Raw genomic sequence first — 46986 nt, forward strand, 5'->3', positions numbered from 1 at the left:
TGTCATTAGTGTTTACCTCCTACTCGATTAGTCTGAAAGGCGGCTAATATTGGATGCTTATAATGCTTATGTTGTTTGTTAGGGTGAAAGACGGCTGATATTGGATGCTTACATTATAGACGAGTTGCCCACTATCTATTTCCGTGGTCTTGGCAACCTGATTGCGACCGCCCGAAGCAACTAAATATATACCCCCATTTCCCAGCTAATAACTGGAAAATGGGGATACTTTTAGTATGTGGGTCGTTTCTGCAACTGATGGTTACGAAAGCAAAAGTTATTAACTGTTTTGAGACTTTGAAAATTGTAAAAAATAGTGATGTAATACATAATTATTTAGATGCACTGATATATAGGCTTCTTCTAAATACGGAACTTCCAACTTTTTCTTTTTCAAGGTTTCATCACTTCTCGTCGCCTGAAGTAATATTTCATTTATATTCTCTACTATTCTCGTTGGTGTTCCCTCTATTATATAGCCAAGCATACAACCATTAGATGGATATTTTCCCGAAATAAAATGGTCTATACCTGTAGATATGTATCTTTCTTGTATTTTTTTTGCGCTTAATTTTGATTTTCGTCCCTGTTTGGTACAATTATTCTCTATTAAGTTTTTTGCTTCAACAAAATAGCATACTCGTTTAGTTGCGTCAATCCAATTAGTGGATAGTTTTAGGTCGATACGAGATGCAGACTTAGCACTTTCTTTATTGTTGAGTATAGCTTTATGATATAGTCGGCACTCATCCGAAACATTAATATTCCACGCTATCGCTTTTTCATTCTCATCTATATGAGTAAAAATATTAGCCGAAATTGTTTCCTCGTTCCAATCAACGGTTATATTGTTTGTATCCTTTAGCCATTTATATGCTTCTCCAATTAAAATCAAACAATTAGTTCGGAAGCTATTTTCAAAATCGCTAATAATGTCATTATTAAGATTCCCTGCCATATTCATTATTTAGCCATGTTGATAATATCCGCTATCAATGAAGAGGCATCTTCCATAGCTTGAGTTCTAGTCCAAAATCTCTTTTGATTGGGTTTGATTAGATAAACCGTATCTTTATCATAATATTTTAGATGTTTTTGTACATATATGCTATGCATTTTTTTTTGGACTGTATATTTGTCTATTTCTTGTAGCTGTTTCCTAAGTTCGGTAATGTTTTTTATTTCAATTTCTTTTACTTCTTTGCCGAAATGTAGAATGACTAAATTTAACGGGTCATTTAATTGTACATCATATATAGTTGCTGAAGCCTTTGTGTCCGATGATAATAAAAATGAATTTATATCATTATATAAAGTTTCTGCATACGTTCTGTTTTCGGACAATTGAGTTCGCCTAAAACCAATAGAGTTATGTCCATCTCTAAATAGTCCTAAGCCAAACAACATTGTATCTTCTATTAGAGCAACTTCTCTATCAGACAATGAGAAATGCTTAATAAACTCATTAAATATATTTTGTTCTAGCTCTTTAATTTTTGCATCATTACCAATTACATTTTTCTTGAGTAAAACAATTTTATCAAAAGCATTTGCTATGTTTTTTAGTATATGAGGATCTATTGAGAAAAATGGAGATGGTAGCTCTAATAGTTCATTTAGCAAAACACGTTCTCGTTCAATTCCCCATGATGACGCAGTTAAAAATAATATGTATTTAGCAATATCTGAATTTAAATATGAAACTAAAAATTTTTTTTCATCTAACTTTTCATCCGTTGAATTTATAATGAAAGCACCAGTGGTACAGTATCTTTTTTTCTCAAAAAGAGAACATGCTATTTCTGTATTGTGTTGTCCCTCTTTGAATATTACAAATGGAGGATAAAATAATTGTTCGTTGTTTTTTCTGTAAAATTTTGTATTGGATTGTGTAGATGTATCGGGGTCTGTGAAATATCTTTCAATACATTCTGTTTTTATCATTTGCTTGGGAACAAAATCAGGATTGTCACTATCTGCATTTAATCCTCTTCCATAAATCCAATTATCAGTTTTGTCAAAATAGTCTTTTAAAGTCGTTTTTTGAAGTTTTTTCAAAAGCCTAAAATTATTAAAATTACCCCACAATGCAACTTTCCAAATTTTAGAATTTGGATTCTGACATTCAATCCTAGGTAATTCTTTAATATCGCTATTATCAATGACAACGCCATCAATAATACTTGATTTTATATAGGTTTTAGGAGCCCAATATTCTATTGTCTCAGAAATGGTTTCAGGAGCAATATGTTGAAAATAAACAATACTTACAGGTCCTACTGCGGACGCAAATAATTGTCCGCCGAAATGCTTTGGTGTTTTGCGGAGTATAGAAAGATTATATACTTTTTCGACATAATTAGCATTGAATAACCATTTTCTGAAATTTTGATATGGTTTTTGCGTATTTGTCAACACTTTTGAATTGAAAATTAAAGCAATCTCTCCTGTTGGACAGAATTCAACCGATTTATGAATGAATGGAAGTACATACTCATTTGAAAATTTATATTTGGAACAATACTCTTTGATTGTTTGCGGTAAGTTTTTAGTCCCAAAAGGAGGATTACCAATAATTAAATCAACTTTTGGGAAAAGATGCGTGTCCACTTCTCCGATTGTGTCTTTTCTCCATAAATTTCGCCCTTGATTTTTGATATTTGTATCTTCAGAATCAAAAATCAGATAAGGTAATTGATAGTTAGTTTCAATCCAAAGGGTTTTAGGGTCTAATTCATCTATCAATGCTAAATATAAACTAAATGCAGCTACCTTAATGGCAGTTTCATCTATTTCTATTCCATATATATTGTCTAAAAGTAAATTCTTTAATTTTTCAAAGCTGATTTTATTAGTATTATTAGCATTTTTCCATCTTTTTATAAGACGTTTGTAACTTTCAACTAAGAAAATACCCGAGCCACAAGCTGGGTCTAAAATTTTCACATTGTAGTTACTCTTACTGATAGGAAGTTTATCAGAAAGGATAAGTTCTACCAAATTATATGGCGTGTAAAACTGACCACGCTCATGTTTTAATTCCCCTAAGAAATTCTCGTAAATTTCGCTTAATAATTCAATTTGTATAATCTCAAAATTAAACAATCTCCAATTCTTAAATAATGTTTCATCATCTGATATATTTCCATCTATAAAACATCTCTTAATAAGTTTAAGGTGATTGTCGGTTACTAATTTTTTCTCATTAGGTAAAACGGGAGTAACATTTCCATTGAAATGAATCTGTACCTCTTCAAATAGCTTATATGTTGCCTCTTTGCTGTTAAGGATATCGAAATAACTTGAACAATCGCTTTTGATTTTTGTATATAAACCAGCTTCGTTGGCTGCTCCCTTATCTTCCAAAAATAAAATAAAGAGAGACCGCATTAAAAGACTATGGATAACTTTCTTGTTTAAACCATCTTTTTCTAATGCTTTAGCTGTTTCACTAAGACTTTTTACCAAATAAGCATCTATTCTGTTTTGTAAATCTATCTTTTTTCGTATTTCTGGCTGTTTTGTCCATAATAACCCGTTATCTACTCCTATACGAGAAAAAATCTCCACAAGGATATTTAAGGTATCGACATCCGATGATGTCGTATCATAACGTAATAATTCTGCATTATTTAATTTTAAATTAATATCGTCCCCTCCCTTTATATAGGTTGGCTTTTCGTAGCAGTTATAGATTCTTATTTCTGTTTCAGATAATGCAAATAACAAAATAACCTTTCGATAATTCCATGCTTTATGCTGAATAGCAGCAATACGCCTTAATTCGCCATTGTTACTAAATGACTTTATGTTTACAAATAAGACCGCAGGATGATTTCCTGAAAAGTAAAACTTATCAGCTTCAAGTTTTACTAAATCAGCATAATAAGGGTGTAAGTTAGCTATTTCTGAATTGGTTGTCAGAAATTCGGATGTATATCCTAATTGGTTATATATATTATCATTTTGCATAATCAATCGTTGGCTATTATTGAATGGATATAACAATCCAAAAATAAACAGCATTACAAATGTAGTACATTCCTTTCATAAAAGAGTAGTTATCCTGTGAAAAAGCTCTGTCCTTACAATATTTTAAGTCTACACCGATCCCGGTACGGGTCGAGCTGTAATGCGGACAGGATCTGTTTCAAGGTAATTAAGTTCAGAATTGCCCGACAATCCCTTCTTTGTAAAATTAGAACTTCCTATGATTCCAAAAGAATTCGAGGTCCCAGAGAATATATAGCATTTGGAATGTAGAAACTCCTCCTTGTTGTCTGCATTCTTCGTATAAATACGTATCTGAATTTTTCCAATCTCACAATAGGTTAGTAATAGATTAATAACGCTCTTATATTTCTCTATGATTTCTATTTTATGTATATCCGTTCGAATAAAATCATAAGGATAAGATTGCGATTGCAAACGTATGCGTTGGTAATACTGAAACTCATGCCCAACTCTTTTGCGAGCCATGTTTGGGTGATACCTCGCTTCTTCAAATGCTCCTTGATGAGGTTGCTGTGCTCTCTCTTCTGTCTCATTAGGTGATTGTTTATCTTGATATTAGTAACAAAGTTATGAATTTATACTGAATCAAACGAAGAAAAAAGAACTTTAACGCTATTAAAAATAGTTTTTCCAATGAGAGGACAAAGAAGTAATCGCTTAAACAATCAATGATGATTGAAAAACAATGTGTATTAGCCCGAAATAGTTCACTTTTTGAATGTATATTGAACGTTTCTGATAGTCTTTGATTTCCCTATAGTTTCCGCTATCTCTCTGGCTCTTGGAATCACATCAAAAGTCCTTTATTTTGCATCGTCAGAGCTGATTGAATGGTCTATGTGTAGGGGCTAATACCAAACCTTTAGCAAACTTTTTTATTTTCACTGCCTATCGTCTAACTGTTGATTGTCTTCTGCGTCCCTCATGCATTGCCATCATTGCTGAATTTAAGGCTGAAAAAGATTGTAATAAAAAGGGCTTGATTCCGTGTGAGGAATCAAGCCCTAAGTTCTTATGATCAAATAAGTTTTTTTCTCAAATAACTTTTAGCGGACAGCAATAGAAAAAAACTGTCCTGTTTAAAAGGAGCGTGAGAAAAATACTTAATTATTCTCCTTTTTCCATGTCTGCTTTCAACTTGGCAAGCACGTCCAAGTCACCAAGACTTGTTCCTGCTGTCACATTGTTGATTTGTGGAATATCATTCGATTTCTGGGTGGTAGAGTGCTTGCGTGCAGGTTTCACGTCATCTTTCACATCTTCGAAGGTGCGGCTGTGTGAAAGAATGATACGCTTGGTCTCCTTGACAAACTCAATTACCTTGAATTCGAGTTCTTCACCCTGTTGTGCCTGTGTTCCATCTTCCTTCACAAGATGCTTAGGTGTGGCAAAGCCTTCACCACCTTCATTCAGTGTGATAACAGCACCCTTGTCCATCATTTCGGTAATCTTACCGGTATGAATAGAACCTGGTGTGTAAATCGTCTCGTAGGTATCCCAAGGATTCTCTTCCAGTTGTTTGTGACCGAGAGAGAGACGACGGTTCTCTTTATCTATTTCGAGAACTACGACATCGATGGCAGCACCTACTGTTGTAAACTCTGAAGGATGCTTTACCTTCTTAGTCCACGAGAGGTCGCTGATATGAATCAAGCCGTCAACACCTTCTTCAAGCTCAACGAAGATACCGAAGTTGGTGAAGTTGCGAACTTTTGCTGTGTGCTTGCTGCCAACAGGATATTTCACCTCGATGTCCTCCCATGGATCGGCTTTCAGCTGCTTGATACCCAAGCTCATCTTACGGTCTTCACGATCCAATGTCAGGATAACAGCCTCAACCTCATCACCTACATGCATGAAGTCTTGAGCTGAGCGCAGGTGCTGGCTCCAAGACATTTCACTGACGTGAATCAGTCCTTCTACACCAGGAGCAATCTCTACGAAAGCACCATAGTCGGCCATCACAACAACTTTACCCTTCACCTTGTCACCTACCTTGAGGTTTTCATCAAGAGCATCCCATGGATGTGGGGTCAACTGCTTCAAACCGAGGGCGATACGCTTCTTCTCATCATCAAAGTCGAGGATAACCACATTGATTTTCTCGTCCAATGAAACCACTTCGTGTGGATCGCTTACGCGGCCCCATGAAAGGTCTGTGATGTGTACCAATCCGTCCACACCGCCAAGGTCGACAAACACACCGTATGATGTGATGTTCTTGACTGTACCTTCAAGAATTTGGCCTTTCTCAAGTTTGCTGATAATTTCTTTCTTCTGTGCTTCCAACTCAGCCTCGATGAGTGCCTTGTGTGAAACAACAACGTTGCGGAATTCCTGGTTGATTTTCACTACCTTGAATTCCATGGTCTTGCCTACGAACACATCGTAGTCGCGTATAGGATGAACGTCAATCTGGCTTCCTGGCAAGAAAGCTTCGATGCCAAACACGTCAACAATCATACCACCCTTCGTGCGGCTCTTGATGTAGCCCTGAATAATCTCATCGTTGTCGAGGGCTGAATTGATGCGATCCCAGCTCTTGGTAAGACGAGCTTTTTTGTGAGAAAGAACCAGTTGGCCTTTCTTGTCTTCCTGGTTTTCTACATAAACCTCAACCTTGTCACCTATTTTAAGGTCTGGGTTGTAGCGGAATTCTGAAGCGGGAATGATTCCATCGCTCTTGTAGCCAATGTCAACAATGACCTCTTTTTTGTCAAGGGCGATAACGGTTCCTTCTGTCACTTGGCGCTCACTAACCTTGTTCAAGGTTTCATCGTAAGCCTTTGCCAAGTCTTCTTTGTTGGCGTTTACGTTTGTACCATTTTCAAACTCATCCCAATTGAAGTCCTCTAATGGTTGAACGTTCTTTAAATCTGACATAAAATAATTAATGTTTAAAATTTAATAAAGTTAGACTTTATGTGAATAAATAAATCGGGTGCAAAATTACAACAATATAATGAGAATCAACGGGTGTTGTTTGTAAAACATATCGATAATTACATTATTTTAACTAATCGGATGAGCGTAGTGCATTTTGTAAGCACGGGTTCATTTTAGATATTCATCCTGTAATCCCATTTTTTCGTTTGATACATCTGAATTTGATAGGAATAGCAAATTTATTACATGAAGCAGTTATGGGTGGCCATTTGTGGAAATTTTTCATGATACTGACCAAAAATAGATGGTTGTGTTAATAAATCTTTCGTTTGTTAAATTGATTCGTTATATTTGACAAAGTAAAATCGCGAAATAGACAAAAAAAGACGAGTTTTTAGGATTTTGGAGTCTTAAAATTACCATCACTGGTCCCATTCACATCGGATTAATCGGCTATAAGCATGCTTTTACCGACCAACTTACATGATTTTGCTTCCCGATTTGCATCTTATAACAGGCTTATTTTGCCCAACTACGGGATTTTTTCTGTAAAAACACATCATCTTTTGAATGTATCTTCGGTTCAAGAGGCGCATAAATCATTAATAATCAATCTGCTATCAAAACCGCTTAAAATTTCGCATATTCCCGGCACATGGACACGTTGGTTGAAAAAACGTCCGACATTTGTGTTAAAAAGTTGTGGCCACAAACAGATATTTCAGTGGGAAAAACAAGATTTGCTAAGGTGCGTAACGTTTTTACTCCCTTGATGCGGAGGTCAGAATGATTGAGATAACTGACAAATGATTCCCCTGAAAATTTCTACTAAGCTTAAAAGCCGCCTACACTCACGTGCGGACGGCTCAAAGAGTTCATTTAAAATATTGAAGCACAAAGCATTCAATGGTTTATCAATAGACCTTTGCCATTTCCATTTTTTTGGCAAGCGACTTGATACCTTTCACAATTCTTTCCTTTCGTTCCTTGCTTGGTCTCCTAACACCAGTGGTGTATTGGCGCATGACCGCCGAGCTGATGCCTATTTCTCTTGAAACGCCTGCGACATTGATAAAGTCGTAGTAGTTGAACAACGCCCCAATGTCAAAGGTGTATTCAATCTCGATGGGCGAAACTTCGATACCATCCTCTTTCAAGTCTTCTTTGGTGTCGTTCCAGCCTTGGAGCATATCGGCAATGGCTGCATTGGCCGTATTGCCCTGTCCAAGCACACTGGCATTGACGCTTTTTACTTTCATGTAACAGGAGAAGTTCTTTTCACCCACTTCTCGCTCTACTCTTGCTATTACCTTTTCCATGTCATTAATCGTTTATTCATTAAAAAAGTTCAATCACACCCGTACCCATTCGAAGAAGATATGCCGCCACCTATTGTGGATGGCGGCTCTCTTTTACTCGTTCAAAAGGTCGTCAAGAATAGACCTTGCGGTATTTTCCTTGATTTCCTTGCTCCCGTGCCTCGGCACACTTGTTCTCGCCCCTGTCTTGGGGTTTATCCAAATGTCATGCGAAGCCCCATGTCGTTTCAAAAGGCACCCCGCCTTCTTCAACGCCCGAATTAGTTCAGAATGTTTCATGATGTAAATGAACTCTTTGCCTTTATAGCAGTGCAAAGATAACAAAAATGTAATCATATGCCAAATTTTTGCTATCTTTTTTGTAATCACACTGTGTTTTTAACGTTTTTTTGGAAGGACGTTCCAGTTAATCGAATGAACGCAAAAATTATATTGTTAACCGAGATAGTCGTGTGTTCAGACCACCGCAGGAAGACTTCTCGTTAAGCCAGCACACAGGGTTGTATCTCGTCATTTAGACATTCGAATGAGTTAATGTGGCGGTTTGTTGGTGAGTTCTTTTGAAATTGTTATCTTTGCAAAATCATAAACGAACAAGTGTGGGTGTGCATCTTTTAGGAAAAGAATGGACGCTCCAAGTGTTCAACACTTACAGAAATAACAGCACGTCACAAGATAGAATAACCTTGTAGTTGCGAAATATCATACAAAATGGAAAAGATTTCGTTGAAGGCATATCTGAGGCAGTATTTCGATATGTCAGAGAATCGTGAGAAGGAAGAGGATGTTGTTGATGAAATAGCATCGGGCGTAACCTTTAAAGGAGCTAACCTTTGGATTCTAATTTGTGCCGTGTTTATTGCTTCTTTAGGATTGAATATCAATTCTACGGCAGTCATCATCGGCGCCATGCTCATTTCACCACTAATGGGACCTATCTTAGGCATGGGTTTAGCAGTGGGCATTGATGATTTGCCGCTGCTGAGACGGGCCGTTAAAAACTATATGGTGGCGACCATTATCGGTATCATCACAGCAACCGTTTATTTTTTATTAACACCTTTTCAGGGCGTACAGTCAGAGTTGTTGGCGCGTACCGAGCCTACTATTTACGATGTTCTCATCGCCTTCTTTGGTGGTGCGGCAGGTATTGTAGCTGCGTCTATCAAAGACAAGGGTAACGTCATACCCGGCGTGGCTATTGCCACTGCATTAATGCCTCCACTCTGTACGGCAGGATATGGTGTCGCTACGGGAAATTTGGCCTTTTTTGCAGGTGCTTCTTTATTATATTTTATCAACACCGTCTTCATTGCCGTGGCAACCACTTTCGGTGTCTTCTTGTTGCGTTTCAGACGCAAACATTTTGTAGATCCTCAACGTTGTAAATTTGTGCATCGTATGATTTTAGCCATTGCTATTTTAACGATGATTCCAGCGGGATATATGACTGTACGAATGATGCGAACCAGCTTGTTTGACAAGCAGTTGAGTAACTTTGTTCAACATAGTTTGAACTGGAAAGGAACACAAGTGATTTCGCAACATCTATATGGAGACAGTGTATTGCAAATCGTTGCTTTAGGTAAGGAGGTTACGCCAGAGCAAAAGAAGAAAGCGCAGAAGGAACTGAATGAGCATTCGCGGCTGAAACATCTAAAACTCGCTGTGATACAAGGTAACGAATCTGCTGATTTAGCATCCGAAAGAGGAAATCTTTTAACCATCTCGAAGAATCGGGAAAAAAGCGTCAAGGTACTTCAAGAGCAAGCTGTTGAAATCAAGAATTTACGAGAAAAATTGGGGAAAATTGATTCCTATTCACAACTGAGTGTGGATATGTTTAACGAGATGTTGGTGCTATATCCAGGTGTGCAATCGTTGGTGTTGTCTCCAGTTGTCGAAGCTAATTTGGATACCACAACAAACGAGCCTTACCTTTTAGCCATCGCTCAATTTAAAGTGAAGAAGCCGCTGACGAACCAACAGAACAATCAAATGCGCCAATGGATTCAGAAGCGCACGAACGAAGAAAGTGTAAAGTTGGTGATTACCTATACCAAGTGATGAACATGTGTGGCTGAAAGTGTTGAAATACAAAGAATTATCAATAAGCTCGGCCCCGTTGTAGGTACCTATTCTTTCGGGATGAATACCAATGTTTTGGCCAGTTTTTTCCATTTTCTTTGACGTGCAATTTTCATGTTGCTGCCTTCCACTTGCTTCAACGTGTAGGTGTTGTCTTTGTTAAAGGTTAAAGTGGCCACTAGGTCTTCGCTACCATAGTCATTGGTAATTGCCAGTTGAGCCGTGTTTTTATGAATCTTGGCCGATGTAAACAACCATTTTCGTGAATCGATGCTATCACCCATGAAGCCTGGAAGTTCACCAAAGATTTCCTGTCCAGGTACGGTAACGTTGTTTTCGTACAAATTCATTTTGATGTATATTCTGTACTCCGCATTACCTATGACACCCTTGAAGGGCTGCTTTTGCGCGTTTTGTGCTGTCGCCAACAAGCTTAGAAAGCATAAAATAGGAAGAAATAGGTACTTTTTCATCTTTTGTTGATTTTAGTTATGTACAGAAAGGCACGGGTAAGGGTTGCGTTAGATGTCCCTAACTGGCCAATACGCTACCTGTTATTGCAAAGTTACTGTTTTATATCAATAAAACGCTTGTATTAAGAAAATTAAAGAACCTATCGTTTGGATTTCACCTTTTTTATATTAACTTTGGCCATCATATTATGATTCTTATGACTAAGGACTTGTTGCGTCCCGACTATATATTTGAGTCGAGTTGGGAAGTTTGTAATAAAGTGGGAGGTATTTATACCGTTCTTTCTACACGAGCAAAAACATTGCAGGATCAATATCCGGACCGTATCATCTTTATTGGTCCTGATTGTTGGAAAGAACAAGACAATCCATATTTTCAAGAGGACAGCTCTTTGTTCGCAGATTGGAAGAGCAAAGCCGCTGATGACGGATTGACATGCAGAATTGGCCGCTGGTCGGTTCCAGGACATCCGCTTGCCATATTAGTGGATTACCAACCCTTTTATGCACTAAAAAATGAGATATATGCCCAAATGTGGGAGTGGTTTCAGGTGGACAGTCTGCACGGTTATGGCGATTATGACGAAGCTTCTATGTTTTCGTATGCAGCCGGCAGGGTGGTGGAGAGCTTTTATCGCTTTTATCTGGACAAGACCACGAGGGTGATTTATCATGGAAATGAATGGATGACCGGCATGGGATTGCTCTACATTCGCCATCAGGTACCCGAGATTGGCACGCTTTTTACAACCCATGCAACGAGCATTGGGCGAAGTATCGCGGGAAACAATAAACCCCTGTACGAATACCTGTCGGCCTATCACGGAGACCAAATGGCCGAGGAACTCAACATGCAGAGCAAACATTCGATAGAGAAGCAAACCGCACATCACGTTGATTGCTTTACAACCGTAAGTGAGATTACTGCCAACGAGTGTAAGGAGCTGCTGGATAAACCCGTTGATGAGATATTACTCAATGGTTTTGAAGACAGTTTTGTGCCACGAGGGCAAGAGCTGACGAGCAAACGTAGGCAGGCAAGAAAGCGAATCATAGAAGTTGCTAATGCTTTGATGGGCAATACTTTTGAAGACAATGCTTTCATTGTTTCTACAAGTGGGCGATATGAGTTTCGCAACAAAGGCATCGATGTCTTCCTAGAAGCCATCAACCGCTTACGGCTGTCGCAAGATTCTTTATCCCGTAAGGTGCTGGCCGTAGTGGAAGTGCCGGCTTGGGTGGGCGAGCCGCGTGCCGACTTGATAACAAGGTTGGCGTCGGGAGAATCGTTTGATGCGCCCTTGGAGCATCCTATGTTAACCCACTGGCTTCGGGACATGCCAGGCGACCGCATCCTTCAGATGCTGGAAGCGTTGAATATGCATAACGCCGAACATGACAATGTGAAAGTGATGTTTGTTCCGTGCTACCTCACGGGTGATGATGGCATTTTAAACCTGCCATATTATGATTTGGTTGTGGGCAACGACCTGTGCGTTTATCCTTCTTACTACGAGCCTTGGGGCTACACGCCGTTGGAGGCTATAGCATTTAGTGTGCCTTGTGTTACAACCGATTTGGCAGGATTTGGTTTGTGGGTTAATCGAACAGTCGGAACGAACAGTGAGGTTGAGCATGGTGTGAAAGTGATTCACCGTACTGACAACAACTACTCTGAAGTGGCCGACGAAATCAAGCAAACCATCATGCAGCTGTCAAAGTTATCACCAAAAGAGGTGAACATGATACGCCGGCGAGCAGCAGATTTGTCAAAAAAAGCGTTGTGGCAACGGTTTATTAAGCATTATGAGACAGCCTACCATCAGGCTTTGTCACGCGTAGAGAATAGAATAATCAAGTAAGAAAAAAATAAGAAAATTAAAGATTTATGAAAATTAAGACGAGCAATGTTAACGCTCCACAGTGGAGGGAGTTGACAATCAAATCAAGATTGCCCGAACAACTGAAATGTTTGGACGAATTAGCACATAACATGTGGTTTGGTTGGAATCACGAAGCGCGTAGTCTCTTCAAGAGTCTTGATGAGAAATTATACGAAGCAGTAGGGCACAACCCCGTGCTGTTGTTGGAGCGCCTTAACTATGACCGCAAAGAAGAGATTGTGAACGATGCTAAGTTGATGAAGCGTGTCAAGGACGTGTATGCCCAATTTCGCGCGTACATGGACGTAGAACCCAATAAGAAGCGTCCTTCGGTTGCCTATTTCTGCATGGAGTATGGTATTAACCAGATATTGAAAATCTATTCAGGAGGTCTGGGTATGTTGGCTGGTGACTACCTCAAAGAGGCATCAGACAGCAATGTAGATATGTGTGCTGTAGGCTTTTTGTATCGTTATGGCTATTTCAAGCAGTCACTCAATATGGAGGGTAAACAGATTGCTCAATATGAGGCACAAAACTTTAACTCGCTTCCCATTGAGCGTGAGGTTGATGAAAATGGCAACCCCATCGTGGTTGACGTACCCTATCTCGATTATGTGGTGCATGCATACGTATGGCGTGTGAATGTGGGTCGCATCAAATTGTACTTGTTGGATACTGACAACGACTTGAACTCAGAGTTTGACAGATCCATTACTCACGCTCTGTACGGAGGTGATTGGGAAAATCGACTCAAGCAAGAGATATTGCTGGGTATTGGTGGTATTCTCACTTTGAAGAAGCTGGGCATTAAGAAAGACATCTATCACTGCAACGAAGGCCATGCGGCGCTGTGTAATTTGCAACGTCTTTGTGATTACATTGAGAGCGGACTGACGTTCAATCAGGCAATGGAACTGGTGAGAGCATCCTCACTGTACACCGTGCATACCCCCGTTCCGGCAGGCCACGACTATTTTGACGAAACCCTTTTCGGAAAGTACATGCAAGGCTATCCACAGCGTTTGGGTATCACATGGGATGAATTCATTGGAATGGGACGTCAGAATCCTGACGATCATACAGAAAAATTCTGCATGAGTACCTTTGCATGCAATACCGCACAAGAGGTTAATGGCGTAAGCAAGTTGCACGGATGGGTAAGCCAAAAAATGTTCGCTCCTATCTGGAAAGGCTCTTATCCAGAGGAGAGCCATGTAGGATATGTGACCAATGGTGTACACTTCCCAACATGGACTTCGACAGAGTTTCGTGACCTTTACGACAAGTACTTCGACAAGTCGTTTATGAGCGACCAGAGCAACGAAGACATTTGGCACGCGTTTCTGAAGATTCCGGATGAAGAGATTTGGCAAACGCGCATGAAGTTGAAGAATAAGCTGGTGAAGTATATCCGCGAGAAGTTTACCGAGAATTGGTTGAAGAACCAAGGCGATCCGTCACGCGTGATGTCACTGCTTGAATGTATCAATCCAAATGCGTTGATGATAGGTTTCTGTCGTCGTTTTGCAACCTATAAAAGAGCGCACTTGTTGTTTACAGACATCAATCGGTTGTCAAAGATTGTGAACAACCCAGAACGCCCTGTGCTGTTCTTCTTCTCGGGCAAGGCCCATCCTGCAGATGGAGCAGGTCAAGATCTCATCAAACGTATCTATGAGATTAGCCAGCGCCCAGAGTTTTTAGGTAAAATCATCTTCCTGGAAGATTACGACATGCATTTGGCCCGTAGACTGGTTTCTGGTGTAGATATTTGGATGAATACGCCTACGCGTCCACTCGAAGCCTCGGGTACGTCTGGCGAGAAAGCCGAGATGAATGGTGTTGTCAACTTGTCCGTGCTTGATGGCTGGTGGGTAGAAGGTTACAGAGAAGGTGCCGGATGGGCTTTGCCTCAGAAGCGTACTTACCAAAACCAGGAGTACCAAGATCAGTTGGATGCGGCTACCATTTATTCGCTTTTAGAGAATGAGATTATTCCTATGTATTATAATAAGAATGAGGAAGGCTATAGCGAACAATGGCTTGACGTGGTGAAGAAATCTGTTGCGACGATTGCACCTCATTACACGATGAAGCGTCAGTTGGACGATTACTACGACAAGTTCTACGAGAAGCAAGCAGCTAGATTTGCTGAGTTGGCCGCTGAAGATGCCAAGTTGGCTAAAGAGATTGCGCATTGGAAAGAGACAGTGGCCGAGCGTTGGGATGCCATCCATGTTGTTTCAAAGGATACTGAGTTCTTGACAAACGGTGGCGAAACGGGTGTTGAATATCGTATTAAATATGTGATTGACGAACAAGGCCTGGAGGATGCTGTTGGTTTGGAGCTGGTGACACTGAAACCCTTACCCGATGATGAAGGTCGTGAGCTTTATCGCGTACGTCCCTTTGAGATGACAGGGCACGAAGGCAATCAATATACTTTTGAAGCAGTAATAGATCCTGATGATGCCGGCACCTTTAAATCATGCGTGCGTATGTTCCCAAAGCATAAAAACCTGCCACACCGTCAAGATTTCAACTATGTAAAATGGCTTGACTAACTTGAGGTGATTGAGTTTGTATTAGAGGGTGTGTCAAGTATTTGACATGCCCTCTTTGGTTTATTCCATCAAGCGATTCGGTCGTTTGCTCGTGCATCGATGTATTATCTTTTCCTCAAGATAGGTTTTGTGACACTCATTTTTGAACAAACATTTGTAAGGGTCTTGTTTTTTTAGTAATTTTGCAATGCTTTACGAATACACTTAAAATTCATCTATCTAATGAATATTTCATATAAATGGCTTAAAGAATATGTCGATTTCGACTTGACTCCGCAGGAAGTTGCGCAAGCCTTAACTTCTACAGGGCTAGAAGTGGATGCCTTGGAAGAAGTTCAAAACGTCAAGGGAGGATTAAAAGGACTTTATATTGGGCAGGTGTTGACCTGTGAAATGCACCCCAACTCCGATCACCTCCATATCACGACAGTAGACTTAGGGAAGGGAAAGCCTCAGCAGATTGTATGTGGCGCCCCCAATGTGGCTGCTGGGCAGAAAGTCATCGTAGCCGACCTTGGCTGTATTTTATATGATGGTGATGATTCGTTTACCATCAAGAAAAGCAAATTACGAGGCGTAGACTCATTCGGAATGATTTGCGCCGAAGACGAAATTGGTGTTGGTACGTCACATGAGGGTATCATTGTGTTGCCAGAAGATGCCCCTGTTGGCCAGCCTGCTGCTGAATATTATAACCTTGAGAGCGATTGGATTATCGAAATAGACATCACAGCCAATCGGTCTGATGCTTTGTCTCATTACGGTGTAGCTCGTGATTTGTATGCATGGTTGAAGCAAAATGGGTATCAAACCAGTCTGCATCGTCCGTCTTGTGAAGATTTTAAGGTAGATAATGAAGACTTGCCCATTGATGTCAAAATCGAGAATACAGAGGCCTGCAAGCGTTATGCCTGTCTCTCACTCACGGATTGTGAGGTGAAAGAAAGTCCGGAGTGGTTGCAGAACAAGCTGAAAGTAATCGGCTTGCGACCCGTCAATAACATCGTTGACATCACAAATTATGTGATGATGGCTTACGGACAGCCCATGCATTGCTTTGATGCCGACATGGTTGAAGGTCATCAAATCGTGGTGAGAACGCAGCCGGAGGGGACCAAGTTTGTGACCCTCGATGGTGAAGAGCATACTTTGGGTGAACACGATTTAAGCATTTGCAATGCAGAACACCCGATGTGTATTGCCGGAATCTTCGGTGGAAAGGGTAGTGGTACCTATGAAACAACACGCAATGTTGTTTTGGAGAGTGCCTATTTCCACCCAACCTGGATTCGCAAGAGCGCACGCCGGCATGGTTTGAGTACGGATGCAAGCTATCGCTTTGAACGTGGTATCGATCCTAATGGCACGATATACGCATTGAAGCAGGCTGCGATATTATGTCAACAACTCGCGGGGGGTAAGGTTAGCATGCAGATTAAAGATGTGTATCCTACACCTATTGAAAACGCCCATGTGTCACTTTCATACGATTATGTGAACGGTCTCATTGGTAAAGAGATAGAGCCAGACGTGATTAAGAGTATCTTGGATAGCCTGGAAATGGAAATCAAGAGCGAGAATCCACAAGGTCTGGATTTGTCAGTCCCCGCATACCGAGTTGACGTTCAGCGCCCCTGTGACGTCGTAGAGGATATCTTACGTATCTATGGCTACAACAATGTTGAAATTCCAACACAACTCAAGAGTTCGTTGGCCATACAGGGTGATGAGGATAGGGCTGCCCATTTGGAAAACCTGGTTGGTGAACAGTTGGTTGGATGTGGTTTTCATGAAATTCTGAACAATTCGCTTACCAAGACGTCTTATTATCATGATTTGAACCGTTACCCAGAGGAGGCAACCGTAAAGATTATGAATCCTTTGAGTACCGATTTGGGTGTGATGCGCCAGACGCTATTGTTTGGAGGCCTTGAAAGCATCATGCGCAATGTGAACCGTAAGCAAACAAACTTGCGCTTCTTTGAGTTTGGTAACTGCTACCAATATGTAGCAGAGCGAGAGAATGAGGAAGATCCGATTAAGGCATATCAGCAAGCTTATCATTTAGGACTATGGGTTACTGGTAAGCGTGTGGAAGGAAGTTGGGCACATGCAGATGAACCCAGTTCATTTGATGAATTGAAAGCCTATGTTCAAAATATTTTTGCCCGGTTAGGCGTGCCTTCTGGCATGTTGGTAACAGAAAAAAGTGACAACAACATCTTCTCTCATGGTTTGAGCATCATGAATCGAGGAGGGAAAATCATTGCTGAATTGGGTGTTGTTTGTAAAAAGTTGCTAAAGCAGGTTGATGTATCCGGTGAAGTTTATTTTGCTGAAATCAACTGGACGGCACTTATGAAATTAACTCGTAAGAATAAGGTTGAGTACAAAGAGCTGTCCAAGTATCCTGCCGTTAGTCGCGATTTGGCCCTGTTGATAGATAAGCAAACAGAATTCGAACAAATAGAAAAGATTGCTTTCCAGACAGAAAAGAAGTTACTGAAGCGCGTTGAGCTCTTTGATGTTTACGAAGGCAAGAATCTGCCGGAAGGCAAAAAGAGTTATGCCGTCAATTTTATCCTGCAAGATGAACAAAAAACATTGAATGACAAGCAGATTGACGGAATCATGCAGAAACTTATTAAGAATCTCACAGAAAAGCTTGGCGCCGAACTTCGATGATTCGGTTGCCATGGTTTTGTGAATATAAACGTTCATATATCATTAAATAATCAACATTTAGGTGCGAAAGTTCTTCGTCCTAAACCTCTTCAGTGAAGAGGATTAAATATTTTTATTCCAATGGGAAGAGCATTTGAGTATCGTAAAGCAACGAAGCTGAAAAGATGGGGCCACATGGCTCGTACATTCACGAAAATAGGTAAACAAATTGCAATTGCAGTAAAAGCCGGAGGACCAGATCCTGAAAACAATCCCGCTTTGCGCGCCCTCATAGCCAATGCCAAGCGCGAAAACATGCCGAAAGACAATGTTGATCGTGCCATTAAGAATGCGATGGGGAAAGATCAAAGCGACTATAAATCGGTCACATACGAAGGGTATGGTCCTCATGGAGTGGCTATCTTGGTAGATACTTTGACGGACAATACCACCCGAACCGTTGGGGATGTGCGGTCTGTATTCAATAAGTTCAATGGCAACTTGGGGACAAGTGGTTCACTGGCATTCCTCTTTGACCATAAAGCCGTATTCACCTTTAAGAAGAAAGATGGCTTGGATATGGATGAACTGATTCTCGACCTCATAGATTATGGTGTGGAAGATGAATATGATGAAGATGAGGAAGAAAACGAAATAACCATCTATGGTGCCCCCACGAGCTTCGGTGAAATTCAAAAGCATCTGGAAACGGACGGTTTTGAAGTGACAGGTGCTGAGTTTACATACATCCCGAACGACTTGAAAGACGTTACTCCCGAAGAGCGTGAAACGATTGATAAAATGGTAGAGCGTCTTGAAGAGTTTGACGATGTGCAAACTGTTTACACCAATATGAAACCTGAATAACAGGAACATGTTATAGAGAGTGCGTCAAGTTTGGCGCATTCTTATTTAGTATGACATGACCGGCATACACGAAAATAAAAGGAGATAAACTCCTAACACTTATGGTTAGTGCTTATCTCCTATATAATAGCTGTCGCTAACATTGGATTTAGTTTCTTAAAGCTGCAAGAACTTGCTGAATTGAGTAGAGGACTAAATCCTGAAAATTCTTTAAATTCCTGCCTTGACCATTACTGGATAGTGGTCTGATGGAAACTGACCATATGGTATGTCATTTATAACACCATACTTTTGTATGCTTACATCTTTCGTAACAAAGATATGGTCAATACGCTGATCTTTACCTTTTTCTCTGATTTTCCATCCATTTGATGTGCCGTAAGTTCCATAAGGTGGCTGTATTGATATTTTGTATGAATCGAGTAGCAGACCGTCATTTAGCAATATTCTAATGGGTTCGCTTTCAGGCGTTGCATTGAAATCGCCAGTGGAAATGACCGTTGCATTGGTTCCTGCGATGGATTTGATTTTTTGCAGCAACAATCGAGCTGATTCTCTTCGCGCTATTACTCCTTGATGGTCAAAATGTGAGTTAAATAGAAAGAATATTTTTCCTGAGATTTTCTCCCGGAATTTTCCCCACGAACAGATTCGGTTGCAGCATGTAGCATCCCATCCTAATCCAACTTTCTCTGGAGTTTCCGAATACCAGAAATTTCCCGAGTCGAGGAGATCAAATCTATCTTTTCGATAGAAAATGGCAGAGTGTTCGCCCTCGTCACCTCCATCTCGTCCCTCACCAATCCAAGCATATTGTTTTAATTCGGCAATTTGGACCAGCATGTGTTTGAATCCTTCTTGTGTTCCAAAAATATCAAACTCATGAAAGCGAATCAGTGATTTGACTAACTCTTTTCGGTTTGACCACTGGTTAGCTCCGTCTGACTTAGTGTCCATCCGTAGGTTAAATGTTGCAACATTGATGTATGCTTTGGATTCTTGTCCTTTTTGAGCAAAGCTAAGGGTAGTGCAGCTCAGAAAAACAGCAAGAATTAAGATGAAATATCTATTTCTCATAATTGTAATCTAGTTTCTTTAATATTTTAATTTCTACCATCCTGGGTTTTGATGGAGATTATTATTTTTCTGTATGACTACCTCTGGGATTGGGTAAAGGTATTGGCGAGCGGGCCAATCACGTCCTTTGATGTTGTATTTGAGCAGATAGCCTGAACCTGCCTGAACCACGTTGAGAACATTGTTCTTCTTCGTACCAACATATACTCCAATCGGTGCATATTTGGCATCATCGATTTTATCGGTCTGATAAAAATATACATCAGCCTCCCCATCGCCATTCATGTCGAGAGGGGTGTTTAAGGCAGGTATGTATACACCTTCCCAAGGATCATCAACCCACAGATGTGCACAGTTCCATCGTTTTAAATCGTTCATTCTAAAACCTTCCAAACAAAGTTCAATGGCACGCTCACGACGTATTTCAAGGATGGTAGCATCATTTACATCAGGATAATATGCAGCGATGTAAGGTTCAGGCGATGTAGGTTTCGCAGTTAACGTTCCTGTTGTTGGGGTGCCTCCAGTAATGCCAGCACGCATTCTAAGAACTCCTATCGTTTTTGCCCAGTCTTCATCAGTCAAAGTGTTAAGTTCTGCTTTGGCTTCGGCATAGTTGAGCAGAACCTCGGCAAACCGCATCAGTGGAATGTCGTTGTCGTTGGTGCGTGCATCATCGTAAGATACGTCGTCCATCGTATATTTGGTGTATTGGTAACCTGTTAGAGAATGTCCTGAGAAATTGGCTGCCGTAGGAACATAATTGCCAGTAGGGTCCATGCGGGTGAAGTCATAACCACGGATGGTTTGATTTAATCGCAGATCACGATTAGTTGTTTCTTCTACAAATGTCTTGAAACTGCCATCATTTTTTGTCTCACGATAGGGACTACCGTCTCGGTTGAGGTAAGTCTTAGCAAATTTTCTTGACATGCATAAGTGAGGACCATACGTGGAAGAGTTGAACCACCAATTTTGTTCTCCCATCTGCAATACTTTGTCTGTAGCTATGGCCAGCATTACTTCTGTTGTCACAGCATTGTCGGCAATAAACAGCTGTCTATAAGAACCGCGCCCATTTGTATAACTTGTACCTGTATATATTTTATACGGCCCTTTGTCAATCACCTCTTTGGCTGCTTCAGCGGCGAGTAGATAGAGCTGTTTTGGTGAATATTTCGTACAACCTGTGCGAGCAATATCGAGTTCGTCTGTTGCATGGTATTTTCGCCAAGCTGCTTCGAATAAGCAAACTCGTGACTTGAAGGACGCAGCTGTCCACTTGTTCACAGTTGTTGAGTTTTTGGTAGCATCTACCTTATTAATATAGTTATATGCATAGTCGAGATCATCAATGATGTGTTCAATAATGACATCACGCGTGTCTTGCGAATTAAAAAGGTCAGGATCTTCACTGTTGTTAAAAACCTTTTGTATCCATGGCACCTCGCCATAACTCACTAACTTGTTAAAATAGAATCTGGCACGAAACAGTCGAGCAATTCCATTATAATGGTTTCTGATATTCTCACTGACAGCTGGGTTGGTATTGTTTTCTAAAAAGAAGTTGATATTCCGTAAAGCTCCCCATGACCAGCTGCTGGATGAGTTGGTGGTATAAGCGCCGACTTCCATGCCGCCAATTTGGTTTTTTGCGCTGTAATCGCTCGTTGCATCTTGCTTGAATGCACTGGAGTAGTTTGGTAAGTCATTATAGAATGAGTATGCGTAGGTTTCAAGTCCTTTTGCGGAAGAAAACACCATGTTAACCGAAGCGGAAGATTGTGGCTCTTCGTTCATGTCACAAGATGATAAGAGGAAAATTCCCAATATCGAGAGGCATAAAAAATTTTTTTTCATATCTGAAGTTCTTTGTATATAGTTGTGGATTTGTTAGAATGTGATGTTTAGTCCAATGCTGTATGTGGACATCATCGGGTAGTTATAGCCATCTCCGCTTCCCGAGTTCAAATCAATATCTGAGCTTCCAATGTTGGAAACGTTAACGTCTTTTGTGTATTTATAAAGCGGTGACCATGTAAAAAGGTTCTCTCCAGAGAAAAAGACACTGGCTTGTTTGATGAATTTTGTTTTGCTAAGCCATTGCTGTGGAAGGTTGTATCCAATCTGCAAGCTCTTTAATCTCAGGTATGAGACATCCATCAGATATCGTGTATTAGCGTTGTTGTGTCCTCCATGGAAGGGAGCGTAGTAACCAGCATAGCGGGGCAAGAACGCATTTGGATTTTCTTCTGTCCAATAATTATTCTCATGCCATTTAGGCATTTGATTATATGGGCGGTTATATTGTCCCCAGAACACCGAGGCCTCGTTTGAAGGATACCAGTCTTGTTGACCTACACCTTGGAAAAATGCATTAATCCAAATGTTATTCCAGTCAGCAGATAGAGTAAAACTGTAGATGTAGCGTGGTTCCTCATTGCCAATAATGAATCGGTCTCCGGGATCATCGACCGTATTCTTTCCTCGGTCAATGTATCCATTTCCGTTGCGGTCTTCGAACTTGATGTCACCAGGATACAGTTTGTATGATTTGGAAGTCTGCATCAGTGGATTGTAATATTTCTGTCCTGCAGCAATGGCAGCAGCATTTGCAGCGTCAATTTCCTCTTGGTTTTGCCATAGTCCGTTCGATTCGAATCCCCACAACTCTCCAATACGCATACCTTCATAATAGTTTCCTGCGAGTGACTGATTGGCTCTTGTGCTCAGCGATTTTGTGGCATTATTATATTTGTCAATGACCGAATAGTAGTCAGACAATGTAGCCTTTATCCCATAGTTGAATCGTTTGCCACCCAATTGAAATCCATCTCTCCATGCAATGGCTATTTCATAACCTCGTGTTGTAAGATCTGCATAATTACCTTTTGGGGAAGAAGCTCCGAACACATCTGGTACAGTAGGTCCCGCAACAATCATGTCTGTAGTTTTGCGCACATAGTAGTCGGCGTTGAACATCAATCTATTGTTTATGAAGTTCATGTCAATACCAAAGTTGTAGGTAGTAGCTGTTTCCCAAGTTAGGTCATCGGGCATTGCAGCTGGGCTGGATGTGTAGCGGCGTCGAAGTCCGTCAAGAATATATCCAGACGTAGACACGCCCATTGTTTGGATGTATTGGTAATTGTTTAATCCAGCTGCATTTCCCAGCTGTCCGTATGAACCTCTTAACTTAACATTAGACATCACGTTTGGGTTGACTTTCCAGAAGTGTTCTTCAGATAGTCTCCATCCCATGGATGCTGATGGGAAAAATGCCCAACGATGGTTTTCAGGAAATCTTGACGAGCCTTCATACCGACCGTTTACCTCAAATAGATAACGGTTGTCGTATGAATAGTTGAATCGGAAGAATGCTCCAGCAAATTGGTATGCATTCCATGACGAAGTTATGTTCTTATTATCAGTGCCCATGGCCAAATTAATGTTTTCCACTTCGTCTGTTAGCAAATCATCGTTATATGAAAAAATCTGTTTGGCGTTTTCTTTCTCATAGTTCCAGCCTACCATGCCCTTGAAATAATGAAGTTCGTTGAACGTTTCTTCATACTCTGCATAAATGTTTGTGGCTATATATCTGGTGTTGCGTACGGTTTCTGCTATGTTAGAGCGAATTCCTGCTATATATTCTATTTTGCTTGTGTTGTCATTGTTGACAGATTTAGCGTAAGGTGTGCGAACTTGCTTGGTTGTACGCTCCAGAGAATTCTTTTTGAATGTAAAGTCTCCATTAAGACGAATTTTGTTGTTAAGGAAAGTGGCAATGAACGATGTAGTATTTTTATATTCATCTTTCTTATTATTGATACCACTCTGTCCATATAGCAAATCTCCCACGCCATATACGGCACAATATGTCAGCGTACCGTCTGGATTAAATATGGGGGAAGATGGATGCCCTTCGTCAGCGATGTTGCGCCATATCACTCCATTTCCTTCTGAGTAAGTGATAGGATTGTAATAATTATTATTGGAGAATTCGAAATTATTATTCACTTTCAACCAGTTGGTTATTTGGTAACCAGCTTTAAATCGCATGTTGTACGACTTGTATTTATCTGTCTGTTTTTTGCTATCAAAAAGTCCATCGTATGAAAAGAAACGTCCTGATAGATAGTAGTCGAATTTGTTATCGCTTCCTGAAATAGATAGATTCTGACTTTGGCTAAATACGTGATCTTTATAAAGGATATCGTACATATCTACTCCTTCAGGGTAATACACATATCTACCTTTTGTGCCAATACTTCCATCAGAAACTACTGTTCCGAAATTGCCACTATCATGACGCCGTTTGTATTCTTCCAGCCATGCTGTGGAGAATTGTTGCGTCTTGTTGATGCCTGATGGATTAGAAGAATTGAAGTTATAATAGGCCATATGAAAGTGTTCGGCCCATGTGTAGCCGTCTGAGACAACATCAGGGACATTTGTGGGTCTCTGTATGGAGTAATTCGACGAATAATTGATTTTAGCAGTACCTTTCTGAGGATTCTTTGTGGTAATTAATACCACACCATAAGGAGCTCGTGCACCATAGATGGCCGATGCTGCCGCATCCTTTAGCACTGAGACGTTTTCAATGTCATCTGGATTTAACAATGAGGGGTCTCCTTCCACGCCATCGATTAGGACCAAGGCGCTGCCACCATTAATTGAACCCGTCCCACGAATATTGAAAGCAGAGCTGCGTCCAGGCTTACCATCAGCCAGACTAATGTTCAGGTTTGGTACTACACCCTCCAGCATCTGTGTCACATTGGCTGTTGGTCTGCCTTTAAAAACCTCAGATGAAACCTGATCAACTGCTCCTGTCAGATTAGCCTTCTTCTGGGTTCCATATCCTATAACAACAACTTCGTTAAGATTTTTTGAATCTTCTTCCAGCTTAACGGAGTAGGATTCAACTCCTTGTTTTACTGTAATTTTTTTGTTATAAAACCTATATATGAAATAACTATTGTGGATCCAATAGGAACATGCTGTAAGGTGGCTATTCCCTCCATATTAGTAATGGCACCAACATCTGTTCCCTCTATTGAAACTGTAGCACCAGTGATGGCACCTAATTGATCGGAAACAATACACAGGATGGTCATGTCCTTTTTGTTGGAAACTTGCCTACTTTGTATTGATTCGCGAAATTCACTTGCATTGGCAAAGCCACTGTTAACTGGAATTATCAAAGAACCAGCTAAAAGTAGTGTTGCTAAACTTCTCCTTTTACCCATAAATAACTTTTTGTTTTAATTATAACTACAATCTTACAATTTTTGCTTGCAAAAGTACACTGCTCATGTTGCTAGGAGGTTACGAAGCTATGTAAAAAAGATAACACCATGGGTAGCTGGTAGTATAAAAGCACTATAAAAATGCTATACTACTGTATAGATCATAATTTTTCAGTCAATATGTTATTTCATTTTCAGGTGGGGATGCTGTCTTTAGAAATCTGATAGAATTTACTGATAATCCTTTGTGCGTATTGTTTGCTGATATAATATTTTCTGTGGTTCTTTATCTGAATGCACTATGTAGGCAAAATTATATTTTGCTTCTTTTAGTTTCTTAATACTTGTATTGTCCTTAATTTCCTTCACCATGAGTTGGTGTATTTTATCCCTGTTCTGTGCTACAATTTGCGCATTGTCCAATTCACCAACAAATGAACAGTGGTAAGTGTAGGTCTTGGTGTCTTTTTGAAAGGTCACACTGTCCGTCCTTGTGCCATTAACAACTGGGGTAGGGCAGTATTTATCCGTATATTCCTTGGCTTCTCTTGCGCATCTGTCTTCCAGACTCTCATGACATGAAGACAGCATGGGGATTAATAAAATAGCGATGAATAATTTTTTCATGTATTCTTACATTATAAGCATTTCGAAGCTCGTATGTGCCGAGTGAAAAGCTAGTTTTTTCAGTTATGTTTGGGCGGATTCTATCCACTGCAAAGATACAAAGTTTTTACTAATTTTATCATTTCGTTCGTTGATATATGGTTTTAAATAGTTATCTTTGCATAAGATTGGAGGCCTTTGAATCAGTTTGACGAACATAATGAAATTCATGGCACTATTTACTAACAAAAGGATTGATTTCACTCTTTTAAACTAACGATTGAACTTCCTTTATAGCGGTAGTACAATCTTTGATACGATAACGAAAATATCTGATGGATCAAATAAGAAACTTTTGCATCATTGCCCATATTGATCATGGAAAATCAACATTGGCAGATCGATTGCTGGAATATACTAAAACGATTCAAGTAACTGGTGGACAGATGCTTGATGACATGGATTTGGAAAAAGAACGCGGCATCACGATTAAAAGCCACGCTATCCAAATGGAATATCAATATGAGGGACATAATTATATATTAAATTTGATTGATACTCCGGGTCACGTGGACTTTTCTTATGAGGTAAGTAGAAGTATCGCTGCATGCGAGGGTGCTTTGCTGGTTGTCGACGCTACGCAAGGTGTGCAAGCGCAGACCATCTCTAATCTATATATGGCCATCGAGCATGACCTCGAGATTATCCCTGTCATCAACAAGATTGACATGCCTTCTGCCATGCCAGAAGAGGTTGAAGATGAAATCGTAGAATTGATAGGGTGTGACCGTTCTGATATTATTCGCGCATCTGGTAAGACAGGTGAGGGTGTTAGCGATATATTAGATGCTGTGGTGCAACGCGTTCCACATCCTGTGGGGGATGAGAAAGCTCCACTCCAGGCATTAATTTTCGACTCTGTTTTTAACAGCTTTCGTGGTATCATTGCCTATTTTAAAATAGAAAATGGATGCATCAAGCAGGGCGATAAGGTAAAGTTTTATAACACGGGAATGGAATATGATGCCGATGAAATTGGCATTCTTAAGATGAATATGGTTCCCCGGCGAGAAATGAAAACCGGAGAAGTAGGCTATATCATCAGCGGCATAAAAGATGCGAAGGAGGTGAAAGTGGGAGATACCATCACCCATGTAAACCGTCCCTGCGAAAAGGCTATTGCTGGTTTCCAGGAGGTGAAGCCCATGGTGTTTGCAGGTGTTTATCCCATCGATCCTAATGACTACGAAAACTTGCGAACATCTCTTGAAAAACTTCAACTCAATGATGCCTCATTGTCGTTCTCTCCTGAATCGTCTGTGGCACTTGGCTTTGGTTTCAGATGTGGATTCTTAGGACTCTTGCACATGGAAATCGTGCAAGAACGTTTGGATAGAGAGTTCAACATGGAGGTGATTACAACTGTGCCCAACGTATCTTATATGGTTTACGACAAGCACGGAGATGCAAAGGAAGTTCATAATCCGTCTGGTTTGCCAGAAGCAACGATGATTGAACATATTGAAGAACCCTATATTCGAGCTACTATTATTACGGATGCCAACTACATTGGTCCCATCATGACGCTCTGTTTGGAGAAGAGAGGCGAGCTGGTTAAGCAGGAGTTCATATCTGGAAATCGCGTGGAATTGCATTTCATGATACCGTTAGGAGAAATTGTTATCGATTTCTACGATAAGTTGAAATCCATCTCAAAGGGTTATGCATCGTTCGATTATCACGTAGACTCGTTCCGACCCTCAAAGTTGGCCAAGCTCGACATCTTGCTCAATGGAGAGCCTGTGGATGCGCTGTCTACCTTGACGCATCAGGACAATGCTGTGAGTTTGGGTAGAAGAATGTGTGAAAAACTCAAAGACTTGATACCAAGACAGCAGTTCGACATAGCCATTCAAGCTGCCATCGGAGGGAAAATCGTCGCCAGGGAAACCGTGAAATGCGTCCGTAAGGATGTAACCGCTAAATGTTACGGTGGCGACGTGAGCAGAAAACGTAAATTGTTGGAGAAGCAAAAGAAAGGAAAGAAACGCATGAAACAGATTGGAAATGTTGAAGTTCCGCAGAAAGCGTTCCTTGCCGTGCTGAAACTAGATTGATGTTTAACGCAAACTGAAGATTAATAACTTTTCAATACCAGACAAATGAAAGAACCTGTTAATACACCTCGTGATATTGCAAGGGAATTGGCACGTAGATACAGTACGATGACACACGAGGAGTTGGATGCACTTGAAAGCATTCTCGTTCCCATGAAATTTGCGAAAGGTGAAATGATTCTCCGTGAGGGAGAAGTGTGTCGCAATATTTACTATCTCGACAAGGGATTGATACGTCAGTTTTATTTCAAGAACGACAAAGAATTAACAGAACATTTAGGCGAAGACCACACCATCTTTATGTGTATTGAGAGTTTGTTCAAAGAGCAGCCCAGTCACCTTCAAATAGAAGCACTTGAGGCTTCCATTGTTTATGCCATGCCCAAAGATAAGTTGGAGCTGATATCTCTGCATCATGTGAATATTCAAATGATGTATCGAAAGATATTGGAAGAAAGTTTGATTATTTCGCAGGTTCATGCCGATTTAATCCGGTTTGAGTCAGCGCAGAATAGATACAAGCGGATGTGTAAACTGTCTCCCCAAGTTATCTTGCGAGCTCCTTTGACCTATATTGCCAACTATTTACAGATGACTCCCGAAACATTGAGTAGGGTGAGGGCCTCTACTTTGTTGGATTGATTTTCGATTTCCATGCGGAAAATCCAAAATGAATAAAATAATCTGTTTGTATTTATTTGTTGTTGTTAGTGTTTGTGGCACTAATGGCCAGACAAAGATTAAGGTGTTGTAAAAGACAAAAATAACATAGGTATAGAATATGTAACAGTATGCGTGGATAGTATCTTCACTTTAACAGATAGAAACGGACAATTATCCCTCGAATTACAATCGGTATCAAGGGTGATATGACTTGTACACATATTGGTTATAAAAAGAAAGTAACACCGTATTCTATATATAAAGCCTCAAATCCGCAACTAAGCCCTTGAACGTCCTTATTGCGGGATTTGAGGCTTTACAAATATGCTGAGCTTTAAAAATAATCAGTACACAGTTTATAAATTGATATTTGCAACAAACTTGCCAAATAAATATCCAAACTTATATAAAAGAAACATAAGTATAAGAATACCTACTATTTTATAATATGTAGGATAAGAATCCATTAATTTTCCTAAAAATTTCATAAAAAAGTCGCCTCCCTTAATTCCGCAACACTATTATCAATTAAACTTTTTAAGTACCTGATCAACAAAAAGTTGCCCAGGATTTTGCCAAGTCGAAGAATTCACTTATCTTAGTGTTGCAAAATAAGCAAGAGTATTCAACGATAGACATGGCAAATATACAAATTAAATCTGAGAAACTCACTCCTTTTGGGGGATTATTTTCAATCATGGAGCAATTTGATAATCAACATTGTCGTAGAAGATGCCAATCCCCCATTACAAATCCTTTATATAGAAGGATTTAACGATGTTGCACAGAAGTTCGTTAATGCAGGCTTTAGAAAAAGCTTGAATTATAATTTTTGTTTTAATAAAATGGCTTTTTATAGGCTTTTAGTTTAGGCTATTACTGTGTAACTATATGAATATAAGAACTTATGGTCCATCACTCCAAATTTCGGAAGACCCAAAATAATTCATGTCTTCTTGCAGAAACGAAATCAAATCATTATATTTGCAGTAACTAATACAATAGTTATTAAATAGTAATATTTAATATAACAACTAACATAGAGGTTACTATAATGTACATTTTTGAACCTATATCAACTGAAGACATCCTCAAACGACTGTCAAGCAACTGCCGATTACGTCGGCTGGAAAAGAACATCTCTCAGAAAACACTGGCAGAGACAAGTGGTGTACCACTGTCCACGATACAGCTGTTTGAGCATACTGGGGCGATTTCCCTTACCAGCTTCGTGAAGATTGTCCGTGTACTGGGCTATGCGGACGATATGATGGAGTTGATAGGCAAGCCCAAGTATTCAAGCCTTGACGAAATGATTCGGATTAACAAGAACAAAAACAGAAAGCGAGGAACCGATGAGAGCGTTTGAGTCCTTGAAAGTGTTGTATCACGGACGCCTGGTTGGAAGACTGACTACGGGAGTCAACGATACCTGTCTTTTTCAGTATGACAGGGAATGGCTTGACACTGGTTTTTCCATATCACCATTAAAACTGCCGTTGAAGCCGGATTTGTTCGAGGCCGACTATCTGCCTTTCCAAGGCAACTTCGGTGTGTTTGAGGACTGCTTACCCGGAGGCTATGGCGAATACATGCTACAGAAGAATTTAAAGAAGCAAGGCATCAACTACTATGGCCTTAACACTTTGCAAAAATTGAGCATCGTTGGTTCATCCGGCATGGGTGCCTTGTGCTACGTCCCAGACAACAAAATTACAACGTCGCAAGATATCGTCGACCTTGATGCGGTGCAGCAGGCAGCCACGGACATCCTGTCGGGCAAGACAGATAAAAATGCAGGCATGCTATACGCCCACAGCGGAAACTCAGGAGGTGTACGCCCCAAGATACTCTTGTGGGAAGATGGGCGTGGATGGATTGTCAAGTTCCGTCACCTCAACGATCCCATAGAGTCGGGAATCATAGAATTCATGTACAACCAAGCTGCCAAGGAAGCAGGCATCACCGTACCACGGTTCAAGCTCTTCAATGGTAGATATTTTGGCGAGGAACGTTTCGACCAGACTCCCAATGGCGAGCGCATCCACATGGTTACAGCCAGTGGATTGCTCAACGAAAGTATCAACCCACCCAAGATGGACTATAAAACGTTGCTCGCATTGACAGGCTATATCACGCAAGATCCCATGGAGGTGGAACAGCAATTCCGAAGGATGGCGTTCAACTACTATGCGGAGAATTTCGACGATCATGCGCGGAATTTCTCCTTTCTCTATATTAATGGAAAGTGGAAACTCTCCCCTGCATACGACATGACCCATGACAGCCCTTTAGGCCAGCATGCCTCCACGGTCTGTTTCAAAACAAATCCCACTGAAGAAGATTTTATTGAGGTGGGGATGTCCGTTCAGATGACACGAAAACTTTGTTCTGACATCATCGAAGAAGTGAAACCCATCGGTCAACAACTTGTTAGAAAACTGAAAGAGAAAAACTACTGCATGGTTGGATTCATACAGAAGTATTTTGAACAGATTTGATGTTACCTTGACCAGTTGGCAAGCATGGAATTATATGGCATTTATTGTGATTTTGATGAAAAAAGTGATAAAGAGAAAAAAGTCAAGATAAGTTCTTTATGTCGTTATTCAGACATGCGCTGATTAATTCCAACAAGAAGAAATTTCTGAAGACAATTCGGTACGAATTGCTATCAACGCCAGCCTATTTGGGGAGAACAAAAGACAAGCATATCCTATATTTGGCCAGATCACTAAAAACACGACAATCATTCTTATCCATATGGAAAAAATTAAAGGATTTCTCTTTGCCGTACGACACAGAGAAATCCTAATGACCGATTTGGGTTTAAGAGTTCACATATCCCCATTATACACCTTAAATGTCCCGTTTTTACCTTCCCATCTCACATAAAGTTTTTCCCTTTTTACCCTTATACTTTTTTACCTTTGTATATATTCCTTGAGCGCCTCAACGTATTCTTCAAAGGCTTTAATACCTTCGGCGGTGAGCTTGCAGGTGGTTCGGGGGCGCTTTCCCTGAAAACCCTTCTCAACTTCGATGTAACCGGCGGTGGAAAGCTTGTCTATCTGCACACTCAGATTGCCCGCCGTGGCGCCGGTCTGTTCACGAAGATAGACGAAATCGGCCTCGTCTACGCCCATCAACAGCGACATCACGGCTAATCGGAGTTCACTATGAAGCAATGGATTCAATGGTTTCAACATGCCGTCACACCTCCTTCTGCTTGATAATCCAAGCTGGCAAGATCAGTCCCACGGCACTAACACCGGCCAATACCAGCATCTCCGTAGGGCCAGGCATCACCAGTGCTAACATACACCCCACCATACCGGCTATAAAACCGCAATAGGTAATAATCTTACTGTCGAGTATCTTGCCACTAGTCATACCCGCAATACCCATCAACAAAATAATAATGGCAGTAATAGGAACATAATAGGTATGAACTTGCGATGCAGCGTCGGGCACTAAAACCGGCACATGAATCTGGAAGAAAGCTATCATTCCCAATACAAAACCTAATGTACCTGCCATCACACCCATTGAACCCCATACATATCCTAAGGTCTTGCTCACGAAAGTTTCGGACAGTTTGGGCTTATTTCGGTTAGCCCATCGCTCACCAAGACTCACCAATCCCAGGGTTCCCCACAGCCCGTTGGCACCAGGCCCCATAGAGGAATGCGCCCAAAAATGGCCAACCACCAGGGCAATCACCATCACACTGATGCCCCAGAGCATCATACTCTTCCAGCTACCTCGGGTAATCGTCCGGCGACTTTCCTCCAATGTACGACTGATAATCTCCAGACTGCGCTCGGCAGTCAATTCATTTTTCTCGCTTGCAGCTTCCATATTCACAATTCATTAAATGTTTTACAATACAGTTTACTTGTGATCACAATGCAAATATAAATAAGTTTATATTATAAATCAAATAAGTTTAGAAAATAAACCGATATATTAATATTAATTAACGTGAGTTTAACGAATTGTAACTATTCAGCAATCATAGACATTGAATATCAGCAACTTGCAGACTTACTATTATAGTAGAATACTCAAAAATGATACTATTTGCCAAAATTCTCATGTATTTATTCTTGTAACTCGCTGATTATCAACATTACTCAATAAATATTGATTGCTGAATAGTTACAACGAATTTAGAATAAAGTGAGCTGTGTATCGAATGTCCTTTGTACATTGATGCACGGCTTCTTTGGGAATAAGCAATATGCAGCAACAGCTCCCAATATATTGACGATGAAATTGTCGAAGCATCTATGTCTGGAGTGTTCTACTTGGGCAATGTTCTTGAGCTCATCGTTCACCGTTTCAATGATAGCTCTCTTTCTGAGAAGAAGTTTGTCGGAAACGCTCCGATTAATTCCAACAAGAAGAAATTTCTGAAGACAATTCGGTACGAATTGCTATCAACGCCAGCCTACTTGGGGAGAACAAAAGACAAGCATATCCTATATTTGGCCAGATCACTAAAAACACGACAATCATTCTTGTCCATATGGAAAAGATTAAAGGATTTCTCTTTGCCGTACGACACAGAGAAATCCTAATGACCGATTTGGGTTTAACACAAATGCTGGGCGTTTTTTCAACGAACTTGTTCGTGTGTTGTAAATATGCGAATAATTGGGATGTTTTGTTATCTGTTTGTCTGTTAGCGTCTTATGCTATTTTTAAGTCTCAAACGAAATCAAAAAGCAAAGTGTTTGGGACAAAAACGCCTTTTGTTGTGCAAAAAAAGAGCTTCGATATGATGCAGATTGGGCAGCTATAGGTTGCAGATTAGACGTTAAAAGCATGCTAATAGCTGCTTTATTCCATGTGAATAAGTTACAAGATCGTGAATTTAAGGCTTTGAACGTCTAAAAGATCTCCAGATTTTTTCTATTTTTCAATTTTGTTTTGTCAAAGAAAACGAATTGAGTTAACAAATGAAAGATTTATTAACATAGTCAGGTTTCGTTGATTGCCAACCAGCCTTATTTTTATATCGTGTCGCAAATAGCAATTCCATTCGCGTACCTACTAATGGGCATGCTTGTTTTTTACATCGAGCATCCTTGCTCAACTGAAAGAGCCGTGTGTGTTTGTTGACGACCTTACATAAAGAGAAGTAGCTTTATTTGTATTTGTCGATAAAGTCTTTGGCTCTGGCATCGCCTAATTCCTTCGCTTTATTCAAGGTTTCCAGTCCTTCTTTCTTTTGCTTATTTTGTACTTGCGCTAATCCTTTAATGAGATAGGCATCGGCATAACTTGGTGCGAGGGAGATGCATAAATCGGCCGTTTTGATAGCGTCTTCGTATAAATTTACTTTCAATTGTAGCGAAGCCATCTCTGCTAAGTACGTAGGTTCTTGTCGGTTCAATACGGCTGCATGAGCAATGTCGTTCAATGCCTGTTGATATCTTCGCAACTGTGAATTGCACTTATAGCGCGTGTAATAAAATTCGTGACTGGCTCTGCCCAGCATCAACGTGTCATATTGATTATAATCTGCCAATGCTTTTTTGTATTCTCCAATCTGGTCGTAAGCTACACCGCGTGCCAACACATAGGGAGCAGCCACTGGTGTCAAAGGCTGTGGACAGGCTGCAACGGCACTATCCAGTAAGGTTAGAATCTCTTTCTCATCAGCTTTGAGTTGAGTTTTTGCCTGTGCTGCTTCGTAAAATAGTTCACCAGAGCGTAACGATGTTTTCGTTAGCGCCATGAACATGTCATAGGCCTTTTGATAATTTCCTTTGGTAAAAATAATCTGTGCTTGTTGGTGCTGGTACACAGGAAGTGGATTGATGTTGTTTGCTTGTGTGGCTTCATCAAGTGCCTTATCTAATGACCATTGCGTAAAGGTGGAGTCGGGCTGATAAAGTTGTTGCTGATAGATGAGTTTGGCATACTCGGAGTGAGCTACATCCTTGTTTTTCGCTTGCTTAATTGCCGTTTCCATCTCGTCGGCAGCCTGTGAAAGTAGCCCTTTGCTGGCAAAAATATTTGCTTGCGCTACATATCCATCGACAGATTGCGGGAACAGTCGTTTAAAGTCTTGCACATATTTGAGATAGTTCTTATGATTCTGTTCTCTTGACATCATCAGCATGACCAGCGCATCTGACTCCTTACTTGGCATTTGTGTGCGTATAGAAGTTTGTCGCAATACAGGGTCAGCAATGCTGAGTCCGGTGTTTACTTTCATGTCGTTCATGAACTTTGCATCCACAGCATGTGTCTCATCGGCACTGTTGGCATGTTGCAATATACCAATGACCTCACCCTTCGCATTCACAAAAGGGCAGCCCTCCTTGTTCGCCGGCGCTTCGGAAGAGAAGATATAATAGGCGTACTTATCCATAAAGGTTTCTACCTTTTGGATAGGAATTTGCTTGATATCAAGTGATTTGATGGAATAGCCTACGACAGATACTTTCTCATTCGCCTTCGAGGTAGACGCAGCAATTTTTGCAGGAGTGGTGTTTCCTGCTACTTTAAACTTGCATACGTCATATAGTTCGTTCGCTCCAATCATAACGTCAACTGTCATGGCCTTGCCTTGAGCATCAATCACTACAGCACTGTCGGCTCCCACAAAAGGTTTCCATGTACTGATGGCTTCCCCATTTTCTCCAACAAATACACCGCGTGTTGAACTAAGCAGTGTTCCATCGGCTTTGAACGTAGTTAATGAGAAAACCGATTTTGCTGCCTTTTTTACATTTGCAGACTGTGCGTTAACCTGGGAATGCCCCCCTAGTAGCAAGGCAATGAGGGTGGTGAGGGTTAGAATTGTTCTTGATTGTATTGGATGTATCATTGTGCTATTTATTTCATATTTAAAAGTTCGCGTGCGTTGGCAAGCGCTGCTTCAGTGACATTACTTCCACTCAGCATCTGAGCCACTTCCTGTACACGTTGGTCTTGGTTAAGTTCATACATGTTGCTTACCGTACTGTCTTTTGACTCAGACTTGCTTACCTTATAGTGGGTTTCTCCAAGGGCAGCGATTTGTGGAAGATGAGTTATACTGATGACTTGTCGGCCATCCTTACCCATTTCGTCCATGATGTATGCCATTTTCTCGGCAACACTACCACTCACGCCCGTATCTATTTCGTCAAAAATGATGGTAGGAAGTTTGACAGCCCCGCTAATCATAGCCTTTAATGACAGCATGACGCGCGCTATCTCACCACCGGAAGCAACTTGTGATACGGGTAATAAGGGTGAATTGGTGTTGGCGCTAAACATGAAAGAAACGCCATCTTGCCCTTTGTTTCCCAATGGTTTCTGGGTGATTTCAACTTTGAAACGGATTTTAGGAATACCAAGAGGTACCAAGCGACTCGACATTTCCTTTTCAATAGCTTTGGCGGCTTTTTGTCTTATTGTTGTCAGTTGATTGGCTTTCTTCGTACATTCTATGAGCAGTTGGTCAACATGTGCTTGTAGTTTTTGTAGTTCTTCGTCACTATGGTCAATATGCTCCAGTTGTTTTTTTATTAACTTTTGTTGAGTGAGTAATTCGGTAACGGATTCCACATGGAATTTGTGCTCCAATGCATTGATTAAATCAATTCGCTCTTGAAGTTTTGCCAGCTGTTGAGGGTCGAAGTCAATGTTTTCGGTTTTGTTCTGAATCTCGTTCTCTATATCTTTTAGTTCGATATAACAGCTTTCAGTTCTTTGTGCAACATCTTCGATGGGTGAGTAAACTTCCTTGATACCATCCAGTTGTTGAGTAATCGTTCTCAGTGCTTCGATGATGCCAACAGATTCTGCGGACAGCAACTGTTCTGACTGATACAGGGCAGTCTTGATTTCTTCTGCATGTTCGAGCGTGGCAAGTTCCTGTTCGATGGTTTCCTGTTCTCCCTCAACAAGTTGTGCTTGTGCGAGTTCACCATACTGAAAGCGTAAGAACTCTTCGTTTTCTCGACTTTTTGCAATGTCAGCTTTCAATTCTTCCAACTGTTCAGCAGCCTTCTTGTATTCTTGATAACAAGTCTGATATTGGGCCAAACTCTTGCTGTCCTGCGTAATGATGTCGACAACTTGTAGTTGAAAGTCTTCCTGGTTGAGCAAAAGGTTTTGATGCTGTGAATGGATATCAATCAATTGTTCCCCCAATTCTTTCATGGTAGCAAGAGGTACAGGGGTGTCGTTGATAAAGGCCCTGCTCTTTCCTGAGCTGTAGATTTCCCTTCTCACGATACAGTCAGTTGCATCATCATCGATGTCATTCTCTTCGAAAAAGTGGAGAAGATTGTATTTGCTGACATCAAAATGAGCTTCAATCAGGCATTTTTCCTTTCCAGATCTGATGAGTTTTGTGTCGGCTCGATTGCCCTTCAAGAGGCCAATGGCCCCAAGTATGATGCTTTTGCCTGCTCCTGTTTCGCCCGTAATGACGGAAAATCCCGGATGAAAGTTGATGTCAAGTTCATCAATCAGCGTAAAGTTTTGAATATGTAATTGCTTCAGCATCTTTATTCTTTGATTTTTTCCCATGCATTGTTTTGGGAAGCGTTGATGGAAAACAGTATTTCGTAAACCCGTTCTTTCTCTTTCTGAGTTCCTTTTCCGCTGTAGATATTAGCCAGTTCATCACGCTTATAATCGGTCCATATCTGTGGCAACAAGCTTAACGGTCTGTTTTCGTGACTTTTTTTCAATCCCTCTTCCAATGCGGTTGTGATGTTTGTTCTTCCTCGCTCAACGTTTGTGGCCATTTGGTCTAAACCGTTTCTGAAATAATCGTATTGCAGTTGGCGGAAGGGTGACATGGCGCTATCCATGTAGTCGTTAATGATGGCAAAACGGTTTCGGCTGTCGTCGAATGATTTCCAACCCGTAAAATTAAGATTCTGCGCATTATTGGTTAGGTTGAGGCATCTTTGCAGTATGTCTTCACCGCCCATGGGGGAGAAGGAGTCTAGATTCAATCCAATGATGAGATAAGCATAATAGGCAATCAAAGCAGTGAGCTGGTTATTGATGGACTCTTCATTGAATTCGAGTTGATCGAATTGGGCAAACTCAAAATTAAAGTCGTTATCTGTATTATTATATAATGTAGTGGTGTAAGCAGAGTTGAATACGGGCCTATTGGCTTGTATCAATGCCCGACAAGTGAACATGTTTGTGGCTTGATCGTATTTGGTCACCGTAATGTTGAAATTACATGGAATGCGTTCTATGCGTTGGAACTTCAGGTTGGTCCACTGCCGGTCATTGATGAATCTAGTGAGTGTCTGCTCCAAGTTTTCAAAAATGCTGGCATCCGTACCTTGTATTTGGTTGTGGTTGATATGGATACGCGCATTCAATTCCTGACTGTATACCGGCGAATAGACGCCAGCAGCCAAGAAAAGACTGAATATGAGGAGGGATACAAACTTCTTCATCTGTCAAAAAATCAGTGCGCCAATCGTTCTTATTTCTTGTTAAACTCTCGTAAGCGTATACGGGTGAGCACCTGTTTCGTGTTGTTGGTAAAGTCATTGGATAACATCCAACTGTAATAACCTGGATCTTTTAGAAGAACTTCTGTCACGGCACAACCTTTATATTTACCGAAGTTGAACACTTCTTGTCTCATGGGTGAACCGTCTTCTGTGGTCAACACCTTGCCGTCAGCACCTTTCATGTCTCGCCAAACTATACGGCCGGCAAAATCGACATTGTCATTCATCTTGGAGAATTCGGCCAAGTATTTCATGTCGTTGGGCAATGCTCTGTCTGCTTCTTCGGCTGTTTCGGGGTTGTATTTGTCTAGTTGTCCCATCAATACACGATAGGTAACCTCTGCATCTTGGTCTGCCCGATGGGCTTCAAAGTCGTCTTCCATTTTCCGGCCACAATAGAATTTGTATGCTGCTGCCAGGTTGCGTCGCTCCATCTTGTGAAAGATAGCTTGGGCATCAACCAAATTGCTTTTACTGAAATCGAAGTCAATGCCTGCACGCAGGAATTCTTCAGCCAGTATAGGTATGTCAAAGTGATTCGAATTGTAGCCTGCAAAATCACAACCTTTAAATTCTTCTGCTAACTTTTGCGCTATATCTTGGAACTTGGGTGCATCTGCTACATCTTCGTTGGTAATGCCCGTCAATGCAGAAACCTCGAGAGGTATGTTCTTTTCAGGATTGACAAGAATGTTCTCGCGCTCTTCTTTTCCGTCTGGAAATACTTTGATGTAAGATATTTGGATGATACGGTCTTTTACTAAGTCAAGTCCTGTTGTCTCGAGGTCAAAAACTATGATTGGTTTCTTTAAATTCAGTTTCATTTTTAAGTGACTTGTCTATGAATAAAATGGAAATATCTACCCGATATCGAAATAATAGTTTTCTTTACTGGGTAGATATGTTTTGCGTCATGCGAATAGCTGCATATCAGTCATTAAGCAGCATTGGCATAATGAGCATCAGGATGTCTTCGTCTTCCTCCTGTGTCGTCGGGACAATGACACCTGCACGGCTTGGATCAGCCAGTTGTATTGTTACATCTTCACTTTCAAGGTTGGTGAGAATCTCTGTCAACGAACTGCCCTTGAAACCAATGTTCATGGTTTGTCCGGAGTAGTCGCAAACGATGCTTTCCTTGGCACTTGTCGCAAAGTCTATGTCTTCTGAAGAGAGCTCCAGTTTACCAGTTTCCAAATGAAGCCGTACCAGTTGGCTGCTTTCACTTGCAAAGGGTAGGATGCGTCTCAAGGCGCCCAGGAGTCCCTTGCGATCGACGGTGAGTTGATTGGGATTGTCCTGCGGGATGACAGAGTTGTAGTTAGGGTATCTGCCCTCTATCAATCTGCACGATAATGATCCTCCTGCATAATGTATTTCGGCGTTCTTCGTATCAAACTTAATGACTGCATCTCCCTCGTCTTTTGTCAGAACGTTTCTTAGCAACATGGCTGGTTTCTTGGGTAAGATGAACGATGCCGGCGTTTCACTCTTTAGTTTGAAGTTTTTGTTTCTAACGAGTTTGTGTCCATCGCTTGCCACGATTGCCAAACTGTCGCTCGTCAGGTCGAAATATATACCGTTCATGACAGGCCTCAGCTCGTCTTGTGCTGTGGCAAAGAGAGAACGGTTGATGTTATCATTGAGAATCCCAGCATTCATCGTAATGACGGTTGCACCATCTGGTATTGCTTGTGATTCGGGATATTCTGCCGCATTTTGAGCAGTGAAGTTGTATACACCATTCTGGTATTGTATCTGAATGGTTAAATTGGTCACATCCACTTCAAAAGTCAGCGGTTGCTCTGGCAACTCCTTAACGGCGTCAAGAATGGTGCGGCTGGGCACAGCAAACTTGCTTTCACCATCACATTCATCAAGTTGCAATGATGTGCGCATGACATTTTCACTGTCACTGGCGGTAATGTTCAGCTGTTTATCTTGAATATCGAAGAGAAAACTGTCAAGAATTGGTAATGAATTCTTGCTGTTGATAACCTTTGAAAGTGTTTGTAAGCGACTGTTCAAAGCACTGCTTGATAATGTAAATCTCATTGGTATATTGTTTTAAATGTTTGTCTGTATTTAATAGTTACAAAAATACAAAAAAGCATTGTGTTGGACAAAAAAAGGTACTAAAAGTTTCTTTTTTTAGAAGTATTTTGCTAATTTCGCAAAACAGAAGACACACATGTCAGATAATTTATTTAAAAAAACACTATAAATGGAATTACAAGGAAAAGTTATTGCTGAAATGCCTGAAAAAAGTGGGACGTCAGCGAGAGGAGAATGGAAAGTGAAGGAATATGTCATCGAAACGCACGACCAGTATCCTCGCAAGATGGTCTTCTCTGTTTTTGGTGAAGATCGCTTGCAAAGATTTAACGTTCAGGTAGGACAAGAGGTGTTGGTGTCGTTTGACATTGATGCTCACGAATATAATGGTCGTTGGTTCAATAGCATCCGTGCTTTCGATGTACGTCAGGTTGATCCAGCTACGTACGGTGTACAGGGAGCGCCCGTGCCACCAGTCACATCCGATAACACGACTACACAGCAGGCTGACCCACAGCAAGGTGGAGCACAAGCTCCATTCCCCCCACAGTCTGAAACGGTAGGAGACAATGCCGACGACCTGCCATTCTAACGTACAACAGCCAATTGTAAATTACATAAAAAAGAGGATATGTCTATTGATGGACATATCCTCTTTTTTTGAGAAACCGCAGTTTGTATATTGCTTGTTGGACTGAAGGTCCAACTGTAAGTGTTTGTGTCAAGAATTACATGTGCAAGGAAAGGGCATTCATCGTGAGATGCAATCAGATGGAACCTGGCTGCAACTCTCTGACTTACCTGGCTGAAACTTCACATCAGACTTTTCATCGTGGATGATTGCACCTTTGTGAACTTGCTTTTGGCTTGCCTTTGGCGAGGTTTTAAATGGAGCTTTTTCTTTTTTATCCATTCTTTCTTCCGCTCCTCGTAATCTCTTCTTTTCCGTTCCAGATAATTGTCTGCCATGACTTATTTAAAGTGTGAGTAGATGACAGACAGCGTCTGCTTGTTTGAACCGCCAAAGAGTTTAGTGCCAGACAGTGACATGTCGTGTACTACGTTGGTCAGAATCTGTGTCTGATTGAACGTGTAATAAGACGTGGTCACCGGTATGACAACCAGTTTGTTCCAATTTTCCGACTGTTTACCTGTAGCCTTGTTGCGCGCCATGGCCTTGATGACACTTCCAATGTTATTGAAGGTATAACCATTGTTGGCCCTGTCGTACGTGGCGAGGAAAGACGTTTTGTAGTCGGCAACTCGTTTGTGCTCAAAGAATGTATATAAACTGTCTTTCTGAATCAGCAAGAGTGTCTTCGGAATGTCCAATGCAAACTTGGAATTAACCTCATTGTTGATTCGTTTCAAATGAATTTTTGCAGCGTTGATTGAATCTTTTTCATGCCCTTTACAGATTTCTTCAACAGGGATTGTAATCTCTGTGAAGATGCCAGCGGGTGATTTTAAGTAAGTGTTGTTCTTGTCACTCACCAACTCGTTAATCGTCTTTCGGTCATTCACCATGGTTGATGTCTGCAATACCTCTTCGGTGCCTGAGAATGAAGCTGTTCCTGTATAGGTGCTGTCCTTATTAGCGAACCTGAAATAAATGTTCAGTTGTGTCCTGAATATGTAAGCCATCGAACCTAAACCACTGACGTGTTTGAAATAGAATCCCGGCACAACATGCTGGGTAAATGTCATGGAATTCTTGAAATATTCAGGATGTTGATAATACTGGTTTAGGATATACGTGCCATAGTTCTTATATCTTTTGCCGTTTTTGTCGGTGTATGGCTGGTTCAGCTTAATCTTGATATGGTTGGTGTAGTTCTTGTCCCATCGGGTCTTTTCGCTGATTTGCTGGTCTGTCAATGTGTAAACCTTATCAGCTTGTAATCCATTAGTGCCGACATACCCATTTTCTATAGGGTCAAAATTAGAATAATAGGTGTTAGCTTCGCTCATGGGTCTGCTCATTTCGTAAGCAGTTAGCTTCATAGGCGCCAGCGAGTCACCATAGAACTTGTCGTAGTACAGTCTGATTTCGCACGAATCTGCCACAATCATTCCATCTTCTTTGTTGACCATTTTGTCAGCATCAGGAAATTGATAGTTTTCCTGAATGTGGAATTGGGTCATGAAATTTCCGGTGATGTATCCCCCAGTTTCCGGGTCTCTAATCTTTCCCAAATATCCCAGGGTGTTTCTTGACAACACCGAATCTGCCGCGATAGAACGGGTAGAAACCATGAATGTATCGGTTGAAATTTGTAGATTGTCCAACGAGTTGGTCAATGATATGCCCACATTGTCGGTCGTATCGTCACATGCCGTGAACATGAGTGCGGCAAATGCAAGAACTGCAATAATCTTATTTCTCATTTGTGTTTAAGCTGTATTAAGTGCTGTAAACGAATCTGTTGGTGCTTCTGGATGTCTTTTTGTGACCCAAACGTGCTTATTTCTGCAAAACAAGATCATAGAACTCTTGGTAGGCCTTCGTGAAATCACTTCCAGGATACTTCAAGAATGGCAGTTCTTTGTCTGCACAATACTTCAAGAGCTTTTCGTTGACGTCAGTGCCAGCCTCGATAATGCCATCACTATAGTCAATGGCCAGTTTGCCCAGTTCGAAGAAGTCGAACTTCTCATTATATGGCTTGAGTAAATCCAGCTTGGCGTCTTTAAACTGCACGCATCTTTTGAAGTTGGTTCCCAGGTCGGTCTTGAGTTGTGTTTGAAATAGGGATGATATTACCTTGGCGTTTGCAAACGAAGGCTCGTCTTTATAGGCTGTCTTTACATAAAGCGGAATCACGGCTCCCATCCATCCTTGACAATGAATGATGTCGGGTACCCAGCGCAGCTTTTTCACTGTTTCAAGAACACCACGTGCAAAGAAAATAGCGCGTTCGCCATTGTCAGGATATTCCGTTCCAGATTCATCTACCGTCATTTGTCGCTTTGTGAAATAATCTTCGTTGTCGATAAAGTAAACTTGTATTCTCACTTGCGGAATAGATGCAACCTTGATGAGCAGTGGATGATCGGTATCATCAATAATCAGGTTCATACCTGAAAGGCGGATTACTTCATGCAGTTGGCCACGTCTTTCATTAATGTTTCCCCATTTTGGCATGAAGGTCCTGATTTCGCAATCATTTTCTTGCATGGCCTGAGGAAGGTTACGTCCCATGAGCGACATCTCAGTCTCTGGAACGTAAGGTGTCATCTCTTGGTTGATAAATAGAATCTTCTTCGTCATGTCCTTGTTTGGCGTTTACTTGTTTAATGTTGGCAGTATGGCTGTGGCATGCAAATCATCAGCTTGGCAGCTTGCAATATCTGACCTTTATAGCAGCTTGTTACAATTCCCCAACATTGCAGCCTACAACATCCGCCCACTGCAAAGATACGAAAAATAATCGAATTACTGGCGTTAATTCTCTTAATTCGGTGTTCAAGTCCTTGCAATTTGTTATTTTTAAACTTTCCGCGTGCCACCTGTCTTTACATTCCTTATCCGCTTTTCTATGATAAATGCCTGTGCAGCATAATAGGTTGTACAGGCATCTATGGTTTATCCAAACTTGTTTTGTCTTGATGAGAACTCGTGAGTGGTGTGCCCATACGCATTATGGCATCCTGTTGTCCTCTACAACGAGATGCTGTCTGCGTGGTTTTACATCCTCCTGTCTCTTGTGTATAGTGCGTCGCGGCCGTTTATTCTATCACCACCAGCGGGGTGTCTTCCATGACACTTTCACCTTGCTTGATGCAGATGGCCGTCACTTTGCCGTCCTTCTCGGCCTCGATGTTGTTGGCCATCTTCATGGCTTCCAGCACAACAACCGTGTCGCCGGCTTTCACCTCGTCGCCTACATGCACTAAGATGTCGGTGATAACGCCAGGGAGTGGCGCCTTCACGGCATGGTCGGTGTTGACGTTGGTGGCCGACTGACTTTCTTCTTCTGGCTCGTTGGCTACCGGTTTGTTCAACACGGGCTTTTTTTCGGGTTCCGGTTCTGCCTCAAGTTCAACATTAAAGTCTTCACCATTGACAATAACCTGTGCGATATTGTCGACGATGTTTCCTATCTCGACTGTATATTCCTTGCCGTCGATAATGTATTTGAATTTTTTCATAATCAGTGTTTCCTTTCTCTTAAATAGGTGAGTGGTTTACTTTGCTCCGCACTATCGTGGCTTCTCCGTGAAAGAGACGAATTTAGCGTCCCACATACTCTGCTTGGGCTTGATGGTTATTTTGCCCGATTCGATGTCGTGTACGTTGTTTCCCCTATATTCATAGAGAGCCATTGCGATGGCTGCATAAATGTTCTTATCCATGTCTGTTTTCTTCTACTTGATGTTTCTACATAGGCATGCATCCGTGCTTCTTGGCCGGAAGGCTCTGTCGCTTGTGTGCCAGCTGTGCCAGTCCACGGCAGATGCGGAAGCGTGTGTTGCGAGGTTCGATGACATCGTCTATGTAACCATACTGAGCTGCCTGATAAGGATTGGCAAACAGTTCTGTGTACTCGTCTTCCTTCTCGGCCAGGAAGGCACGCACGTCCTCACCAGCCTCTTTCTTTGCTTTTGCTTCTTTCGCACTTAAAACAGCCACGGCACCCGAAGCTCCCATCACGGCAATCTCGGCTGTTGGCCATGCAAAGTTGAGGTCAGAACGCAATTGCTTGCATCCCATCACTATGTGACTTCCGCCATAGCTCTTGCGTAGCGTGATAGTAATCTTTGGTACGGTGGCCTCGCCATAGGCGTAGAGCAGCTGTGCGCCATGCAGGATGACGGCATTGTACTCCTGACCGGTTCCCGGAAGGAAGCCCGGAACGTCCACCAATGAAACAATGGGGATGTTGAAGGCGTCGCAGAAGCGAACGAAGCGCGCTCCCTTACGACTGGCATTGGTGTCCAGCACGCCGGCGTAAGCCTGTGGCTGGTTGGCCACGATGCCCACGCTCTGTCCGTTGAAGCGGGCAAAGCCGGTGATGATGTTCTTGGCAAATTTGGGCTGTACCTCGAAGAATTCGCCATTGTCCGTAATCTCAGCAATCACCTTATACATATTATAGGCCATGTTGGGGTCGTCGGGCAATAGCTCGTTGAGCAAGTCACTCGTGCGGTCAACAGGGTCTGTGTTCTCCACGCGCGGTGCCTCTTCGGTGTTGTTGGAGGGAAGATAGGTCAGCAGCGTCTTGATAAGCTGTATCACTTCCTCATCATTCTTGGCCGTAAAGTGGGTCACGCCGCTCTTCGTGGCATGCACGCTGGCACCTCCCAGGTGTTCGGCGTCGATGTCTTCGCCAGTCACCGTCTTGACCACCTTCGGGCCTGTGAGGAACATGTAGCTGGTTCCTTCGGCCATCATGATAAAGTCTGTCAGGGCAGGAGAGTACACGGCACCACCTGCGCAAGGGCCAAGGATGGCAGAAATCTGCGGAACCACGCCACTGGCAAGGATGTTTCGTTCGAATATCTCACCATAGCCAGCCAAGGCACAAATGCCTTCTTGGATGCGCGCTCCACCCGAATCGTTCATGCAGATGACGGGAGCTCCGTTCTGCATGGCCAAATCCATAATCTTACATATCTTTTCAGCCATGGTCAATGAGAGCGATCCTCCGTTCACGGTGAAGTCCTGTGCGTAAACGTAGACTAAGCGGCCGTCAATGGTGGCACTGCCCGTCACGACGCCGTCGCCCAGGAACTGTTTCTTCTCCATGCCGAAGTTGTGGCAGCGGTGCAGCTTAAACATGTCGTATTCTTCGAACGAACCCTCGTCTACGAGCATGTCAATTCGCTCGCGCGCCGTGTATTTTCCACGCGCATGCTGCTTCTCTATCGCTTTCTCGCCACCGCCAAGACGAGCTTGTTCTCTCTTGGCTACCAGCTCTTTAATCTTTTCTACTTGTTTACTCATATTATTATTCAATCTTTTAGTTTCGATATATATGACGTCACAAAGGTAATAATAATTAGTGAAAGGTTGATGGGTTGAGGCGTAATTTATGTTATTGTAACACGGCTCTTTCGTTTATAGAAAGTTGTTTGTTGTCAAAAACAATCATTTGCCGTTCAACGAAGTCGCCCATGTCCGTGCGTATGTGCTGTTGTCTTCCTACGAAGGCAAATCCCTTACCCATTTCCATAATAAACTTCTGCAAATGGTTAATGATGCTGCCTTCCAGTTCAGACTCTGTAAAGTCTGCATCCGACTGCAAGCCAAGAAACTCTGCCACCATAGGATTTTTGATAAATTCCAACTTATCCTGTTGCATAGGAGCTGTGAGCTTGTGCATCTCGTCAACAACCTTATCTTTATGTGCAGATTGGAGTAGGCGGTTATAATATTGTGAGGCAATATTACGGTGCAAGGTGCGGGTGCTCCACATCTCCCTCAATGCCTCTTGTTCATACCACCTACGCACAATAGGATCTTCCACCCTTATCAGTTCCCGGTAATGCGTCCATGGCAGAATTTTTCTGCTAAGCGGAAATGAATCTTTAGATTTTGTACGCACTGCGTTTACAATCTCAGATTGCCCACTCATAGTGTTGACGTTTCCTAATTGTTGACGCACTGCGTCTACTTTTGCTGATTGTTGACTCACTGCGTCAACAATCTGTGGAAAACAACGATAAAACTCGCATAGGGAATTGACCATAAATTATTTATTTCTTTTAAAATATTGCAAAATACGCAGAAATATATTATAAAAAAATTGCAAAATACAAAAGAAACCTTATCTTTGCCAACAAATTAAATACAGACAGAGATTGGAATCAGCTTTTTCACATAGCCGCTTACACCATTGCTCCAAACATTCTTTGGTGCAGAATGTGCTGCAAAGAAAAAACAACTTTCTTTTTTTTAACGCAAATTATTTGGTAGTTCCAAATAATTTTGTACTCTCTCTCTCTCTCTCTCTCT

At 41.4% G+C, this 46986-nt stretch carries 37 protein-coding genes and 3 pseudogenes; 12 read left to right on the forward strand and 28 right to left on the reverse strand.

All coding sequences use genetic code 11. The annotated features are described in order from the left end of the window. Positions 1-280 precede the first annotated feature (280 nt). From HMPREF0650_RS08400 to HMPREF0650_RS08420, 7 genes are all read right to left on the reverse strand, one after another. Positions 281-958 (reverse strand): hypothetical protein, encoded by a 678-nt coding sequence (locus HMPREF0650_RS08400; RefSeq protein ID WP_040562982.1) that lies wholly within the window; start codon positions 956-958, stop codon positions 281-283. Between the two features lie 5 nt (positions 959-963). Next, positions 964-3972: an HsdM family class I SAM-dependent methyltransferase gene (locus tag HMPREF0650_RS08405; protein WP_211205582.1), complete on the reverse strand. Its 3009-nt coding sequence runs from the start codon at positions 3970-3972 to the stop codon at positions 964-966. 129 nt (positions 3973-4101) lie between these two features. Beyond that, positions 4102-4428: a phospholipase D-like domain-containing protein gene (locus tag HMPREF0650_RS12790; RefSeq protein ID WP_245543486.1), complete on the reverse strand. Its 327-nt coding sequence runs from the start codon at positions 4426-4428 to the stop codon at positions 4102-4104. Further along, complete coding sequence (locus HMPREF0650_RS13555) at positions 4374-4547, reverse strand: hypothetical protein (RefSeq protein ID WP_004350014.1); 174 nt, start codon at positions 4545-4547, stop codon at positions 4374-4376. The genes HMPREF0650_RS12790 and HMPREF0650_RS13555 overlap by 55 nt, the downstream gene beginning before the upstream one ends. 574 nt (positions 4548-5121) lie before the next feature. Then, positions 5122-6897, reverse strand: a complete 1776-nt coding sequence (gene rpsA, locus HMPREF0650_RS08410) for a 30S ribosomal protein S1 (protein WP_004350015.1) — start codon at positions 6895-6897, stop codon at positions 5122-5124. 917 nt (positions 6898-7814) lie between these two features. Further along, complete coding sequence (locus HMPREF0650_RS08415; protein ID WP_004350016.1) at positions 7815-8219, reverse strand: hypothetical protein; 405 nt, start codon at positions 8217-8219, stop codon at positions 7815-7817. Between the two features lie 93 nt (positions 8220-8312). Further along, positions 8313-8498, reverse strand: a complete 186-nt coding sequence (locus HMPREF0650_RS08420; RefSeq protein WP_040562968.1) for a type II toxin-antitoxin system HicA family toxin — start codon at positions 8496-8498, stop codon at positions 8313-8315. 432 nt (positions 8499-8930) lie between these two features. On the opposite strand from HMPREF0650_RS08420, the gene HMPREF0650_RS08425 reads away from it, so the two are divergent. Further along, on the forward strand, positions 8931-10286 hold the full coding sequence (locus HMPREF0650_RS08425; protein ID WP_004350018.1) for a DUF389 domain-containing protein: 1356 nt from the start codon (positions 8931-8933) through the stop codon (positions 10284-10286). A gap of 68 nt (positions 10287-10354) precedes the next feature. Here HMPREF0650_RS08425 and HMPREF0650_RS08430 read toward each other — a convergent pair whose 3' ends face one another. Then, complete coding sequence (locus HMPREF0650_RS08430) at positions 10355-10780, reverse strand: hypothetical protein (RefSeq protein ID WP_004350019.1); 426 nt, start codon at positions 10778-10780, stop codon at positions 10355-10357. Between the two features lie 197 nt (positions 10781-10977). Between HMPREF0650_RS08430 and HMPREF0650_RS08435 the strand changes: the two genes are divergently transcribed. From HMPREF0650_RS08435 to HMPREF0650_RS08450, 4 genes are all read left to right on the forward strand, one after another. After that, positions 10978-12642, forward strand: a complete 1665-nt coding sequence (locus tag HMPREF0650_RS08435) for a glycogen/starch synthase (protein WP_004350020.1) — start codon at positions 10978-10980, stop codon at positions 12640-12642. A 26-nt stretch (positions 12643-12668) separates the two neighbouring features. Next, the gene (glgP, locus tag HMPREF0650_RS08440; RefSeq protein WP_004350021.1) at positions 12669-15230 is read left to right on the forward strand and encodes an alpha-glucan family phosphorylase; all 2562 of its coding nucleotides are present in this window, start codon (positions 12669-12671) and stop codon (positions 15228-15230) included. Positions 15231-15452: 222 nt separating this feature from the next. Beyond that, positions 15453-17915 carry a phenylalanine--tRNA ligase subunit beta gene (pheT, locus tag HMPREF0650_RS08445; RefSeq protein WP_004350023.1) on the forward strand — a complete coding sequence of 821 codons (2463 nt, stop codon included), beginning with the start codon at positions 15453-15455 and terminating at the stop codon, positions 17913-17915. Between the two features lie 120 nt (positions 17916-18035). After that, a complete protein-coding gene (locus tag HMPREF0650_RS08450) occupies positions 18036-18761 on the forward strand; it encodes a YebC/PmpR family DNA-binding transcriptional regulator (protein WP_004350024.1) in 726 nt (241 codons plus the stop codon). Positions 18762-18971: 210 nt separating this feature from the next. Here the strand turns inward: HMPREF0650_RS08450 and HMPREF0650_RS08455 are convergent, their stop codons facing one another. From HMPREF0650_RS08455 to HMPREF0650_RS08475, 5 genes are all read right to left on the reverse strand, one after another. Continuing rightward, complete coding sequence (locus tag HMPREF0650_RS08455) at positions 18972-19838, reverse strand: endonuclease/exonuclease/phosphatase family protein (protein ID WP_040562971.1); 867 nt, start codon at positions 19836-19838, stop codon at positions 18972-18974. A gap of 33 nt (positions 19839-19871) precedes the next feature. Beyond that, entirely contained in the window at positions 19872-21698 is a 1827-nt protein-coding gene (locus tag HMPREF0650_RS08460) for a RagB/SusD family nutrient uptake outer membrane protein (protein ID WP_004350028.1), read from the reverse strand. A gap of 33 nt (positions 21699-21731) precedes the next feature. Then, positions 21732-24830 carry a SusC/RagA family TonB-linked outer membrane protein gene (locus HMPREF0650_RS08465; protein ID WP_309545639.1) on the reverse strand — a complete coding sequence of 1033 codons (3099 nt, stop codon included), beginning with the start codon at positions 24828-24830 and terminating at the stop codon, positions 21732-21734. Further along, positions 24779-25093 carry a carboxypeptidase-like regulatory domain-containing protein gene (locus tag HMPREF0650_RS13560; protein WP_040562973.1) on the reverse strand — a complete coding sequence of 105 codons (315 nt, stop codon included), beginning with the start codon at positions 25091-25093 and terminating at the stop codon, positions 24779-24781. The genes HMPREF0650_RS08465 and HMPREF0650_RS13560 overlap by 52 nt, the downstream gene beginning before the upstream one ends. A 231-nt stretch (positions 25094-25324) precedes the next feature. Continuing rightward, the gene (locus tag HMPREF0650_RS08475) at positions 25325-25720 is read right to left on the reverse strand and encodes a DUF8479 domain-containing protein (RefSeq protein WP_004350031.1); all 396 of its coding nucleotides are present in this window, start codon (positions 25718-25720) and stop codon (positions 25325-25327) included. A 314-nt stretch (positions 25721-26034) separates the two neighbouring features. On the opposite strand from HMPREF0650_RS08475, the gene lepA reads away from it, so the two are divergent. The 5 genes and pseudogenes from lepA to HMPREF0650_RS13810 all read left to right on the forward strand — a co-directional run. Next, the gene (gene lepA, locus HMPREF0650_RS08480) at positions 26035-27816 is read left to right on the forward strand and encodes a translation elongation factor 4 (RefSeq protein ID WP_004350034.1); all 1782 of its coding nucleotides are present in this window, start codon (positions 26035-26037) and stop codon (positions 27814-27816) included. 45 nt (positions 27817-27861) lie between these two features. Continuing rightward, entirely contained in the window at positions 27862-28458 is a 597-nt protein-coding gene (locus tag HMPREF0650_RS08485; protein ID WP_004350036.1) for a Crp/Fnr family transcriptional regulator, read from the forward strand. A 1075-nt stretch (positions 28459-29533) separates the two neighbouring features. Next, positions 29534-29848 carry a helix-turn-helix domain-containing protein gene (locus tag HMPREF0650_RS08490; RefSeq protein ID WP_040562975.1) on the forward strand — a complete coding sequence of 105 codons (315 nt, stop codon included), beginning with the start codon at positions 29534-29536 and terminating at the stop codon, positions 29846-29848. Beyond that, positions 29835-30980, forward strand: coding sequence for a type II toxin-antitoxin system HipA family toxin (locus HMPREF0650_RS08495; protein ID WP_004350041.1), 1146 nt, complete (start codon positions 29835-29837; stop codon positions 30978-30980). Before HMPREF0650_RS08490 ends, HMPREF0650_RS08495 begins: the two co-directional genes overlap by 14 nt. 95 nt (positions 30981-31075) lie before the next feature. After that, positions 31076-31294: pseudogene (locus HMPREF0650_RS13810) on the forward strand (IS1380 family transposase); the annotation flags it as partial. Between the two features lie 109 nt (positions 31295-31403). Here the strand turns inward: HMPREF0650_RS13810 and HMPREF0650_RS08500 are convergent. From HMPREF0650_RS08500 to HMPREF0650_RS12805, 3 genes and pseudogenes are all read right to left on the reverse strand, one after another. Next, positions 31404-31688 carry a winged helix-turn-helix domain-containing protein gene (locus HMPREF0650_RS08500; RefSeq protein ID WP_004350042.1) on the reverse strand — a complete coding sequence of 95 codons (285 nt, stop codon included), beginning with the start codon at positions 31686-31688 and terminating at the stop codon, positions 31404-31406. Positions 31689-31692: 4 nt separating this feature from the next. Beyond that, positions 31693-32340: a hypothetical protein gene (locus HMPREF0650_RS08505; protein WP_004350043.1), complete on the reverse strand. Its 648-nt coding sequence runs from the start codon at positions 32338-32340 to the stop codon at positions 31693-31695. 311 nt (positions 32341-32651) lie between these two features. After that, a pseudogene (locus tag HMPREF0650_RS12805) lies at positions 32652-32861 on the reverse strand (transposase); the annotation flags it as partial. Between HMPREF0650_RS12805 and HMPREF0650_RS13815 the strand changes: the two are divergent. Further along, positions 32862-33062: pseudogene (locus tag HMPREF0650_RS13815) on the forward strand (IS1380 family transposase); the annotation flags it as partial. A 569-nt stretch (positions 33063-33631) separates the two neighbouring features. Here HMPREF0650_RS13815 and HMPREF0650_RS08520 read toward each other — a convergent pair. From HMPREF0650_RS08520 to dnaN, 5 genes are all read right to left on the reverse strand, one after another. Further along, positions 33632-35323, reverse strand: coding sequence for a tetratricopeptide repeat protein (locus HMPREF0650_RS08520; protein WP_004350044.1), 1692 nt, complete (start codon positions 35321-35323; stop codon positions 33632-33634). An 8-nt stretch (positions 35324-35331) separates the two neighbouring features. Then, the gene (recN, locus tag HMPREF0650_RS08525; protein WP_004350045.1) at positions 35332-36993 is read right to left on the reverse strand and encodes a DNA repair protein RecN; all 1662 of its coding nucleotides are present in this window, start codon (positions 36991-36993) and stop codon (positions 35332-35334) included. A 2-nt stretch (positions 36994-36995) separates the two neighbouring features. Then, entirely contained in the window at positions 36996-37913 is a 918-nt protein-coding gene (gene porD / locus HMPREF0650_RS08530) for a type IX secretion system protein PorD (protein ID WP_004350047.1), read from the reverse strand. A 29-nt stretch (positions 37914-37942) separates the two neighbouring features. Next, on the reverse strand, positions 37943-38797 hold the full coding sequence (locus HMPREF0650_RS08535; RefSeq protein WP_004350048.1) for a 3'-5' exonuclease: 855 nt from the start codon (positions 38795-38797) through the stop codon (positions 37943-37945). Positions 38798-38903: 106 nt separating this feature from the next. Then, positions 38904-40028: a DNA polymerase III subunit beta gene (gene dnaN / locus HMPREF0650_RS08540; protein WP_004350049.1), complete on the reverse strand. Its 1125-nt coding sequence runs from the start codon at positions 40026-40028 to the stop codon at positions 38904-38906. Between the two features lie 169 nt (positions 40029-40197). On the opposite strand from dnaN, the gene HMPREF0650_RS08545 reads away from it, so the two are divergent. Then, the gene (locus HMPREF0650_RS08545) at positions 40198-40620 is read left to right on the forward strand and encodes a DUF3127 domain-containing protein (RefSeq protein ID WP_004350051.1); all 423 of its coding nucleotides are present in this window, start codon (positions 40198-40200) and stop codon (positions 40618-40620) included. 159 nt (positions 40621-40779) lie between these two features. Here HMPREF0650_RS08545 and HMPREF0650_RS13280 read toward each other — a convergent pair whose 3' ends face one another. The 7 genes from HMPREF0650_RS13280 to HMPREF0650_RS12810 form a co-directional block, all read right to left on the reverse strand. Next, complete coding sequence (locus tag HMPREF0650_RS13280; RefSeq protein WP_162013132.1) at positions 40780-40941, reverse strand: hypothetical protein; 162 nt, start codon at positions 40939-40941, stop codon at positions 40780-40782. Between the two features lie 59 nt (positions 40942-41000). Then, on the reverse strand, positions 41001-42416 hold the full coding sequence (locus HMPREF0650_RS08550; RefSeq protein WP_004350052.1) for a DUF4270 domain-containing protein: 1416 nt from the start codon (positions 42414-42416) through the stop codon (positions 41001-41003). 76 nt (positions 42417-42492) lie between these two features. Further along, the gene (locus tag HMPREF0650_RS08555; protein ID WP_004350054.1) at positions 42493-43299 is read right to left on the reverse strand and encodes a glycogen/starch synthase; all 807 of its coding nucleotides are present in this window, start codon (positions 43297-43299) and stop codon (positions 42493-42495) included. 458 nt (positions 43300-43757) lie between these two features. After that, positions 43758-44180, reverse strand: a complete 423-nt coding sequence (locus HMPREF0650_RS08560; RefSeq protein ID WP_004350056.1) for a biotin/lipoyl-containing protein — start codon at positions 44178-44180, stop codon at positions 43758-43760. A 51-nt stretch (positions 44181-44231) separates the two neighbouring features. Beyond that, positions 44232-44384 (reverse strand): hypothetical protein, encoded by a 153-nt coding sequence (locus tag HMPREF0650_RS13340; protein ID WP_004350057.1) that lies wholly within the window; start codon positions 44382-44384, stop codon positions 44232-44234. 25 nt (positions 44385-44409) lie between these two features. Continuing rightward, entirely contained in the window at positions 44410-45975 is a 1566-nt protein-coding gene (locus HMPREF0650_RS08565; protein ID WP_004350058.1) for an acyl-CoA carboxylase subunit beta, read from the reverse strand. A gap of 91 nt (positions 45976-46066) precedes the next feature. Next, the gene (locus tag HMPREF0650_RS12810; RefSeq protein WP_004350059.1) at positions 46067-46720 is read right to left on the reverse strand and encodes a PDDEXK nuclease domain-containing protein; all 654 of its coding nucleotides are present in this window, start codon (positions 46718-46720) and stop codon (positions 46067-46069) included. Positions 46721-46986 lie beyond the last annotated feature (266 nt).

It is taken from the genome of Hoylesella buccalis ATCC 35310 (assembly GCF_000177075.1).
GTDB classification, from domain to species: Bacteria; Bacteroidota; Bacteroidia; order Bacteroidales; family Bacteroidaceae; genus Prevotella; species Prevotella buccalis.

What these genes read in the sequence shown, in the direction of transcription:
- HMPREF0650_RS08545 (WP_004350051.1), top strand. Translation starts at nt 40,198, where the DNA reads ATGGAATTACAAGGAAAAGTTATTGCTGAAATGCCTGAAAAAAGTGGG.
- HMPREF0650_RS08435 (WP_004350020.1), top strand. Translation starts at nt 10,978, where the DNA reads ATGACTAAGGACTTGTTGCGTCCCGACTATATATTTGAGTCGAGTTGG.
- HMPREF0650_RS08420 (WP_040562968.1), bottom strand. Translation starts at nt 8,498, where the DNA reads ATGAAACATTCTGAACTAATTCGGGCGTTGAAGAAGGCGGGGTGCCTT.
- HMPREF0650_RS08415 (WP_004350016.1), bottom strand. Translation starts at nt 8,219, where the DNA reads ATGGAAAAGGTAATAGCAAGAGTAGAGCGAGAAGTGGGTGAAAAGAAC.
- HMPREF0650_RS08535 (WP_004350048.1), bottom strand. Translation starts at nt 38,797, where the DNA reads ATGAAACTGAATTTAAAGAAACCAATCATAGTTTTTGACCTCGAGACA.
- glgP (WP_004350021.1), top strand. Translation starts at nt 12,669, where the DNA reads ATGAAAATTAAGACGAGCAATGTTAACGCTCCACAGTGGAGGGAGTTG.
- HMPREF0650_RS08565 (WP_004350058.1), bottom strand. Translation starts at nt 45,975, where the DNA reads ATGAGTAAACAAGTAGAAAAGATTAAAGAGCTGGTAGCCAAGAGAGAA.
- lepA (WP_004350034.1), top strand. Translation starts at nt 26,035, where the DNA reads ATGGATCAAATAAGAAACTTTTGCATCATTGCCCATATTGATCATGGA.
- HMPREF0650_RS08505 (WP_004350043.1), bottom strand. Translation starts at nt 32,340, where the DNA reads ATGGAAGCTGCAAGCGAGAAAAATGAATTGACTGCCGAGCGCAGTCTG.
- porD (WP_004350047.1), bottom strand. Translation starts at nt 37,913, where the DNA reads ATGAAGAAGTTTGTATCCCTCCTCATATTCAGTCTTTTCTTGGCTGCT.
- HMPREF0650_RS08405 (WP_211205582.1), bottom strand. Translation starts at nt 3,972, where the DNA reads ATGCAAAATGATAATATATATAACCAATTAGGATATACATCCGAATTT.
- recN (WP_004350045.1), bottom strand. Translation starts at nt 36,993, where the DNA reads ATGCTGAAGCAATTACATATTCAAAACTTTACGCTGATTGATGAACTT.
- HMPREF0650_RS08500 (WP_004350042.1), bottom strand. Translation starts at nt 31,688, where the DNA reads ATGTTGAAACCATTGAATCCATTGCTTCATAGTGAACTCCGATTAGCC.
- HMPREF0650_RS08460 (WP_004350028.1), bottom strand. Translation starts at nt 21,698, where the DNA reads ATGAAAAAAAATTTTTTATGCCTCTCGATATTGGGAATTTTCCTCTTA.
- HMPREF0650_RS08400 (WP_040562982.1), bottom strand. Translation starts at nt 958, where the DNA reads ATGGCAGGGAATCTTAATAATGACATTATTAGCGATTTTGAAAATAGC.
- HMPREF0650_RS08485 (WP_004350036.1), top strand. Translation starts at nt 27,862, where the DNA reads ATGAAAGAACCTGTTAATACACCTCGTGATATTGCAAGGGAATTGGCA.
- HMPREF0650_RS13340 (WP_004350057.1), bottom strand. Translation starts at nt 44,384, where the DNA reads ATGGATAAGAACATTTATGCAGCCATCGCAATGGCTCTCTATGAATAT.
- HMPREF0650_RS08490 (WP_040562975.1), top strand. Translation starts at nt 29,534, where the DNA reads ATGTACATTTTTGAACCTATATCAACTGAAGACATCCTCAAACGACTG.
- HMPREF0650_RS13560 (WP_040562973.1), bottom strand. Translation starts at nt 25,093, where the DNA reads ATGGGTAAAAGGAGAAGTTTAGCAACACTACTTTTAGCTGGTTCTTTG.
- pheT (WP_004350023.1), top strand. Translation starts at nt 15,453, where the DNA reads ATGAATATTTCATATAAATGGCTTAAAGAATATGTCGATTTCGACTTG.
- rpsA (WP_004350015.1), bottom strand. Translation starts at nt 6,897, where the DNA reads ATGTCAGATTTAAAGAACGTTCAACCATTAGAGGACTTCAATTGGGAT.
- HMPREF0650_RS08430 (WP_004350019.1), bottom strand. Translation starts at nt 10,780, where the DNA reads ATGAAAAAGTACCTATTTCTTCCTATTTTATGCTTTCTAAGCTTGTTG.
- HMPREF0650_RS08450 (WP_004350024.1), top strand. Translation starts at nt 18,036, where the DNA reads ATGGGAAGAGCATTTGAGTATCGTAAAGCAACGAAGCTGAAAAGATGG.
- HMPREF0650_RS08555 (WP_004350054.1), bottom strand. Translation starts at nt 43,299, where the DNA reads ATGACGAAGAAGATTCTATTTATCAACCAAGAGATGACACCTTACGTT.
- HMPREF0650_RS08520 (WP_004350044.1), bottom strand. Translation starts at nt 35,323, where the DNA reads ATGATACATCCAATACAATCAAGAACAATTCTAACCCTCACCACCCTC.
- HMPREF0650_RS13555 (WP_004350014.1), bottom strand. Translation starts at nt 4,547, where the DNA reads ATGAGACAGAAGAGAGAGCACAGCAACCTCATCAAGGAGCATTTGAAG.
- HMPREF0650_RS08560 (WP_004350056.1), bottom strand. Translation starts at nt 44,180, where the DNA reads ATGAAAAAATTCAAATACATTATCGACGGCAAGGAATATACAGTCGAG.
- HMPREF0650_RS08425 (WP_004350018.1), top strand. Translation starts at nt 8,931, where the DNA reads ATGGAAAAGATTTCGTTGAAGGCATATCTGAGGCAGTATTTCGATATG.
- HMPREF0650_RS13280 (WP_162013132.1), bottom strand. Translation starts at nt 40,941, where the DNA reads ATGGATAAAAAAGAAAAAGCTCCATTTAAAACCTCGCCAAAGGCAAGC.
- HMPREF0650_RS08550 (WP_004350052.1), bottom strand. Translation starts at nt 42,416, where the DNA reads ATGAGAAATAAGATTATTGCAGTTCTTGCATTTGCCGCACTCATGTTC.
- dnaN (WP_004350049.1), bottom strand. Translation starts at nt 40,028, where the DNA reads ATGAGATTTACATTATCAAGCAGTGCTTTGAACAGTCGCTTACAAACA.
- HMPREF0650_RS08455 (WP_040562971.1), bottom strand. Translation starts at nt 19,838, where the DNA reads ATGAGAAATAGATATTTCATCTTAATTCTTGCTGTTTTTCTGAGCTGC.
- HMPREF0650_RS08475 (WP_004350031.1), bottom strand. Translation starts at nt 25,720, where the DNA reads ATGAAAAAATTATTCATCGCTATTTTATTAATCCCCATGCTGTCTTCA.
- HMPREF0650_RS08495 (WP_004350041.1), top strand. Translation starts at nt 29,835, where the DNA reads ATGAGAGCGTTTGAGTCCTTGAAAGTGTTGTATCACGGACGCCTGGTT.
- HMPREF0650_RS12810 (WP_004350059.1), bottom strand. Translation starts at nt 46,720, where the DNA reads ATGGTCAATTCCCTATGCGAGTTTTATCGTTGTTTTCCACAGATTGTT.